56 protein-coding genes and 4 tRNA genes (1 of these 60 running past the window's edge) are annotated in these 56,801 nt (G+C 69.7%); 29 read left to right on the plus strand and 31 right to left on the minus strand.

Annotated elements, in window-relative coordinates; translation table 11 throughout:
• The 4 genes from AB0J40_RS32325 to rplJ form a co-directional block, all read right to left on the minus strand.
• Nucleotides 1-290 (minus strand): ATP-binding cassette domain-containing protein (locus AB0J40_RS32325; protein ID WP_364460544.1); only part of this gene is annotated, 290 nt, incomplete at its 3' end.
• A gap of 288 nt (nt 291-578) precedes the next feature.
• The gene (locus AB0J40_RS32330) at nt 579-716 is read right to left on the minus strand and encodes a hypothetical protein (protein ID WP_364460547.1); all 138 of its coding nucleotides are present in this window, start codon (nt 714-716) and stop codon (nt 579-581) included.
• 101 nt (nt 717-817) lie between these two features.
• A complete protein-coding gene (gene rplL / locus AB0J40_RS32335) occupies nt 818-1,207 on the minus strand; it encodes a 50S ribosomal protein L7/L12 (protein ID WP_364460549.1) in 390 nt (129 codons plus the stop codon).
• A gap of 49 nt (nt 1,208-1,256) precedes the next feature.
• Nucleotides 1,257-1,811 (minus strand): 50S ribosomal protein L10, encoded by a 555-nt coding sequence (gene rplJ, locus AB0J40_RS32340; RefSeq protein ID WP_125310035.1) that lies wholly within the window; start codon nt 1,809-1,811, stop codon nt 1,257-1,259.
• A 283-nt stretch (nt 1,812-2,094) separates the two neighbouring features.
• Between rplJ and AB0J40_RS32345 the strand changes: the two genes are divergently transcribed.
• Nucleotides 2,095-3,024, plus strand: coding sequence for a hypothetical protein (locus AB0J40_RS32345; protein WP_364460552.1), 930 nt, complete (start codon nt 2,095-2,097; stop codon nt 3,022-3,024).
• 10 nt (nt 3,025-3,034) lie between these two features.
• Here the strand turns inward: AB0J40_RS32345 and AB0J40_RS32350 are convergent, their stop codons facing one another.
• From AB0J40_RS32350 to AB0J40_RS32375, 6 genes are all read right to left on the minus strand, one after another.
• Nucleotides 3,035-3,814: an alpha/beta hydrolase gene (locus AB0J40_RS32350; RefSeq protein ID WP_364460554.1), complete on the minus strand. Its 780-nt coding sequence runs from the start codon at nt 3,812-3,814 to the stop codon at nt 3,035-3,037.
• Between the two features lie 70 nt (nt 3,815-3,884).
• Entirely contained in the window at nt 3,885-4,604 is a 720-nt protein-coding gene (rplA, locus tag AB0J40_RS32355) for a 50S ribosomal protein L1 (protein WP_364460556.1), read from the minus strand.
• A 199-nt stretch (nt 4,605-4,803) separates the two neighbouring features.
• Nucleotides 4,804-5,241 (minus strand): 50S ribosomal protein L11, encoded by a 438-nt coding sequence (rplK, locus tag AB0J40_RS32360; RefSeq protein WP_043781763.1) that lies wholly within the window; start codon nt 5,239-5,241, stop codon nt 4,804-4,806.
• Nucleotides 5,242-5,316: 75 nt separating this feature from the next.
• The gene (gene nusG, locus AB0J40_RS32365; protein WP_364460559.1) at nt 5,317-6,156 is read right to left on the minus strand and encodes a transcription termination/antitermination protein NusG; all 840 of its coding nucleotides are present in this window, start codon (nt 6,154-6,156) and stop codon (nt 5,317-5,319) included.
• 73 nt (nt 6,157-6,229) lie between these two features.
• The gene (gene secE / locus AB0J40_RS32370) at nt 6,230-6,670 is read right to left on the minus strand and encodes a preprotein translocase subunit SecE (RefSeq protein ID WP_364460561.1); all 441 of its coding nucleotides are present in this window, start codon (nt 6,668-6,670) and stop codon (nt 6,230-6,232) included.
• Nucleotides 6,671-6,696: 26 nt separating this feature from the next.
• Nucleotides 6,697-6,769: transfer RNA gene (locus tag AB0J40_RS32375), tRNA-Trp, on the minus strand.
• 197 nt (nt 6,770-6,966) lie between these two features.
• Between AB0J40_RS32375 and AB0J40_RS32380 the strand changes: the two genes are divergently transcribed.
• Nucleotides 6,967-7,896, plus strand: a complete 930-nt coding sequence (locus AB0J40_RS32380) for a TIGR03619 family F420-dependent LLM class oxidoreductase (RefSeq protein WP_364460564.1) — start codon at nt 6,967-6,969, stop codon at nt 7,894-7,896.
• 94 nt (nt 7,897-7,990) lie between these two features.
• Nucleotides 7,991-8,896, plus strand: coding sequence for an SGNH/GDSL hydrolase family protein (locus AB0J40_RS32385; RefSeq protein ID WP_364460567.1), 906 nt, complete (start codon nt 7,991-7,993; stop codon nt 8,894-8,896).
• A gap of 59 nt (nt 8,897-8,955) precedes the next feature.
• Here AB0J40_RS32385 and AB0J40_RS32390 read toward each other — a convergent pair whose 3' ends face one another.
• The 6 genes from AB0J40_RS32390 to AB0J40_RS32415 all read right to left on the minus strand — a co-directional run bounded on the left by AB0J40_RS32390 (nt 8,956) and on the right by AB0J40_RS32415 (nt 13,013).
• Complete coding sequence (locus tag AB0J40_RS32390) at nt 8,956-9,354, minus strand: MaoC family dehydratase (RefSeq protein WP_364460569.1); 399 nt, start codon at nt 9,352-9,354, stop codon at nt 8,956-8,958.
• Nucleotides 9,351-9,800 (minus strand): MaoC family dehydratase N-terminal domain-containing protein, encoded by a 450-nt coding sequence (locus tag AB0J40_RS32395; protein ID WP_364460572.1) that lies wholly within the window; start codon nt 9,798-9,800, stop codon nt 9,351-9,353. Before AB0J40_RS32395 ends, AB0J40_RS32390 begins: the two co-directional genes overlap by 4 nt.
• Nucleotides 9,801-9,878: 78 nt before the next feature.
• Entirely contained in the window at nt 9,879-10,043 is a 165-nt protein-coding gene (rpmG, locus tag AB0J40_RS32400) for a 50S ribosomal protein L33 (RefSeq protein ID WP_005152047.1), read from the minus strand.
• Nucleotides 10,044-10,092: 49 nt separating this feature from the next.
• Nucleotides 10,093-10,165 (minus strand) — tRNA-Met (locus AB0J40_RS32405).
• Between the two features lie 50 nt (nt 10,166-10,215).
• Nucleotides 10,216-10,288 (minus strand) — tRNA-Thr (locus tag AB0J40_RS32410).
• 79 nt (nt 10,289-10,367) lie between these two features.
• Entirely contained in the window at nt 10,368-13,013 is a 2,646-nt protein-coding gene (locus AB0J40_RS32415; RefSeq protein ID WP_364460575.1) for an EAL domain-containing protein, read from the minus strand.
• A 295-nt stretch (nt 13,014-13,308) separates the two neighbouring features.
• Here AB0J40_RS32415 and AB0J40_RS32420 point away from each other — a divergent pair, with 295 nt between their 5' ends.
• From AB0J40_RS32420 to AB0J40_RS32460, 9 genes are all read left to right on the plus strand, one after another.
• Nucleotides 13,309-14,247 carry a GNAT family N-acetyltransferase gene (locus AB0J40_RS32420; protein ID WP_364460578.1) on the plus strand — a complete coding sequence of 313 codons (939 nt, stop codon included), beginning with the start codon at nt 13,309-13,311 and terminating at the stop codon, nt 14,245-14,247.
• Between the two features lie 69 nt (nt 14,248-14,316).
• A complete protein-coding gene (locus AB0J40_RS32425; protein WP_364460580.1) occupies nt 14,317-15,171 on the plus strand; it encodes an SAM-dependent methyltransferase in 855 nt (284 codons plus the stop codon).
• Complete coding sequence (locus AB0J40_RS32430) at nt 15,168-16,010, plus strand: SAM-dependent methyltransferase (RefSeq protein WP_364460582.1); 843 nt, start codon at nt 15,168-15,170, stop codon at nt 16,008-16,010. Before AB0J40_RS32425 ends, AB0J40_RS32430 begins: the two co-directional genes overlap by 4 nt.
• Nucleotides 16,011-16,116: 106 nt before the next feature.
• Nucleotides 16,117-18,519, plus strand: a complete 2,403-nt coding sequence (gene lon / locus AB0J40_RS32435; protein ID WP_364460584.1) for an endopeptidase La — start codon at nt 16,117-16,119, stop codon at nt 18,517-18,519.
• Nucleotides 18,520-18,935: 416 nt separating this feature from the next.
• A complete protein-coding gene (locus AB0J40_RS32440) occupies nt 18,936-21,350 on the plus strand; it encodes a Z1 domain-containing protein (protein WP_364460586.1) in 2,415 nt (804 codons plus the stop codon).
• Complete coding sequence (locus AB0J40_RS32445; protein WP_364460588.1) at nt 21,347-22,345, plus strand: PD-(D/E)XK motif protein; 999 nt, start codon at nt 21,347-21,349, stop codon at nt 22,343-22,345. The genes AB0J40_RS32440 and AB0J40_RS32445 overlap by 4 nt, the downstream gene beginning before the upstream one ends.
• A 74-nt stretch (nt 22,346-22,419) precedes the next feature.
• Nucleotides 22,420-24,183 carry a hypothetical protein gene (locus tag AB0J40_RS32450; protein WP_364460589.1) on the plus strand — a complete coding sequence of 588 codons (1,764 nt, stop codon included), beginning with the start codon at nt 22,420-22,422 and terminating at the stop codon, nt 24,181-24,183.
• Nucleotides 24,180-25,070 (plus strand): hypothetical protein, encoded by an 891-nt coding sequence (locus AB0J40_RS32455; protein WP_364460592.1) that lies wholly within the window; start codon nt 24,180-24,182, stop codon nt 25,068-25,070. Before AB0J40_RS32450 ends, AB0J40_RS32455 begins: the two co-directional genes overlap by 4 nt.
• 29 nt (nt 25,071-25,099) lie before the next feature.
• A complete protein-coding gene (locus AB0J40_RS32460) occupies nt 25,100-25,828 on the plus strand; it encodes a DUF6339 family protein (protein ID WP_364460595.1) in 729 nt (242 codons plus the stop codon).
• A gap of 71 nt (nt 25,829-25,899) precedes the next feature.
• On the opposite strand, the gene AB0J40_RS32465 is transcribed toward AB0J40_RS32460, so the two are convergent.
• Nucleotides 25,900-25,982: transfer RNA gene (locus tag AB0J40_RS32465), tRNA-Tyr, on the minus strand.
• Nucleotides 25,983-26,100: 118 nt separating this feature from the next.
• Between AB0J40_RS32465 and AB0J40_RS32470 the strand changes: the two genes are divergently transcribed.
• On the plus strand, nt 26,101-26,592 hold the full coding sequence (locus AB0J40_RS32470; protein ID WP_364460598.1) for a YajQ family cyclic di-GMP-binding protein: 492 nt from the start codon (nt 26,101-26,103) through the stop codon (nt 26,590-26,592).
• Between the two features lie 34 nt (nt 26,593-26,626).
• On the opposite strand, the gene AB0J40_RS32475 is transcribed toward AB0J40_RS32470, so the two are convergent.
• Nucleotides 26,627-27,286 carry a hypothetical protein gene (locus tag AB0J40_RS32475; protein WP_364460601.1) on the minus strand — a complete coding sequence of 220 codons (660 nt, stop codon included), beginning with the start codon at nt 27,284-27,286 and terminating at the stop codon, nt 26,627-26,629.
• 150 nt (nt 27,287-27,436) lie between these two features.
• Here AB0J40_RS32475 and AB0J40_RS32480 point away from each other — a divergent pair, with 150 nt between their 5' ends.
• A complete protein-coding gene (locus AB0J40_RS32480; RefSeq protein WP_364460604.1) occupies nt 27,437-28,573 on the plus strand; it encodes a sialidase family protein in 1,137 nt (378 codons plus the stop codon).
• A 54-nt stretch (nt 28,574-28,627) separates the two neighbouring features.
• Nucleotides 28,628-29,509 carry a glucose-1-phosphate thymidylyltransferase RfbA gene (rfbA, locus tag AB0J40_RS32485; RefSeq protein WP_364460607.1) on the plus strand — a complete coding sequence of 294 codons (882 nt, stop codon included), beginning with the start codon at nt 28,628-28,630 and terminating at the stop codon, nt 29,507-29,509.
• Here rfbA and AB0J40_RS32490 read toward each other — a convergent pair.
• Genes AB0J40_RS32490 through htpX form a run of 3 tightly spaced genes read right to left on the minus strand, consistent with a single transcriptional unit; the run spans nt 29,506 to nt 32,817 of the window.
• Entirely contained in the window at nt 29,506-30,816 is a 1,311-nt protein-coding gene (locus tag AB0J40_RS32490; RefSeq protein WP_364460610.1) for an NtaA/DmoA family FMN-dependent monooxygenase, read from the minus strand. The two genes, rfbA and AB0J40_RS32490, sit on opposite strands and share 4 nt — an antisense overlap.
• Before the next feature lies 1 nt (nt 30,817).
• Nucleotides 30,818-31,912 (minus strand): LLM class flavin-dependent oxidoreductase, encoded by a 1,095-nt coding sequence (locus AB0J40_RS32495; protein WP_364460612.1) that lies wholly within the window; start codon nt 31,910-31,912, stop codon nt 30,818-30,820.
• Nucleotides 31,913-31,965: 53 nt separating this feature from the next.
• Nucleotides 31,966-32,817 carry a zinc metalloprotease HtpX gene (gene htpX / locus AB0J40_RS32500; RefSeq protein WP_364460615.1) on the minus strand — a complete coding sequence of 284 codons (852 nt, stop codon included), beginning with the start codon at nt 32,815-32,817 and terminating at the stop codon, nt 31,966-31,968.
• 134 nt (nt 32,818-32,951) lie between these two features.
• On the opposite strand from htpX, the gene AB0J40_RS32505 reads away from it, so the two are divergent.
• Both AB0J40_RS32505 and AB0J40_RS32510 read left to right on the plus strand, forming a co-directional pair.
• Nucleotides 32,952-33,920, plus strand: a complete 969-nt coding sequence (locus tag AB0J40_RS32505; protein ID WP_364460617.1) for a YncE family protein — start codon at nt 32,952-32,954, stop codon at nt 33,918-33,920.
• A 33-nt stretch (nt 33,921-33,953) separates the two neighbouring features.
• The gene (locus AB0J40_RS32510) at nt 33,954-34,826 is read left to right on the plus strand and encodes an LLM class F420-dependent oxidoreductase (protein WP_364460620.1); all 873 of its coding nucleotides are present in this window, start codon (nt 33,954-33,956) and stop codon (nt 34,824-34,826) included.
• A gap of 7 nt (nt 34,827-34,833) precedes the next feature.
• Here the strand turns inward: AB0J40_RS32510 and AB0J40_RS32515 are convergent, their stop codons facing one another.
• The 4 genes from AB0J40_RS32515 to AB0J40_RS32530 form a co-directional block, all read right to left on the minus strand.
• Nucleotides 34,834-35,157 carry a colicin immunity domain-containing protein gene (locus tag AB0J40_RS32515; RefSeq protein WP_364460623.1) on the minus strand — a complete coding sequence of 108 codons (324 nt, stop codon included), beginning with the start codon at nt 35,155-35,157 and terminating at the stop codon, nt 34,834-34,836.
• Nucleotides 35,147-36,502: a colicin D domain-containing protein gene (locus AB0J40_RS32520; protein WP_364460626.1), complete on the minus strand. Its 1,356-nt coding sequence runs from the start codon at nt 36,500-36,502 to the stop codon at nt 35,147-35,149. Before AB0J40_RS32520 ends, AB0J40_RS32515 begins: the two co-directional genes overlap by 11 nt.
• Nucleotides 36,486-36,785 carry a WXG100 family type VII secretion target gene (locus AB0J40_RS32525; protein WP_364460629.1) on the minus strand — a complete coding sequence of 100 codons (300 nt, stop codon included), beginning with the start codon at nt 36,783-36,785 and terminating at the stop codon, nt 36,486-36,488. The genes AB0J40_RS32520 and AB0J40_RS32525 overlap by 17 nt, the downstream gene beginning before the upstream one ends.
• Before the next feature lie 74 nt (nt 36,786-36,859).
• On the minus strand, nt 36,860-37,228 hold the full coding sequence (locus tag AB0J40_RS32530; protein ID WP_364460631.1) for a YrdB family protein: 369 nt from the start codon (nt 37,226-37,228) through the stop codon (nt 36,860-36,862).
• Between the two features lie 199 nt (nt 37,229-37,427).
• Between AB0J40_RS32530 and AB0J40_RS32535 the strand changes: the two genes are divergently transcribed.
• The 12 genes from AB0J40_RS32535 to AB0J40_RS32590 all read left to right on the plus strand — a co-directional run bounded on the left by AB0J40_RS32535 (nt 37,428) and on the right by AB0J40_RS32590 (nt 50,225).
• A complete protein-coding gene (locus AB0J40_RS32535; protein ID WP_364460634.1) occupies nt 37,428-38,660 on the plus strand; it encodes a class I SAM-dependent methyltransferase in 1,233 nt (410 codons plus the stop codon).
• Between the two features lies 1 nt (nt 38,661).
• Entirely contained in the window at nt 38,662-39,456 is a 795-nt protein-coding gene (locus AB0J40_RS32540) for a glucose-1-phosphate cytidylyltransferase (RefSeq protein ID WP_364460637.1), read from the plus strand.
• Nucleotides 39,453-40,100, plus strand: a complete 648-nt coding sequence (locus AB0J40_RS32545; RefSeq protein WP_364460640.1) for a PIG-L deacetylase family protein — start codon at nt 39,453-39,455, stop codon at nt 40,098-40,100. Before AB0J40_RS32540 ends, AB0J40_RS32545 begins: the two co-directional genes overlap by 4 nt.
• A gap of 5 nt (nt 40,101-40,105) precedes the next feature.
• Nucleotides 40,106-41,125, plus strand: a complete 1,020-nt coding sequence (locus tag AB0J40_RS32550) for an SDR family oxidoreductase (RefSeq protein ID WP_364460643.1) — start codon at nt 40,106-40,108, stop codon at nt 41,123-41,125.
• The gene (locus tag AB0J40_RS32555) at nt 41,125-42,405 is read left to right on the plus strand and encodes a DUF4910 domain-containing protein (RefSeq protein WP_364460645.1); all 1,281 of its coding nucleotides are present in this window, start codon (nt 41,125-41,127) and stop codon (nt 42,403-42,405) included. Before AB0J40_RS32550 ends, AB0J40_RS32555 begins: the two co-directional genes overlap by 1 nt.
• 5 nt (nt 42,406-42,410) lie before the next feature.
• Entirely contained in the window at nt 42,411-43,736 is a 1,326-nt protein-coding gene (locus AB0J40_RS32560; RefSeq protein WP_364460648.1) for a hypothetical protein, read from the plus strand.
• Nucleotides 43,737-43,743: 7 nt separating this feature from the next.
• On the plus strand, nt 43,744-44,688 hold the full coding sequence (locus AB0J40_RS32565; protein WP_364460651.1) for a glycosyltransferase family 2 protein: 945 nt from the start codon (nt 43,744-43,746) through the stop codon (nt 44,686-44,688).
• Nucleotides 44,685-45,869 (plus strand): polysaccharide pyruvyl transferase family protein, encoded by a 1,185-nt coding sequence (locus AB0J40_RS32570; protein ID WP_364460654.1) that lies wholly within the window; start codon nt 44,685-44,687, stop codon nt 45,867-45,869. Before AB0J40_RS32565 ends, AB0J40_RS32570 begins: the two co-directional genes overlap by 4 nt.
• Nucleotides 45,866-46,414, plus strand: a complete 549-nt coding sequence (locus AB0J40_RS32575; protein WP_364460656.1) for a dTDP-4-dehydrorhamnose 3,5-epimerase family protein — start codon at nt 45,866-45,868, stop codon at nt 46,412-46,414. The genes AB0J40_RS32570 and AB0J40_RS32575 overlap by 4 nt, the downstream gene beginning before the upstream one ends.
• 5 nt (nt 46,415-46,419) lie before the next feature.
• Nucleotides 46,420-47,736 carry a glutamate-1-semialdehyde 2,1-aminomutase gene (locus AB0J40_RS32580; RefSeq protein ID WP_364460659.1) on the plus strand — a complete coding sequence of 439 codons (1,317 nt, stop codon included), beginning with the start codon at nt 46,420-46,422 and terminating at the stop codon, nt 47,734-47,736.
• A 225-nt stretch (nt 47,737-47,961) separates the two neighbouring features.
• A complete protein-coding gene (locus AB0J40_RS32585; protein WP_364460662.1) occupies nt 47,962-49,443 on the plus strand; it encodes a right-handed parallel beta-helix repeat-containing protein in 1,482 nt (493 codons plus the stop codon).
• Nucleotides 49,444-49,610: 167 nt separating this feature from the next.
• Nucleotides 49,611-50,225 (plus strand): HAD-IA family hydrolase, encoded by a 615-nt coding sequence (locus AB0J40_RS32590; RefSeq protein WP_364460665.1) that lies wholly within the window; start codon nt 49,611-49,613, stop codon nt 50,223-50,225.
• Here the strand turns inward: AB0J40_RS32590 and AB0J40_RS32595 are convergent.
• From AB0J40_RS32595 to AB0J40_RS32620, 6 genes are all read right to left on the minus strand, one after another.
• Nucleotides 50,212-50,826, minus strand: a complete 615-nt coding sequence (locus tag AB0J40_RS32595) for a maleylpyruvate isomerase family mycothiol-dependent enzyme (RefSeq protein ID WP_364460668.1) — start codon at nt 50,824-50,826, stop codon at nt 50,212-50,214. The genes AB0J40_RS32590 and AB0J40_RS32595 overlap by 14 nt on opposite strands.
• A 704-nt stretch (nt 50,827-51,530) precedes the next feature.
• Nucleotides 51,531-52,178 carry a phosphatase PAP2 family protein gene (locus AB0J40_RS32600; protein ID WP_364460671.1) on the minus strand — a complete coding sequence of 216 codons (648 nt, stop codon included), beginning with the start codon at nt 52,176-52,178 and terminating at the stop codon, nt 51,531-51,533.
• Complete coding sequence (locus AB0J40_RS32605; protein ID WP_364460674.1) at nt 52,175-53,350, minus strand: glycosyltransferase; 1,176 nt, start codon at nt 53,348-53,350, stop codon at nt 52,175-52,177. The genes AB0J40_RS32600 and AB0J40_RS32605 overlap by 4 nt, the downstream gene beginning before the upstream one ends.
• A complete protein-coding gene (locus AB0J40_RS32610; protein ID WP_364460677.1) occupies nt 53,347-54,600 on the minus strand; it encodes an O-antigen ligase domain-containing protein in 1,254 nt (417 codons plus the stop codon). Before AB0J40_RS32610 ends, AB0J40_RS32605 begins: the two co-directional genes overlap by 4 nt.
• Before the next feature lies 1 nt (nt 54,601).
• On the minus strand, nt 54,602-56,125 hold the full coding sequence (locus AB0J40_RS32615) for a right-handed parallel beta-helix repeat-containing protein (protein ID WP_364460680.1): 1,524 nt from the start codon (nt 56,123-56,125) through the stop codon (nt 54,602-54,604).
• A 9-nt stretch (nt 56,126-56,134) separates the two neighbouring features.
• A protein-coding gene (locus AB0J40_RS32620; protein WP_364460683.1) for an alginate lyase family protein crosses the window boundary here: on the minus strand, nt 56,135-56,801 show its 3' portion. Its footprint extends 1,277 nt past the window's final position; only the last 667 of its 1,944 coding nucleotides appear in the window; its start codon lies beyond the right edge, outside the window; the stop codon is at nt 56,135-56,137.

Below are 56,801 nucleotides of genomic sequence, written 5' to 3' on the forward strand. Positions count from 1 at the left end.
TTCATCGAGCCGAACAGCGCGCCGTCCTGGAAGAGGACGCCGAAGAGCTTCCGGATCTCGTAGAGCTTGTGCTCGGAGCAGGTGACGATGTCGACCCCGTTGATCACGCACCGGCCGCGGTCGGGCTTGAGCAGGCCGATCATGGACTTGAGGAACACCGACTTGCCGGTTCCCGACGGTCCGAGCATCGCCGACACCTCGCCCGGGGGCAGCGTCAGCGTGACGTCCCGCCAGATGGCCTGCTTACCGAAGGACTTGGTCAGGCCTTCGATGACCACCTCGGCACCCATCGCACCTCCAGGAGCTGTTCCGCGTCATTGCGCCCGCTGCCACACCCATGCCGCCCGCGTCGGCGGCGGGTGCGCGCTCTGGCGCCCCATGAACCCGCGTCAACCAGGTGCAACGAGCTGAGTGCGAACAGGTTACTCACCAGTTTTATTTCCTGGCCAGCCCTGGGCCCAACGTCATCCCGCCGTGATCGGCATCGGGACGCACGGTAGCCCATTCGGGGCAATGACGCAGATCTCCGGAGCCCCGGATCCGCGATTTAGGGACCCGGGGCTATTCGGACACCGCTCCTAGGGGATCAGCGTGAAAGCGGCGACGACCAGCAGGAACACGACGGGCGCGACAACGGCTGCCGGGGAGAGCGTGAGGAGGGGTGTGCGGGCGGTCAGCTGCTGCGCGAGGAGCTCGATGTGCTCGGGGTCGGTCATGGTCGTCTGATCGTTCCGGGACGCGCCGGTGCAACAAACGAAAGCGGGCGGGCACCCGGTGGGGTGCCCGCCCGTTCGCGGTGGCGCTTGCGCGCCGGAAATCACTTGATGGAGATCTTGGCGCCCGCGGCCTCGAGCTTCTCCTTGGCGGCCTCGGCGGCCTCCTTGTCGACCTTCTCCAGGAGGGCCTTGGGAGCGGCCTCGACCAGCTCCTTGGCCTCCTTCAGGCCCAGGCCCGAGACGACCTCGCGGACGACCTTGATGACCTGGATCTTCTTGTCGCCGGCGCCCTCGAGGACGACGTCGAACTCGTCCTGCTCCTCGGCGGCGGCCGGGGCGGCACCCGCGGGGCCGGCAGCGGCGGCGACGGCGACCGGCGCGGCGGCGGTCACGTCGAAGACCTCTTCGAACTCCTTCACGAACTCGGAGAGCTCGAGGAGGGTGAGCTCCTTGAAGGCGTCGATCAGCTCGGCGGTGCTCAGCTTCGCCATGATGGCTTCCTCTCAGAAAAACGAACGGGACGTTCGGGGTGGGGGTGGTTCAGCTCTCGGCGGGTGCTTCGGCTGCTTCGGTACCGGCGGCGTTGCGCTGCTTCTCCTCCAGCGCGGCAGCCAGGCGGGCGACCTGGGACGCCGGCGCCTGGAACAGCGCGGCGGCCTGGGACAGCTTCGCCTTGAACGCGCCCGCCGCCTTGGCGAGCAGGACCTCACGGCTGTCGAGATCGGCGATCCGGTTGATCTCGTCCACGGACAGCGCTTTGCCGTCCATGTAGCCGCCCTTGATCACAAGCGCGTTGTTGTCCTTCGCGAAGTCGCGAAGCGCCTTGGCGGCGTCGACCGCTTCACCTTCGACGAAGGCGATGGCGGTGGCACCGACGAAGAGGTCTTCGAGCCCCGTGACGCCCGCGTCTTCGGCGGCGCGCTTGACGAGGGTGTTCTTCGCGACCCGGTACTTGGCACTGGTGCCGAGAGCGCGGCGCAGCTGGGACAGCTGGGACACGGAGAGGCCGGTGTACTGGGTAACGACGGTGGCCGAGCTGTTGCGGAAGCTCTCCGCGATCTCGGCGACGGCCGCCACCTTGTCGGGCTTCGCCATGGTCGCCTCCTCTCTTGGCTAGTGTTTCCACTGGCTTTTCGAGGGGCTCCGCGAAACGACGAAACGCCCTCGCGCAAGCAGGCGCGGGGCGTTGGTGGGCACGTACGGGTGCCCTGCCTCGTTCCTCCTGCGCGGGCCGCCCGGCGTGATGCGGGACCTTCGTTCCCCGTTGGGGCGGGGAAAACCAGCGGTCTTCGGTAGAACCGTCGACAAGAATACCTTGTCAAGTCGACAGGGCTTCTCCCACCCCCACCTCCGCGGCCGAGTGGGGCATCATGGTGACGTGGCGGAGCAGCGCGATGACGGAAAGCCGGGAGCGGAGATCGAACCGGCGGGCTCGACCGCGCCCACTCCACAGCCGCCGGCGCTCCCCCAGCCCTCCGGCGGGGGCGGCGAGCAGCCGCCGATGGATCCGGCGGAGCTGGAGCAGTTTCGCCAGTTCCAGCAGTTCCAGGACTACCTGCGCTTCACCCAGACCCAGCAGGGCAACCAGCCGGCCCCACCGCCGGACGCCGGAGTGGTCCAGGCCCCGCCGTCCACCCAGCCGGGCGGAGGCGCCCAGCCCCCGATGATCCCGCCGGGCTACCAGCTGGTCCCGACCGAACGCCGCGGCGCCCCGAAGTGGCTGAGCTGGCTGGGCAAGAAGGTGATCGCGTGGGTCTTGGCGATCGTGATCCTCGGCGTCGCGGGAACGTGGCTGTACAACCACTTCTTCCCCAACGACTCCGGCAAGACCTCGGCCCAGCTCGCCCAGGAGGGCGGCGGGAAGTACCACACGAACCACATCTTCTCGACGAATCCGTACGAGGCCGTCCGGTTCGTCTACCACAACATCGCCCAGGGCCGGGTCGACGACGCCTGCGGCCGCTTCCAGAACGAAGGTCCGCGCGACATCCAGACCCAGTTCGCCCAGGACATCGCGCAGACGTTCCGCCAGAACACCGCCCAGACCGACTGCAAGAAAGCCGTCGAGTTCCTCGCCACCCAGGTGACGAACAAGAACGACTACGCCGAATCCCTGCCGTCGAGCGTCTCGGAACCCTTGCCCGGCGACACCGTGACGATCGATTCCTGCACGTTCCCCATCAGCGGCGGTCCGGCGCTGGGCGTCTTCACGGTGTCGAAGGTCGACAAGGGACAGTGGCTCATCACCGGCCACGCCATCGGCCCGGCGAAGTGCAGCGGAGTCCCCACCACCACGCCGACGAGCTGACCGGCCGCGCTCAGCGCGGCTGCGGCGCGGTCAAGAACGCCACCAGGGCCTCCGAGAACACCGGCGACATCACGGCCGTCATGTGGTCGCCCGGGATTCGCACCAACCGCGCCCCCGCGATGGCCGCCGCCAGCCTCTCCGGCTCTGCCGCCAGCAGGTCCTGGTCGCCCGCCAGCACCAACGTCGGGACGCCGATCGCCGAGAGGTTCAGGCTCCCCTCCTGCGATTCCGAAGCCAACGCCACCGCCGCCAGTGCCTGGCGGTCGCCGCCCGTCGCGTCGGCCAGCAAGCGGAACGGCACCCCCGATGGCGGCACCGTCGACGGGTCCTCCGCCAGCAACGCCGAAGCGATCTCCGTCGGCTTCACCACCCGTAGGTCGACGCCGCCGAAGTCGACGATGCCCGAGCCCACTCCGCCCGTTGCCAGCCGGCGGATCCGCTTGTCCGACGCCGTCGCCGTGAGCGCGATGATCGCGCCCATCGAATAGCCGACCAGGGAAACCTCGTCGACGCCCAGTTCGTCCAGCAGCGCCGAAATGTCGCGGGCCATGCTGTCGCCCAGGTACGCCGCCTCGTCGTGGGGCTTCTCCGAACGGCCGTGGCCGCGCGCGTCCAGGGAGATCACCGTCAGGCCCGCCGACCGCAGGGCCGCGACCACACCCGTCGAGATCCAGTTCGCGTTCGTGTCGGCCGCGAAGCCGTGTTGCAGCAGCACCGGGTGGTGGGCGCCTTCGCCCTCCCACACCGTGTAGTTCAACCGGAGGCCGTCGAACGACGCGAATGTCGGCATGACCTCCATGAGACACGAAGAAAGGGCGCCCCCGCAGCAAGCGGGGACGCCCTTTCCGGTGATCTCAGACTCAGACCGTCGCGTCCTCGGAAAGGAGGTTGCGGGTCCGCAGCGGGTCGACCGGGATGCCCGGGCCCATCGTCGTGGTGAAGGTGACCTTCTTCAGGTACCGGCCCTTCGCCGACGACGGCTTGGCGCGGAGGATCTCGTCCAGCGCGGCCGCGTAGTTCTCGACCAGCTTCTCCGTGTCGAAGGAAGCCTTGCCGATCACCAGGTGCAGGTTGGCCTGCTTGTCCACGCGGAAGTTGATCTTACCGCCCTTGATGTCCTTCACGGCCTTCTCGACCGCGGGGGTCACCGTGCCGGTCTTCGGGTTCGGCATCAGGCCACGCGGGCCGAGGATGCGGGCGATGCGGCCCACCTTGGCCATCTGGTCCGGCGTCGCGATCGCGGCGTCGAAGTCGAGCCAGCCACCCTGGATGCGCTCGATCAGTTCGTCGGTGCCGACCGCGTCCGCGCCGGCGGCTTCGGCCTCGGCGGCCTTGTCGCCGACGGCGAAGACGATGACGCGGGCGGTCTTACCGGTGCCGTGCGGCAGGTTCACGGTGCCGCGGACCATCTGGTCGGCCTTGCGGGGGTCCACACCGAGACGCATCGCGACCTCGACGGTCGCGTCCATCTTGGTCTTGGAGGTCTCCTTCGCCAGCTTCGCGGCCTCGAGCGGCGCGTACAGCCGCGCCTTGTCGACGAGTTCCGCAGCCTGGCGGTAAGCCTTGCTGTGCTTGGTCATGCTTCTGTCCTTAAGTAATCGTGGATCAGTGTGGTGTCAGAGCCAGCACCCGGCTCTCCCACGGTGTTGTCTGCCTCGACTCCGTCGAGGCGGCGAGATCGCCCTCAAGCCGCTTCCTGCCCGCCCGATTTCGCTCGGCCTGGGGGCCGATCGAAATCGCTCGGTCAGAAACCGGCGCGATCTCGCAAAGCTGAGAACGTCAGGCGTCGACGACCGTGATGCCCATCGACCGGGCAGTGCCGGCGATGATCTTCGCGGCCTGGTCGATGTCGTGCGCGTTGAGGTCGGTCTCCTTGGTCTTGGCGATTTCGCGGACCTGGTCCCAGGTGACCTTGGCGACCTTGGTCTTGTGCGGCTCGCCGGAGCCCTTCTCCACGCCCGCGGCCTTCAGCAGCAGCTTGGCGGCCGGCGGCGTCTTCAGCTTGAAGTCGAACGACCGGTCTTCGTAGACGGAGATCTCGACCGGGACGACGTCCCCGCGCTGCGACTCGGTCGCGGCGTTGTAGGCCTTGCAGAACTCCATGATGTTGACGCCGTGCTGACCCAGCGCGGGGCCGACCGGCGGCGCGGGGTTGGCCGCACCCGCCTTGATCTGCAGCTTGATGATCGCCGCAAGCTTCTTCTTCTTGGGTGGCATTTCTTTTCCTGTCCTGTACTACGTTCCCCGCGTACCTGCCGTGGACGCGGGGACTGCGGCCGAGAAGGCCGGCCGTCAGATCTTGGAGACCTGGTTGAACGACAGCTCGACCGGGGTCTCCCGGCCGAAGATCGACACCAGGACCTTCAGCTTCTGCCCGTCGACGTTGACCTCGGAGATCGTCGCCGGCAGCGTGGCGAACGGGCCGTCCATGACCGTGACCGACTCGCCGACCTCGAAGTCGACCTCGACGGCCGGGCCGCCGAGCGGCGCCGCGGCCGCGGTGGACTCGCCCTTGCCCGCCTTCGCGGGGGCTTCCTTCTCGACCTGCGGCGCGAGGAACTTCAGCACCTCGTCCACGGTCAGCGGCGACGGCCGCGAGGTGGCGCCGACGAACCCGGTGACACCCGGCGTGTTGCGCACCGCGCTCCACGAGGCGTCGTTCAGGTCCATCCGGACCAGGATGTAGCCGGGCAGCACCTTGCGCTGCACCTGCTTGCGCTGGCCGTTCTTGATCTCGGTGACCTCTTCGGTCGGGACCTCGATCTGGAAGATGTAGTCCTCGACGTCCAGGGTCTGGGTCCGGGTCTCGAGGTTGGTCTTCACCTTGTTCTCGTACCCGGCGTAGGAGTGCACGACGTACCACTCGCCGGGCGCGGCGAGCAGCTCGGCGCGCAGCTTGGCGACCGGGTCCTCGTCGTCCTCGGCGGGTTCGGCGACCTCGTCGGTCACGTCGTCGGCGGCCGCGGCCTCATCGGACGCGCCCTCGTCACCGGAAGCGGCTTCGTCGACCTCGTCGGACACCTCGACGGGCTCGAGGTGCGCGGACTCCTCGTCACCGAGTGCCGCGTGCACCTGCTCGTCGGAAAGCTCGGTCAGGTCGTGACCGGCTGATGTGCCGTTGTCGGAGGTCACGTTCCGTCCTCTCAGTTGATCATTGCCGGGGTCAGGCCGGGACCTGAGCCCCATCGGCGCGCGCCGGGGCGCGTCAGCCGAAGATCTTGCCGATGCCCCACTTGAATGCCAGGTCGAGCACGCTCACCAGGGCCACCATGAACACCACGAAGGCCAGCACGACCGCGGTGTAGGTGACCATCTGCTTGCGGTTCGGCCAGATGACCTTGCGCAGCTCGGCCCAGACCTCGCGGATGAAGCGCATGAGCCGCGCGAACACGGAGGCCTTCTTCGCCTTCTGGTCCCGCTTCGGGGTCGGAGCGCCCTTCGCGTCGGGGGCGGTCTTCTCCCCCGACTTGCCGGCCGGCCGGGTCTTGTCGTCCGCACGTGCCGCGGACTTGCCCGCCGGGCGAGCGGTCGCACGGCGCTCACGCCGGGCAGCGGCTGTGACGGGACGGGACTGGCTCTCGGGCTTCTGCCCGGTGCCGTCCTGCTCCTGCTCGCCGCCGCTGGCGTCGCTGTCGCTCACGACCACTCCTCCGCTCCACCAGTTCCGTTACGCAGGGGTGACAGGACTTGAACCTGCAACCTGCGGTTTTGGAGACCGCTGCTCTGCCAATTGAGCTACACCCCTGTGGAGTCCCGATCGCTCGGAGCCCCGTTGGACGCATTCCATCGTCCCCACCATCCAGGCGGGGATGACCGTAGTGCGTTCCAAGTCCCGAAGTCTACGGCAAGCCTCGCGAGAGCCCGCAACCGCGCCCCCCGATCGACCGCCGAACCCCGGCCGGCCTGCGGAAAACTCCCCGCCGGCCACCTGATCATGCCAGGATGTCCGCCATGACGGACAACCCGGAGTCCCGCTCACCGGTGAGCGGGACGCGGCTGGGGCTCGCGCTGCCGCAGTACGGCCCGCTCGCCGACCCCGCGGCCGTCGCGCGCTTCGCGGCCGCCGCCGAGGACCTGGGGTTCGGGTCCCTGTGGGTCGGCGACCGGATCCTCACGCCGCACGCGCCCTCGGACCGCTACCCGGGCGGCGGGACGCCGGAGCACCCGTACCCCAAGGAGTTCGAGACCTTCGCGGACCCGTTCACGACCCTCGCGACCGCGGCCGCGGTGACCCGCACGGCCCGCCTCGGGATGAGCGCGCTGACCGGTCCGGTGTATTCCCCGGTGCTGCTCGCCAGGGCGCTGACCTCGCTCGACCTCGCCAGCGGTGGCCGGCTGGACGTCGGCCTTGGGCTCGGCTGGCTGCGTGAGGAGTACTTCGCGACGGGCGTCCCGTGGGAGGGCCGCGGCAAGCGGCTGGACGCCGTGCTCGACGCGCTCGAGGCCCTGTGGACCGGCGACCCGGTGGCGCACGAGGGCCCGCAGTGGCGGATCGCGCCGTCGACCGTCGGCCTGCGGCCGGCGCAGGCGCCGCGGCCGCCCGTGCTGCTCGGCGGGTTCTCGCCGGCCGCGCTGGCCCGGGTCGGGCGGCGGGCCGACGGGTGGCTGGCCGGGTGGATGCCGAAGGAGTACCTGACCGGTCTGTGGTCGGTCGCGCTCGATGCCGCCGAGAAGGCCGGGCGTGCTCCCGGCGCCCTGCGGCGGGTGCTGCGGATCAACCCCCGCGCGGGCACCGGCGTCGACACCGTCGCGGACGTCGCGCCCTGCCTCGACGTGGCCCGCGAGCTGGGCATCACCGAGGTGCTCGTCGATCTGCACTACGTCGCCAAGGACGTCGACCACGCATTGGAGCTCGCCGCCGAACTGGTGTGACGGAGATCATCGTCACCCAGCGGGGTTCGATGGTTCCGCCCAGTCACCCGTTCTGCCCACTTCGGAACCGTGCTCGCGCCGGTAGAAACGACATGTGGCCAAGAACAGTGGGGGCGGCTGCCTCGTCGTTGTGCTCGTCGTCGGCCTGCTGGCGTTCGGGTACTACAAGTGGCACCACGGTTCTTCGTCCGCTCCGCCCGATACCGGTGCGGAAACCGGAGGCGGTTCCGGGCGGTATGTCGCCCTGGGCGATTCCTACACGTCTTCGCCGCACAACGGGCGGCAGGCCGGCCCTCCTCCGGGGTGCCAGCGTTCGCTCGACAACTACCCCCACGTCGTCTCCGCGAAGCTCAAGCCCGCCGAATTGGCCGACGTCAGCTGCAGTGGGGCTACGACCGCGAACCTGACTTCGCCCCAGAAGACTTCGGATGGCACCAATCCCGCTCAGCTCGATGCCGTCAACTCCAAGACGACCCTGGTGACGCTCGGGATCGGGGGGAACGACGTCGGGTTCATCTCGATCGCTTCCTCCTGTGCCACCGCGCATCGGTCCGGGTCTCGTTGCCGGGACCGGCTCACCGCTGGTGGGCATGATCAGCTTGCCGAGCGGATCGATGCCACCGCGCCGAAGGTGGGAGCTGCGCTCGACGCGATCCATCAGAAGGCGCCCAAGGCCAAGATCGTCGTTGTCGGGTATCCGACCGTTCTTCCCGATGGGGATGGGTGCTGGCCCGTTCTTCCCGTGGGCTCCGGGGATGTCGACTACTTCCGAGGTGCTCTTGGGAAGTTGAACAAGATGCTTGAGGATCAGGCTGACTCTCACCATGCCGGTTATGCCGATACCGCTGCTCCCAGTAAGGGGCATGATGTTTGCTCGGCTTCCGATGTCCGGTGGGTTGAGGGGGTTATTCCCGCCTCTCGGACCGCTCCGCTTCATCCCAATGTTCGGGGTGAGCAGGGGATGGCTGATGCCGTGCTCGGGGTTCTCAAGCTTCCCTGAGTTCTTCTCCGGAGGGGTCTGGGTGCTCGTCGGTGCCGGTTTGCGGGTCCTCTTGCGTCTTAGACGCGGACCAACGCCTGTGGCTTGCCCAGGACCGTCTTTCCGTCGAACTTCGCCACCAGGTCGATTCTGGCCGTTCCGTCGTCGTTCAGGGCTCCCACCTTGCCGGAGAACTCCACCAGGGCTCCCTCTGGCGTGTTGGGGACCACCACCGGCCTGGTGAAGCGGGCGCTCAGGTCGATCAGCCTTGCCGGGTCGCCCAGCCAGTCCGTCACCACTCGCCCGGCCAGGGCCATCGTCAGCATCCCGTGCGCGATCACGTCCGGGAGTCCCACGTCCTTCGCGAATGCCTCGTTCCAGTGGATCGGGTTGAAGTCCAGGGACGCTCCCGCGTAGCGGACCAGCTGTTCGCGCGTCACCCGGACCTCGATCGCGGGCAGCTCGTCGCCGACGTTCACGCTTCCTCCCCCCGGACCACCAGCTGGGCCCGCGTCGTGGCGATGTGCTCGCCCTCGCCGTCGGCGATCTCCGCCCGCAAGTTGATGAAGTCGTTGCCCGCCCGGGCCATGATCTTGTCGATGTGCGTCGTCAACAGCAGGCGGTCGCCCACCCGGACCGGGCGGCTGTAGCTGAACTGCTGGTCGCCGTGGACCATGCGCGAGTAGTCGAGCCCCAGCTCCGGGTCCGTCACGATCGCGTTGATCGCCGCCAGGTTGACGATTGTGATGAACGTCGGGGGCGCGATCACGTCCGGGTGGCCGGCGGCGCGCGCCGCCTCCGGGTCGCGGTAGACCGGGTTCTCGTCGCCGATCGCGTCGGCGAACTCCCGGATCTTCTCCCGGCTCACTTCGTAGCTGGTCTGCGGCGGGTACACCCGCCCGGTGAACGACTCGTCCAAGGGCACGCCCAGGAGGCTACCAACAGCGAAGCCCCGGCCCGGAGGTCCGGGGCGGGGCTTCGAAAGCTGGGTGAACGCGCTACGTCAGCGGGTTTCCTTGTGCGTCCGGTGCGTACCGCAGTTCGGGCAGAACTTCTTCATCTCCAGGCGATCCGGGTTGTTGCGCCGGTTCTTCTTGGTGATGTAGTTGCGGTGCTTGCACTCTTCGCACGCCAGCGTGATCTTGGGTCGCACGTCGGTGGCAGCCACAGCGTTTCCTTCTCTCTCAGGTCCGGGGGCCAGCCCCGTCGTTACCGCGTAGCGGTGGCCGGACTTGAACCGGCGACACAGCGATTATGAGCCGCTTGCTCTGCCAACTGAGCTACACCGCCCTTACATGACCCAAGCCGCGACACGCAGGCGTGACGCGGCTGAGGTCGAGAGCCCCTTTACGGAATCGAACCGTAGACCTTCTCCTTACCATGGAGACGCTCTGCCGACTGAGCTAAAGGGGCCTGCCTCTCGCGAGGACTTGGAAAGGTTAGCAAGACCCGTCACCCGCCCGTGCAGCCGGGGTCCCCTTAGCACGAAACCTCAGGTCAGCAGGGTAAGCACGGTCTCCGAGTGGCGGCCCGGCGAGCGCGCCGTGCGGGCCTGCAGCCAGGCCTCCAGGCGGTCCTCCGGCAGCGGCCGCGAGATCAGGTAGCCCTGGGCGACGTCGCAGCCCATCGCCTCCAGCTGGTCGCGGGCCACGTCCTCCTCGACGCCCTCCGCGACCACCGTCAGCCCGAGCGAGTGGCCCAGCTCGACGATCGACCGGACCACCGCGAGGTCGCCGAGGTCGGTGCCCATGCCGAGGACGAAGCTCTTGTCGATCTTGACCTGGTCGACCGGCAGCTGCCGCAGGTAGGCCAGCGACGAGTAGCCCGTGCCGAAGTCGTCCACCGCCAGCGTGATGCCCAGCGAGTGCAGCTCGCGCAGGATCGGCAGCGCCTTCTGCGGGTCGGACATCACGCCGGACTCGGTCAGCTCGAACGTCAGCAGCTCCGGCGGGATGCCGTAGTGCTCCAGCTCGCGGGCCACCTTGTTCGGGAAGTCCTCGTCGGCCAGGTTGCGCACCGACAGGTTGACCGCCACCGAGATCCGCAGGCCCTCGTCGAGCCACTTGCGGCAGCGCTTGAGCGCCTCGCCGAGCACGAAACCCGTCAGGACGCCGATCAGGCCGGCCGCCTCGATGGCCGGGACGAACTCGTCCGGGCCGAGCCTGCCGAACTCCGGGTGCACCCAGCGGACCAGCGCCTCGACGCCCTGCACCTGCCGGTTCGGCAGCGTGATCTTCGGCTGGTAGTGGACGCTGACCTGGCCGTCTTCGAGGGACTGCCGGAACTGCGTGACCATCTGGAAGCGGCGCAGGAAGATCTGGCCCATACTCGGCACGTAGCCGCGGACCTCTTCGCCGCCCTTCGTCGCCCGGACGGCGACGTCGGCGCGCTGCAGCAGGCCCTCGATGTCCACGACGTCGCCGGACTCCTCGGGCGTCGTCGTCGCGTAGCCGATCATCGCGTTCGCCTCGACCGACAGCCGGTCGACCGGGTACGGCGCGGACAGCTCCTCGCGCAGCCGCTCCGCCGCCGCGTGGGCGTCCTCCGGCGGGCAGCCGACGAGCAGCGCCGCGAAGGACGCGCCTTCGAGGCGGGCGAGCGGGACGTCGGGGCCGAGCGCGTCGCGGATGCGGCGGCCGGCGGCGATCACCATCCGGTCGGCCCACGCGTAACCCAGCGCGTCGCTGACCGTCGAGAAGACGTCGAGGTCGATCCGCAGCACCACGGCGTTCGCGAAGTCCCGCAACGGTTCCTTCGCCACCTGCCGGAAGCCCGGCCGGTTGAGGTGCCCGGTGAGCGGGTCGTGGTAGGCGTCGTGGCGCAGGGTGGCGAGCAGGCGCCGGTTGTCCAGCGACGTCGCGAGGTGGCTGGCCATCGTGCCGAGCAGCTGGACGTCGTACTTGCCGAACCCGCGCCAGCGCGACAGCCGGTCGTGCGCCTCGACGACGCCGAGCAGCTGGTTCGCGCTGCGCAGCGGCACGACGAGCGCCTCCTGCGCGCCACGGTCGAGCAACGCCGCGCGGACGTCGGGGTTGGCTTCGGTGATGCGGAAGTGCCGGACGTGCGCGCCGGGCAGGCGCAGTAGCGGATCGTCGGCGGCCGGGTCGGCGGCCGGCAGGTCCTCGCCCGCGACGACGACGCGCATGGCGTCCTTCGGTTCGAGCCGCAGTCTCAGCACGACGCGGCCGGCGGCGAGCTGGTCCTTGATCCGCTCGGCGATCGTCGCCCACTCGCGGACGTCGACACCGCCGACGAGCTCGTCGGCCCGGCTGGCCGGGCGCGCCGCGGCCTGCTGGCCGGAGCGGGCCACCATCAGGCTGACGTCGGACAGCGCCTCCATGTCCCGCTGCTCGCGCAGCAGGTCGGAGTACGCCCAGTACAGCGCGGTCAGGCCAAGGAAGACGGCGAGCACCAGCGGCCACGCCTTGGGCGTGTTCGAGATGACGAGGTAGCCGGACAGGCCGACGGACGCGTTGACGAACCCGACGACCAGGATCCGCGCGGTGAGCCGGACGGCGGTGCTGACCCGCATCCGGCGTCGCAGGACGCGGACCGCGGCCAGCGCGAGCAGCGTGCTCACCAGCGGCGCAGTCAGGGTGCCCGCCAGCGCGGCGACCCACGGGATCTTGTCGCCCGCCCCGGCGCCGACGGCGAACTTCACCAGCCCGGCGACCCCGAAGGCGCCGGTGATCTCGAGCAGGAACGCGCCCGCGTTGTAGAGGACGCGGCCGGCGACCTTGCGCGCGAGCAGCGTGCCGATGCCGGCGACCAGGTGCGCGGCCAGCACGACCTCGAACGGCGCCACGAAGAACCCGATGACGAGCGGGATCTCGGTGAAGGAGATGGTCCACGAGATACCGCTGCGGACGTCGACGTTGATGCCGAGCTGTTCGGCGAGCAGGAACGCGACCGCGAGCACCGGCCCGATCCACAGCAGCCTGCTGTCCCAGTGGAACGGCAGCCACGAGCCGACGGCGAACGCGGCGACGAGCCCGATGCTCAGGACGGTGAAGGTGTACGCGCGGAACCGGCGTTCGTCGGTGCGGGCTTCGGCGGAGACGGGCGGTGTGCCGGAAGCGGTTCCCGGCCCGGGCTGCGCCTGCGCTACGGCGTCGCCGTGGGCGTTGGTGTCCGGCATCCGACCTTCCCTCCCGGCTTGTCCACCGGTACTGATCCGTGACTTCGGGTGTGGACAAGGGCCATACCGTACCCCGTAGGGCGTACCCGTGTCCCTTTCGAGACAGTAGGAGATCACCCCAGGGTTAACAATGCCTCGATGGCGCTGACCTGCGTGGACCAAGGGGTGAAACTCTGTGGTAGGCGGGGCTCCGCCCCGGGCCGGGGGCTCCGCCACCCGGACCCCCGGAGCAAGGGTGGCGAACCAGGGGTCGGTCCCGCGCACACGACGGTCCGGATAGCGCTTCAATGAACCCATGCACAGCGACGTGATAGCCACCGAACACGCGGCCCGGCTCGCGGCGGTGGATTCCCTGCTCCCCGGTTCATCTCCCTTCGAGGCGGCCGAAAACGCCGTGGTGCTGGAGGTCGCGACGGGTGACTCCGCCGCGTCCGCCCTCGCCTCGCGCATCCAGGTCGACCAGGACGCGCCGAACGCGCCGTGGCGGGCCCTCACCGAGCACCGGCTCGACCTCCAGCTGGCCGGTCCGCGGCCGGCCGAGGCCCTCGACGCGCTCCTCACACGATGGGATGAACATCTGCGCGCGGTCGCCGAGCGCGGCGACACCGAGACCGCGGCGATCGTGCCGCGCGCGAGCCGCGACGCCGCCGGCACGCGCGAAATGCTGCACCACGGCTTCGCGCCGCTGCGGGTGATCGCGGTCCGCCCGGCCGAGCGGATGATCCCGGCGGGCCCGCGCGGCACGCCCGGCGTCAAGATCCGCCGCGCCGAGCCCGGCGACCTCGAAACCGCCGTCACGCTGGGCCTGGAGCTGCACACCTTCGACGCGCAGTACGGCACGGTCAACTTCCGCAAGGGCGTCGAGGACATCATGGCCAAGGACCTGGCCGAGCAGCTGAACCGCCCGGAGCCGCCGCTGTGGATCGCCGAGCTGTACGGCCGTCCGCTCGGCATGGTGAACGTCCAGCACCCCGGCGAGACCGGCTGGATCAGCGACCGCGTCAACGCCTCCCGCGTCGGCTACCTGTCGTCGCTGGCCGTCGCGGAGACCGCGCGGTCGTCCGGTGTCGGTACCGCGCTGGCCGCGCACGCCCACCACGTCCTCGACGAGGAAGGCGCCGACGTCGTCCTGCTGCACCACGCGGCGGCGAACCCGCTGTCGACGCCGTTCTGGTACGCGCAGGGGTACCGCCCGCTGTGGACGTACTGGCAGCGCCGGCCGGCCGTTCGCTGAACAACTGGCGGCTGACCCGGGTGGCCGGTCCTTATAGGCTGGTCCGGCGAGGAACGAGGGGAGCCGGCAGTGACCGACCAGCGCGATTCGGCGCCGAGAGCGCCCGAAGGCGTCGACACCGAGAAGCCGTCCGCGGCCCGGATCTACGACTGGTACCTGGGCGGCACGCAGAACTGGGCCGTGGACCGCGAGTTCGGCAGGCGCATGGAGCAGCAGTGGCCGCTCGTGCGCCCCGGCTCGAAGCAGAACCGCGAGTTCATGAACCGCGCGGTCCGGGCGGCGCTGCGGGCCGGGATCCGCCAGTTCATCGACCTCGGCTCCGGTGTCCCGACGGCCGGCAACGTCCACGAGGTCGTCGAGGCGGAGCTCCCCGAGGACCACGACGCGAAGGTCGTGTACGTCGACTACGAGCCGGTCGCGGTCGCGCACGCGACGCTGATCCTCGAAGAGGGGATGGCGACGGACTGGGCGGGGATCGTCCAGGCCGACATGCGCGACGCGAAAGCCGTGCTGCGTGCCGAAGAGACGAAGCGGCTCATCGACTTTTCGCAGCCGGTTTGCCTGATGATGATGGCGGTCCTGCACTTCGTCGGCCCGGACGACGATCCCATCGGGCTGCTGCAGGCCTACCGCGACAAGCTCGCGCCGGGCAGCTGGCTGGCGATCTCGCAGATGAGCGAGGGCGACGGGACGGGCCAGGCACTGGAGGGGCTGCGCTGGTTCGTCGAGCAGTACCGCAAGACGAGCAACCCCGTCTGGCTGCGCAACCGGGAAGAGATCGAGCCGCTGTTCGGCGACTGGAACATCCTCGAGCCGGGCATCGTGCACCTCCCGGACTGGCGGCCCGACCGGAAGCTGAACGCGCTGGAGGCCGAGGCCCGGCCGTTCGCGTGGTGCGGCATCGCGGAGAAGCCCGGCGCATGAGCGAAACGGCGCCGGTCGCACCCGCCGGAGTGGACATCGAAAAGCCGTCCGCGGCGCGCGTCTACGACTGGTACCTCGGCGGGAACCAGCACTGGGCGGTCGACCGCGAGTTCGGCAAGCGCGTGGAGAAGGTGTGGCCGCTGATCCGGCCGATCTCGCGGCAGAACCGCGCCTTCATGAACCGCGTGGTCTCGGCGGCGATGGACGCGGGCATCCGCCAGTTCGTCGACCTCGGCTCGGGCGTGCCGACCGCCGGCAACGTGCACGAGATCGTCCGCGACCGGCTGCCCGCCGGCGAGCGCGCGTCGGTCGTCTACGTCGACTACGAGCCGGTGGCGGCCGCCCATTCGCGGCTGATCCTCGAGCGCGAAGGCGCGACGGACTGGGCGGGCCTGGTCGAGCGCGACATCCGGCGGCCGGCGGAGGTCTTCGACGACCCGCTGACGGTGTCGCTCGTCGACTGGTCGCGGCCGGTGTGCCTGCTGATGATCACGGTGCTGCACTTCATCGGGCCGTCCGACGACCCCGAGGGCCTGGTGGCGGCCTACCGCGAGAAGCTCGCGCCGGGCAGCTGGCTGGCGCTGACGCACGCCACGTGCCGCGACGACGCGCCGCCGGAGCGCGCCGCGGAGGTGAAGCGGTTTATCGACGCCTACCGCGACACGTCGAACCCGGCGTGGCTGCGGTCGGCCGAGGAGCTGCTCCCCTGGTTCGGCGGCTGGCCGCTGCTCCCGCCGGGGATGACATCGTTGCCGGACTGGCGTCCGGAAGAGCCGCCGACACCGATCGACGCGGAAACGCGCCCCTTCGCCTGGTGCGCCGTCGCTCGCCGCCCGTAGCTCTGACCTGCAGTTTTGGTGATCGCTGTGGGCGAACGCACCATCGGAAACAAACGCACCCATCGGAGAGTTGAGCAAGGCAGACTCAACTACACGAGGAGTGCACATGTCCGACACCCGCCTCCTGCCCGTGCTCCCGCTCGATGACGACGTCGTGCTGCCGGGCATGGTCGTCCCGCTCGACCTGACCGACACCGAGACGCGGGCAGCGGTGGAGTCCGCCCAGGCCAAGACGCCGAGCCAGGCGTCCTTCCCCGGCATCCGGTCGACCGGCGCCACCAAGGCCGAGGTCCTGATCGTCCCGCGCGTGCACGGCGAATACGCCGAGTACGGCACCGTCGCCACGGTCGAGCGCATCGGCCGCGTGCCCGGCGGCAAGGCCGCCGTCCTGTTGCGCGGCACCGCCCGCGCGCTCGTCGGCCGGATCGCCGACGGCCCCGGCGCCGCCCGCTGGGTGCACGCCGAGGACGCGCCCGAGACCACCGACGACCGGACCGCCCAGCTCGCGGCCGAGTACAAGGCCGTCGTCATCTCGATCCTCCAGCAGCGCGGCGGCTGGCAGCTGATCGACGCCGTCCAGCAGGTCGAGGCCGCCTCCGCGATCGCCGACCTGTCCGGCAACGCGCCCTACCTGTCCACCGACCAGAAGCTCGAGCTGCTCGGCGCCCTGGACGTCACCGCACGCCTGGAGAAGGCGCTCGAGTGGAGCAAAGAGCACCTGGCCGAGCTCGAAGTCACCGAAACGATCCGCAAGGACGTCTCCGAGGGCATGGAGAAGCAGCAGAAGGAGTTCCTGCTGCGCCGCCAGCTCGAAGCGATCCGCAAGGAGCTCGGCGAGCTCGACGGAACCGCTCAGGACGACGACTACCGCGCCCGCGTCGAGGGCGCCGAGCTGCCCGACGCGGTCAAGAAGGCCGCGCTGGCCGAGGTCGACAAGCTGGACCGCACGTCCGAGCAGTCTCCCGAGGGCGGCTGGATCCGCACGTGGCTGGACACCGTCCTGGAGCTGCCCTGGAACGAGCGCACCGAGGACGTCTACGACATCGCCGCGGCGCGCGCGGTGCTCGACGCCGACCACGCCGGCCTCGACGACGTCAAGGAACGCATCATCGAGTACCTGGCGGTGCGCAAGCGCCGCGCGGAATCGGGCCTCGGCCCGGTCGGCGGCCGGCGTTCCGGCGCGGTGCTCGCCCTCGCGGGCCCTCCCGGGGTCGGCAAGACGTCGCTGGGTGAGTCCGTCGCGAAGGCCATGGGCCGCAAGTTCGTCCGGGTCGCACTGGGCGGCATCCGCGACGAGGCGGAGATCCGCGGCCACCGCCGCACGTACGTCGGCGCGCTGCCCGGCCGGATCGTCCGCGCCATCAAGGAAGCCGGCTCGATGAACCCGGTCGTGCTGCTCGACGAGATCGACAAGGTCGGCGCCGACTACCGCGGCGACCCGACCGCGGCGCTGCTCGAAGTGCTGGACCCGGAGCAGAACCACACGTTCCGCGACCACTACCTCGAGGTCGAGCTCGACCTGTCCGACGTCGTGTTCCTGGCGACGGCCAACGCGCTGGAGACGATCCCCGGCCCGCTGCTGGACCGCATGGAGCTCGTCACGCTGGACGGCTACACCGAGCACGAGAAGGTCACCATCGCCCGCGACCACCTGCTCCCCCGCGAGCTGGAGCGCGCCGGCCTCGGCGCCGCGGACGTCGTCCTGACGGACGCCGCGTTCAGCCGGATCGCGGCCGAGTACACCCGCGAGGCGGGCGTGCGCGACGCGAACCGGACGATCGCCAAGGTGCTGCGGAAGGTCGCGACGAAGGTGGCACTGGACGAGGCTTCCCTGCCGCTTTCCATCGACGCTCCCGACCTTCCGGACTACCTGGGCCGCCCGCGGCACATCCCGGAGTCGTCGCTGCCGGCATCGACGCAGCGCACGGCGACCCCGGGCGTTGCAACGGGCCTGGCGGTGACCGGCGCCGGCGGTGACGTCCTCTACATCGAGGCGTCCCTGGCCGACGAGGAGTCCGGCGCGTCCGGGCTGCAGCTGACCGGCCAGCTCGGCGACGTGATGAAGGAGTCGGTCCAGATCGCGCTGTCCTACCTGCGCTCGCACGGAGCGGAGCTGGAACTGCCGGTGGGCGACCTGCGCAAGCGCGGCATCCACGTCCACGTGCCGGCGGGCGCGGTCCCGAAGGACGGGCCGTCGGCGGGCGTGACGATGACGACGGCGCTGGCATCGCTGCTGTCGGGCCGGGTGGTCCGGGCGGACGTGGCGATGACGGGCGAGGTGTCACTGACCGGCCGGGTGCTCCCGATCGGCGGCGTGAAGCAGAAGCTGCTGGCGGCACACCGCGCGGGGATGAAGACGGTGATCATCCCGCAGCGCAACGAGCCGGACCTGGACGACGTCCCGGCCGAGGTGCTGGCCGAGCTGGACGTCCACGCGGTGGCGAACGTCCGCGAGGTCCTGGACCTCGCCTTGACCCCGGCTTCAACGCCGGTTTCCCAGGCGGCGTAACCCCGAACGCCGCCACCCGAGAACGGCCGGTTTCCCCTACCCCCAGGGAAACCGGCCGTTCGTTTGCGTCCGCCACGGCAGTGACCCGACAAGGCAGGCCGCTACTCCGTTCGGGGCACGGTGATCACAAAGGAATACAGGGCGTAACAACACTGTGCAGATCGTCGATCAGGTTCCTAGAGTGAGGTGCTCCGGGCCCAGCCGCGTCCGGACGAATCGACGACGTTGGAGCGCGCGTGACGAAATCGGTCGCGGAAGACTCGGAGATCCAAGAGGACTACGAGGTCTTCCGCGCAATCGTCGAGAGGTTCACACCGGCGGAAGCCGCACGTCGCATCCGCAGGATGGGCGTGTCCGAAGACGTCGTCAGAAGAATCGTCGAACGACACGAGACCGAGTGCATTCGGGTCCGCGACATGGACGAACCGCATTCCGTGTACCGCGACAACCGGATGACCTGGTACACGGGTCCGCAGTCGGAGGACCGGAACTGGCCGTCGCTGGCACAGTCGCTGCGCGACAAGTACCGGAACGAGGAAGCCGTCAAGGCCGTCGACGACGCATCAACGAAGGTGGTCTCGCTTCTGGAACACCCGAAGCTCGCCGAATTCTCGACCCGCGGCCTGGTCGTGGGATTCGTCCAATCGGGCAAGACGACCAATTTCACGGCCGTCATGGCCAAGGCGGCCGACCGCGGCTACAAGCTGTTCATCGTGCTTTCCGGCGTACACAACGCACTGCGGAAGCAAACCCAGGTCCGGCTGAAGAACGACCTGATCGCCGCGAACCCGGAACTGTGGCACGAGGTGACCACTCCCGAACGGGATTTCGGCGAGCGGGGCAACGCGGCGGCATACCTGGCGGCGAAAGACCAGCACCTGCTCCTGGTCGTGAAGAAGAACGCCGCAGTCCTGCGCAAGCTCAATGCGTGGCTCGGGACGGCACACGAATACCTCGAGAACTGCCCCACCCTCATCATCGACGACGAGGCCGACCAGTCCACGGTCGCGACGAAAAAGATCAATCCGCTGCTCTACAAGGTGCTGAGCAAGTTCCCGAAGGTCGGCTACGTCGGGTACACGGCCACGCCGTTCGCGAACCTGCTGATCGACCCGTCGGTCGAGCAGGACTTCTACCCGAGGGACTTCATCGTCAACCTCCCGAAACCGGTCGGTCACCAAGGCACGGAAGTCCTGTTCGGGCGTGAACCGCTGGACTGGGAGGACGCGGCCGACGTTCCCGGCGGGTACGACATGATCCGCCGGGTCCCGGACGACGAGGTCGACGACCTCAAGCCCAAGAACAAGAAGGAGGCGCCCACCTTCACGCCCGCGCTGACCGGGTCTCTGGAGGCGGCCGTCCGCTGGTTCTGGCTCGCGACGGCGGCCCGCCGGGTGCGGGGCACCGGAAACCCGCACTCGTCCATGCTCATCCACACCAGCGTGGACTCGGGTGTCCACTTCGCGTTCGTTCCGGTGTTGAAGGCCCTCCGGTCCAGGACCCTCGAAGGGCTCGGCCGGGACACCCGGAAGCTCCTGGACGAGCTTCGCCTGCAGTGGACCGAAGAGACGGCGAAGGTCCGGGCGGCGGATCTCGACGAAGTTCCGGTTTCGTTCGACGACCTCCTGCCCCACCTTCGCACCGTCGTGCGGGAGACGACCCTGGTCGTCGACAACTACCGCAGCAGCGACCGACTGGACTACGACTCCGGACCGGTGACCACGATCGCGGTCGGCGGCAACACCCTGTCCCGTGGGCTCACGCTGGAAGGGCTGGTCAGCAGCCTGTTCGTCCGAGGTGCGTCGGCGTACGACACCCTCCTGCAGATGGGGCGCTGGTTCGGCTACCGCGACGGCTACGCCGACCTGCCCCGCATCTGGATGACCGACGAGCTCCAGAGCTGGTTCCGCCACCTGGCCACGGTCGAGGCCGAAATGCGCATCGACATCGACCGCTACATGACCACGAACGAGAACCCGATGACGTTCGCGGTCCGGCTGCGTTCGCATCCGAAGCTGCTGATCACGGCGAAGGCGAAGATGCGGGACGCGGTGAAGGCCGAGGCGGCATACGGTGGCCACCTCATCGAGTCCCGGTACTTCGACGTCCGGCCCGAAGGCAGGCCGTGGCTCGACCGCAACGCGGAAGCAGCCAAATCCCTTATCGAGGACTGCCTCCTCGCGAACGGTTCCGGTCCGGCTCCCGGCGAGAACCGCGTGCTTTTCAGGGACGTGCCACACGAACGGGTCACGCGGTACCTGGCGGAATACTCCTTCCATCCCAAGTCGACGGAGGCCGACAGCCGTCGTCTGCTCGGCTACATCGAGAAGCGACTGCGCGCCGGCGCGTTGAAGCGTTGGAACGTCGCCGTGATCGGCAGCAACCGGACCGAAGCGAAGAAGTACAAGGTGGGCTCCGACTTCGAAATCGGGATGGTCCGCCGCGGGCGCATCGACTTCGAGACCGGTGTCGCCGCCGGAGAGCCCGCCGACATCAAGACGCTGACCAGCGCCCGCGACACGACCCTCGACCTGTCCCTGCCGAACGGACCCGAGGAGCTGAAGCGGTCCGACATCGAGAAACTGCGAGAAGCCCAGGTCCCCGACGTGGGTCTCCTGCTGCTCTACCCGATCGACCCGATCTCGCCGACGACGGCCGTGGGCCGTGTCGCTCTCGACGCTCCCGCCGACGTGGTCATGGGCACGGCCCTGCTCTTCCCGCACCCCGCGGGCGACGACGACAAGGTCGAGGCGGAGTACTTCTCGGCGAACCTGGTGGAGCAGGACGATGTCGATGCCTTGGAGATCGACGACGAGGAAGAAGAGGAATGACCGAGCTGCGCGACGTCGTCGTCGATCGCTGGCGCGTGCTGGAAGTCGCGGCGCGCGATTCGGGTTCGACGATCGTCACCAGTCCGGTGCCCGTCGACACCCCTCAGGGACCGGTGCTGCTGGGGATCGACGCGGCGGGGCACAGCCACCTGCTGGTTCCGCTGGCGGCCCGGCAGACCGTCGAACCCGACCTGACCGGCCGGGCCGTGCACCTGGTGACGAAGCCGCTCGAAGACGCGGTCCAGTACCGGAACTACGCGGATTTGGTGCTTCTCGATCCTTCGCTGCACGACGTCTTCACGTCGCTCTGCGAGGACGTCCTCGCAGGTGTGGCAGCCAACCCCGAGAAGGCGGTTCGCGCGCTTCGCCGCGTGTTGGACGAATGGCGTCAGCTCCTGTCCGGCGCACAAGGACCGTTGAACGCCCAAGCGTTGGCCGGACTCTTCGGTGAGCTGACCGTCCTCCGCCGACTGCTGCAGCAGGATCCGGGACTCGCCGACAGCTGGCACGGCCCGGGTGGGACCGCGAAGGACTTCCACCTCGCAGGCAACGCGATCGAAGTGAAGACGACGACCGCGCCGGAGGGTCGGACCATTCGGGTCCACGGGATCGACCAGCTGGAGCCGCCGGCGGGCGGAGACCTCACCTTGGTGTGGTTCCGGTTGCTGAGAACGGCTTCGGGGACGTCCGTGCCGGATCTGATCGAAGACGTTCTGGCGCTGGCGGACAACCCGTCGCCCATCCGTCGAGGACTCGCCGAACTCGGCTACCGCGAGCGTGACGTCGACCGGTACACCTCGATCCGCTACGAGGTCCTCGAACGCAGGTGCTACCGAGTGGACGGGGGATTCCCCCGGATCGTGCCCGCGTCCCTCATCGGCGACGCACTCGAACCCGGCATCGACGATCTCGTCTACTCGGTCGACCTCGACAGCCCGAAGGCACTCGAACACGAGGTCGCCGACTTCGTCCTCCTCGCTCCTGGAGCATCGTGAACGACCAGCCACGATGGTGGTCCCAGCCGTTCCCGCCGACCGGGGCCATCACCTCCGAAGGCATCCGGAACCAGTTGGGCAGGCCTCCGGTCGACCCGCTGACCGTTTTCGTCCGCGAGACCGTACAGAACTCGTGGGACGCCCGGCTGCGCACCGGTCCGGTGACCTACCGGCTCGAAATCACCACCGTCGCCGCCGCGCAACGCCCGGTGTGGGAACGCATGCTGTCGCCCACCGCCCAGGTCGAACGCCATCTCGGCGTGGGACGGGTCTTGCGCGAGCCCCCCGTGCGGATTCTGACGGTGTCCGACCGGGGCACCGCCGGACTGGGCGGCCCGACCCGGGCCGACGAGCTCACGGACGGTCGGCGCGACTGGATCTCGTTCGTGCTCAACGTCGGCGAGAAGCGGGACACCGACCAGGGCGGCGGCACCTACGGGTACGGCAAAGCCGTTCTCTACCGGCTGTCGAAGGTGGGCACGGTGCTCGTCTACACACGAACGTCCGACAGCTCGGGTCGGAAGGTCTCGCGGCTGATCGGCATCGCCTTGGGGGCGTCGTTCGAGCTGCGGGAGCACATCGACCCCCGGCCGTACACCGGCAGGCACTGGTGGGGACACGTGGACGACGAACACGTCGAGCCGTTGACGGACGACGAGGCGGACCAGACCGCCCGCAGCCTCGGTCTTCCGGTTTTCGCTTCGACGGAGACCGGGACGACTCTGGTGGTCGTCGCTCCGGACTTGGACGAATTCGAGGACACCGCTTCGGCAGGCCACCACCTCGCCGAGACCATCGCCTGGCACACCTGGCCGCTGATGCTGGACGAACGCGGCAGCGACCGGCTGGTCCCGCAGGTGCGGGTGGAGGGACGCGACCTTCCCGTGCCCGATCCGGCGGCCACCTACCCGCTCAGCCTCTTCGTCAAGGCGTACCGCAGCGCGCGGAAGCCGGATGCCGAGATTCTCCAGTGCGGCAACCCCAAAAAGGACCTGGGCAGGTTCTCGCTCGAAAAGAAGCGGGTCCTGCCGATGGAGAAGAACGGCGGTACCAAGGCCGCCGCCTACGCCGGTGTACCCGACGACCCGCACCACGTGTGCCTCATGCGCTCGCCGGAGCTCGTCGTCAGGTACCTCGAGGGGCCGGAGACCTTCTCCACGAACGTCGCCTACGCCGGGGTCTTCCGGGCGTTGGACGAGCTCGACGAGGTCTACTCGGCCGCCGAGCCGCCGACCCACGACAACTGGGTGCACGAGCAACTGCAAGGCAACGACAAGAGGTACATCCGGACGACCTTCACCCGGATCAAGGAGCGCTTGGCGGACTTCAAACGACCGGAAGCGCTGCCGCACACGGACTCCGGGCTGCCGCTCGGCTCCGCGAGCAGGTTCCTCGGTGGCTTGATCGCGGCGGCTTACGCGGAGGAGACGACGCCGTCGGGTCGGCCGGGCGGTTCCGGAACCGGCGGCAAGCCGCCAGGGGCCAACCCGCCTGGACGACGTCCCAGGTCTCGCGGTCCGGTCACCGTGATCGGCGAACCCGTGTTGGAAGAACTCGACGGCGAACCGATGATCTTCCAGCGGGTCACCGTCGACGGGACCGGCCCGGTGGCCCTCACCGCCAAGCTGACGGTGCTGACCGTCGACGGGCGGGAGGACGAGGCTCCGGTCGGGGCCGTCCAGCCCTCGGTGCGCTCGTGGCGTACGCCGGCGGGGGAATTCGAGTCGGACACGTGCTTCGTCCTGGCACCCGCCGAGGTCGAGCTGCGTGTCCGCAGCGTCCCGGACACGCTGGTCGACGTGGCCGTCGAGGGCCTGCTGGTCGAGGAGGCCTCGTGAGCGTCGTCCACCCGTACCGCAGGCCCGCCGACGATGTCGTCCGCGCCACACCCTGGACGCTCGCGGGTGAGCTGACCGAGCTCTCCGACGACCTCCCGGACTGGGACTACGACACGGTGTTGCCCCTCCGACGGACCCTGGTCGTGGACGGCGCACGGGCACGCAAGGAAGCCGGGTTGGAGGACGACGCCGGCCTGGCCGTCTCGGTCCGCTGGACGGCGTCGGGTTCGCTCCTGCGCGGTCGCGCTTGGCAGGAACAGGTCCCGCCGACCGACGGCGTGGAGCTCGCGGTGGAGTTCGACCTGCCCGGTCGCGATCTGGGCGGCACACTGACGCTGGACTTCGTCCTGGTCCTCACCGACCCGGGCAGTACGACGTCGAGGATCGCGCCCCGGCGACCGGGCAGCGTGCTGTGGGCGGACCGGCGCGACATCCGCCTCCGCGGAGACGCGACCCAGTTCCCGATCGTCGTGACCGACTTCGCCGAGGTCGGTTACCCATCGGACGCACCGTGGATGTTGGACGTCAACGGTGGGCTGGAAGACGCGGCATTGGGTTCGCTGTTGCTGCTCGTCAACGAAAAGCGAAAAAGCGTCGTCGACGTGGTGACAGGTCGAGCGGCAGGCGATCCGGCGCGAAGCGCGGCCGTGCTGTCGATGCTGCGTTCGGAGACACTTCGCGGCCTCGTCGAGCGGGCGGTGGTCGACGAAGCGTTCGACGTTTCCGCCGAGTACCCCACGGGCTCGACGGGAGCCGTCCTGCAAGCGGTCCTCAGACAACACTTCGACGACGACCTCGAGTCTCTTCGACGGGAGCACACCCAGGAACCGGCGTACTTCGCCGCCCGGATCCAGGCCGCGGCCGGCCTGCTCAAAGAGGAAACATGAGCGTTCTCTACCCACGCCTGCTCAGTCGAGTGGCACGTGAGCTTCACGACGAATACGTCGGGTTGGAAGTCGAGCAGCTGCAGCAGAGAGCCGCGCTTCGCCATCCCTCGACGATCTTCACGGCGACGGGTGGGATGCGCGTCCACCCCGACCAGCTCCGCGCCCTCCGGGATGCCGTACTTGCCGAGGCCGCCGAGGCGAACTACCCCTACGCGGGGACCCGGGACGGACGCGCGGAGTTCGACCTGCGCGTTGCCCGGCTCCTCCACGAACGCACCGGCCTCGTGCCGGCGGAAGCGGCGGTGCGGTCGACCTGGTCGTTCCTGGCTCTCGTTCTCCTGCCCGACGTCGCCTACTGGCGGTACCCCAGGGCCCCGGGCGACCGGGTGCTCGACACGGACATCACCCGGCACGTGTTCGGCAGGCTCTGGTGGCGTGCGCACCTGCTCGAGGAGCCGAACGCCGTCGGAGATCGGTATGCGTTGATCGGGGCGTTCGGCGAAGCCGCGTTCGACCAGATCTTCTCGCGCCGACGCTCTCTCGGCGGCAGCAGGACTCTGATCCGTGCCCTCGCGCGGACGTGGCCGCGGCTGGGGCTCGCGCCGAAAGACGAGCGAGCCGTGCTGCGGGAAGTGCTCAAGCGGTTGCGGCGCCTCGGGGCCGTCGTCGACTTCGAGGCACTGGACGACGGGCAACTCGCTCGGCAGGTCGCCGAAGTAGCCGACGAAGCGGTGGCGGCCCTCCGACTGCAGCCCTGAGATGAGACGTAGAACACCACCAATGCGAACAACCCGGTGACTTGGCAAGTCACCGGGTTGTCGGTTGTACGTGGCGGGTGAGGGATTCGAACCCCCGTAGGCGTAAGCCAACTGGTTTACAGCCAGTCCCCTTTGGCCACTCGGGTAACCCGCCATGGCCGGTCCTACCGGCCGGAGAGAAGCTTACCCAAGGGCTCCCGGCGGGGGTCAACCGGGATACCCGGGGCTAGGCTGGGTGGCCCCTGACAAGCGAGTACGAGGTGTGAGGACACGTGGCGGATCCCTCTTTCGACGTCGTGAGCAAGGTCGACCGCCAGGAGGTGGACAACGCGCTCAACCAGGCGAGCAAGGAGCTGGGCACGCGCTTCGACTTCCGCGGCACGGGCACGACGATCAACTGGTCCGGCGAGGAGGCGATCGCGATCGAGTCCGAGACCGAGGAGCGCGCCCTGGCCGCGGTCGAGGTGTTCAAGGAGAAGCTGATCAAGCGCAACATCTCGCTGAAGGCGTTCGAGGCCGGCGAGCCGGCGCTGTCGGGCAAGATCTACAAGATCTCGGGCAAGATCCTGCAGGGCATCGCATCGGACAAGGCGAAGCAGATCGCGAAGTTCATCCGCGACGAGGGCCCGAAGGGTGTGCAGGCCCAGATCCAGGGCGACCAGCTGCGGGTGTCGGGCAAGAAGAAGGACCAGCTGCAGGACGTGATCGCGTTGCTGAAGGGCAAGGACTTCGAGATCGCGCTGCAGTTCACCAACTACCGGTGACGCCGTCGCGGGCACCCGGGCGCCGGGTGCCCGCTCAGGACGGGGTCACCGTCCAGCTTGCCTCGTAGCCCTCGACCTTCAGGTACGTCGGCCCCCGGACCTCCCGGTCCACGTCCACGTCGCCGATCTCGTTGACCAGCAGATCGTGCAGATCCTCCGACCGGACCCACAACGCCACATTGCCCCGGGTCTTCGCCGTGAACTTCACGTGCGTAACCCCCTCCGGGATGCGCAGGACCGCGTCACCCTTGCCGGACGCCGTCGCGCCCGCCGCTGCCACCAGCACGCTTCGGTAGTCCGCGATCGTCGCCGTCCATGCCGCGTCCGCGTGGACCGTCACCTTTGTTGTCGGGCGGTCCGGTTCCGTGTTCAGCCACGTCGTGCCCTTGTACTTGCCGATCGCGTTGACCAGGCTGAATTCACCGCCGTCCGTGTCGACCATCACGTTGGCCGAGCACTTCGGGCACTCGAACGTGAAGAAGCCCAGCTGGTCCGCCGGCCACGTCGTCGCGAACTCGCCGTCGCCCTTGCCCGTGTGCGTCTCCGTCGGCACGTCCTTCAGCACCGGCGCCGCCGAAGTCGTGGGCGCGGGCGCCGGCACCGGCGTGGACGACACGATCGTGCCGTACCCCGTCGTCGACCCGCACGCGGACGCCAGGAGCAGCACCGACAGCACAGCCAGCCGAAGTTTCATGAGTGATTCCCCCTCGCAACTACCCCACGTTACCGGTCACCCGAAGGGGGAAGGCAAACCCCTCGAACGCGCGAATGCGCCGTGTGACTGTCCACGAAGGACCCGATCGCCGTGCTGTAATCGCGCGGTCACCGCGTGGAGAGGGTCAGGATGCGCCGCTTGCTCGCCTTCGTGCTGTCACTCACCGTGATCGGCGCGACACTGACGCCCGCGAGCGCCGCCGAGCGCAAGCTGCTCCTGCCCGGTCTCGGTTCCTACGCCCGGCTGATCCGGCTCGACTACTCGATCTTCGGCCGCGGGCGCATCATCGCCTCGCTGACCAGCGAAGACGCCGGCGGCAAGTTCACGCCCATCATGGAGAGCACCGACGAGGGCGAGACCTTCCACCAGATCGGTGCCATCCACGACCCCGACGGCCGGTACGGCATGTGCTGCGGCACGATCTACGAGCTGCCGCAGCGGGTCGGCCGGCTCCGCGCCGGCACCCTGCTCTGGGCCGCCTCCTACCGGCAGGACGCCGGGGCGCAGCGCCGCGTCGGGATCAAGATCTGGGCCAGCCCGGACGGCGGCCGCTCGTGGCGGTTCCTGTCCGAGGCCGCCCGGTCGCACAACATCGACGGCATCTGGGAGCCCGAGTTCACCGTCGACGCCGGCGGCACGCTCTGGCTCCACTTCGCCGACGAAACCCAGGCCCCGAAGTACGCCCAGGTCCTCAACCGCGTCGCCTCGACCGACGGCGTGACGTGGGGCACCAAGCAGCTCACCCTGGCCATCCCGCCGGACCGGGTCCGGCCCGGCATGCCGATCATCCGCCGGCTGCCCGACGGCCGGTACTACTTCGCCTACGAGATCTGCAACTTCCGCGACCGCTACTGCGACCCGTACTTCAAGATCTCCCCCGACGGCGCCAACTGGGGCAGCCCCACCGATCCCGGCACCCGCGTGAACACCGCGAACGGCAACTACTTCCAGCACGCGCAGACGATCACGCTCTTCCCCGGCGGCCCGAACGGCGTGCGGATCGTCATGGTCGGCCAGATCTACACCAACGCGAAGGGCCAGCCACAGCCCGGCAACGGCCAGGTCCTGCTGGCCAACGACAACTTCGGCGACGGCAACTGGTACGAACTGCCCGCGCCGGTGCACATCACGGGCATCTACAACAACTTCTGCCCCAACTACTCCTCGACGCTGCTGCCGGTCGACGACGGCCGGAACGTGCTGGAGATCGCCACCGAGTACAACTCCGGCTGCAAGGCCTACTTCGGCAAGGGACCGGCCTTCTAGCGCCGGGCCCGGCCCGTAGGGTGGGGCCCGGCGCCGGATCCGAGGAGGCAGTTCATGAAGGGCATCGTGCTGGCCGGAGGCAGCGGGACACGCCTGCACCCGATCACCCAGGCGGTGTCGAAGCAGCTGCTGCCGGTCTACGACAAACCGATGGTCTACTACCCGATCTCGGTCCTCATGCTGGCCGGGATCCGCGAGATCCTCGTCATCTCCACCCCCGCCGACCTGCCGATGTTCCGCAAGCTGCTCGGCAACGGCGACCAGTTCGGCGTCTCGTTCTCCTACGCCGAGCAGCCCAGCCCGAACGGCCTCGCCGAGGCCTTCGTGATCGGCGCGGACTTCATCGGTGACGACGACGTGGCGCTCGTCCTCGGCGACAACATCTTCTACGGCCAGGGCTTCTCCGGCCGGCTGCAGACGGCCGTGCGCGAGCTCGACGGCTGCGTCCTGTTCGGCTACCCCGTGAAGGACCCCGAGCGCTACGGCGTCGGCGAGGTCGACGCGGCGGGCAAGCTGCTGACCATCGAGGAGAAGCCCGCCAAGCCGCGGTCCAACAAGGCGATCACCGGGCTGTACTTCTACGACAACCAGGTCGTCGACATCGCCCGCGCGCTCACGCCGTCGGCGCGCGGCGAGCTGGAGATCACCGACGTCAACCTGACCTACGTGCGCCAGGACCGGGCGTCGCTGGTCGACCTCGGCCGCGGCTTCGCGTGGCTCGACACCGGGACGCACGACTCGCTGCTCGAAGCCGGCCAGTTCGTGCAGGTGCTGGAGCACCGCACCGGCGTGCGCATCGCGTGCCTCGAGGAGATCGCGCTGCGGATGGGCTTCATCGACGCCGACGAGTGCTACGCGCTGGGCGCGAAGCTGGCGAAGTCCGGCTACGGCGACTACGTCAAGGCAGTCGCCGTAGCGGCGGGCGCTTCGGCCTAGAAGAGCTGCTCGCGCAGCGTCGGGCCGGTGTACTCGGTCCGGAACACCCCGCGGTCCTGCAGCACCGGCACGACCTTCTCGACGAACTCGTCGAGCCCGGTCGGCGTCAGGTGCGGCACCAGGACGAACCCGTCGGCCGCGTCGGACTGGACGTATTCGTCGATCGTCGCGGCGACCGTCGAGGGCGTGCCGACGAACTGCTGCCGCGCGGTGACCTCGATCACCAGCTCGCGGATCGAGAGCTTCTTCTCCTCCGCGATCGCCCGCCACTTGCGCGCCACCTGGAAAGGATCCTTCTCGTGCCGGACGCGGCCCCAGGTCAGCGGCTCGGCGTCCGGGTCCGGGTCGATCTCCGGCAGCGGGCCGTCGACGTCGTAGTCCGACAGGTCGCGGCTCCACACCTGCTCCAGGAACTGGATCGCGGTGGCCGGCCGGACCTGCTGGAGCCGGATCTCGCGCGCGTGCTCCTCGGCTTCGGCGTCGGTGTCACCGAGGACGAACGTCGCCGCCGGCATGATCAGCAGCTCGCCGTGCTCGCGGCCGTACGCGGCCAGCCGCCGCTTGACGTCGTGGAAGAACGCCTGGCCGTCCTCGAGGGTGCCGTGGCGGCTGAAGATGACGTCGGCGGCCTTCGCGGCGAACTCGCGGCCTTCGTCGGAGTCGCCGGCCTGGATGATGATCGGCTGCCCCTGCGGCGTGCGCGGCAGCGTGAACTCGCCGTGGATGTCGAACTGCGGTCCACTGTGGACGAACTTGCCGGGGTCGCGGGCGAAGACGCCGTTCTCCTTGTCCCCCACCAGGGTTCCGGGCTGCCAGCTGTCCCACAGCTCGCGCACGGTCGCGAGGAACTCCTCGGCGCGCGCGTACCGGTCCTCGCGCTTGAGGAAACCGCCACGGCGGAAGTTCTTCCCGGTCCACGCGTCCGGCGACGTCACGACGTTCCACGCCGCGCGCCCGCCCGAGAGGTGGTCGATGCTCGCGACCTGGCGGGCGACCTCGTAGGGCTCGTTGAACGTCGAGGACAGCGTCCCGGCCAGGCCGAGGTGCGTCGTGACGGCCGAGAGCGCGGCCAGCACGGTGGTCGTGTTGGGCCGGCCGACGACGTCGGAGTCGAGGATCTTGCCCGCGTGCTCGCGCAGCCGCAGCCCTTCGGCGAGGAAGAGGAAGTCGAACTTGCCGCGTTCGGCGGTGCGGGCGAGGTGTTCGAAGGACGCGAAGTCGATCTGGCTGCCCGACGCCGGGTCGCTCCACACCGTGGTGTTGTTGACGCCGGGGAAGTGCGCGGCCAGCTTGATCTGCTTGGTCATCTCACGCTCCCGGGGTGACGGCGTAGGCGTTGACGGCCCGGCCGAGGCCGAGGTGGTCGCGCAGGGTCGCGCCGCGGTAGCCGTCCCGGAACACCCCGGCCGCGCGCAGCAGCGGGACGACTTCGCCGGCGAGCAGGTCGAGGTCGTCGGGCAGGACGGCGGGCCGCAGGTGGAAGCCGGCGACGCCGGTCTCGGCGGCCCAGCGGGGCAGCTCGGCGGCCAGCTGCGCGGGGGTGCCGGCGAAGGACAGGCCGGCGGGCTCGAACGGCGTCCGCGCGTCCAGCTCGTGCTGCCGGTCGCGGGCACCCTGCTCGGTCTCGGCGAGCACGATCGACACCGTGGCCAGCACCTTCGCGCCGGGGAACCGGACGACCGCGGCGCGCACCGCGTCGAGGTGGTCCGCGCAGGTGATGACCACGTCGGCGCCGACGGCGTGCGGCGAATCGCCGTAAACCACGGTCACCGGGTGGCCCTGCGGCGGCCGCGGCGTGATCGACGGGCCCTTCACGCTGAAGAAGCGGCCCTCGAAGTCGACGTAGTGCAGCTTGTCCCGGTCGATGAAGCGGCCGGTGGCGGCGTCGCGGACGATCGCGTCGTCCTCCCAGCTGTCCCAGAGCCGGCTGATGACGTCGAGGACCTCGCTCGTCTCGGCCTCGCCGTCCGCCGGCGACGGGGCCGGCCGGCGGCCGAAGTGCGCGGCCTCGGCGTCGGTCAGCGACGGCACCGCGAGGACGCCGGCGCGGCCGCGGCTGGCGTAGTCGAGGGTCGCGACCGACGTCGAGACGTGGAACGGCTCGGTGTGGGTGGTGGTGACCGTCGGGACCAGGCCGATCCGGCTGGTCGCCGGCGCGACGGCGGACAGCGTGAGCAGCGCGTCGAGGCGCCCGCGCACGACCTCCTCGCCGCCGGGCTGCAGGGCCAGGGAGTCGTCGAGGGTCACGAAGTCGAGCGATGCGGCTTCGGCGAGCTTCGCGTACTTCAGGTAGTGACCGGAGGTGAACAGCGCGGCGGGCTCGACCGCGGAGACACGCCACGCGGCCGGGTGGTACCCGGCGCCGTCGATGGCGACGCCCAGGTGCAGCTGTGCGGAAACCATGACTGCGCCAACCTCGCCGCCGAGACCGGGATTCCCGCTCCCACCAGCTGGGATCAGAAGGTCCTGCGCGCCATTTCCTCGAGCCGCGCGATGCGGTCGGCGATCGGCGGGTGCGTCGAGAACAGCTTGCTCAGGCCCTCGCCCGGGCGGAACGGGTTCGCGATCATCAGGTGCGACTGCGACACCAGCTGCGGCTCGGCGACCAGGGGCCGCGCGCGCGTCCCGGCCTCCAGCTTCCGCAGCGCCGAGGCCAGGCCCAGCGGGTCGCCGGTCAGCTCGGCCCCGGACGCGTCGGCCTGGTATTCCCGCGACCGGCTGACCCCCATCCGGATGACGGCGGCCGCGATCGGGCCGACGAAGACCAGCATCAGGCTGACCAGCGGGCTGCCGTCGCGGTTGTTGCCGCCGAAGAACAGCGCGATGTTCGCGAGCACGCTGATCACGCTGGCCAGCGCGCCGGCGACGCACGAGATGAGGATGTCGCGGTTGTAGACGTGGGACAGCTCGTGGCCGAGCACGGCCCGCAGCTCCCGCTCGTCGAGCAGGTCGAGGATGCCGGTGGTGCAGCAGACGGCGGCGTGCCGCGGGTTGCGGCCGGTCGCGAACGCGTTCGGCGCGACGGTCGGGCTCAGGTAGAGCTGCGGCATCGGCTGGCGGGCGACCTGCGCGAGCTCCCGCACGATCCGGTACATCGCGGGCTGCTCGACCTCGGACACCGGCCGCGCCCGCATCGCGCGCAGCGCCAGCTTGTCGGAGTTGAAGTAGGCGTAGGCGTTCATCCCCAGCGCGATGACCAGGCCGATGACCAGCGCGCCGCGGCCGAACAGGCCGCTGATCGCGATGATGATCGCCGACAGCAGGCCGAGCAGCACCGCCGTCTTCAGTCCGTTTTGGTGCCCGTGCACGCGCGCTCGCCTCCGTCCGCTCTGGAAGTGGGTTACCCAGTGGAAACAACGCGATCGGGGGACGCGAAGTTCCTTCACGTGATGATGGCGCGGGTTAGGCTCGGGAGGCGAGTTGATCACGAGCGGAGGCGCCGATGCGAGGTCGCCCGATAGGCCGGAGGGCACTGTTCGCCCTGGTCACGGCCGGTGCCGCCGCGGTGACCCGGCCCGGGGTGGCGCGGGCGCAGGACGTCCGGTCGATCGACCTCGGCGGGTCCCCGGCCGCGGTCGCGGTGAACCCCGTCACCGGGCTCGCGTACGTCACGGATCCCGAGGCCGGGACGGTGTCGGTGCTCGACCCGCGCGGAGCCTCGGTGGGTGCGGTGCTCGACGTCGGCGGCGCGCCCGGTGACGTCGCCGTCGACCCCAAGGTCAACCGGGTCTACGTCGCGAACCCGCCGGCCGGGACCGTCGTGGTGCTCGACGGCCGCACCCACGACCTGGTGAGCGTGATCGGCGCGGGGGCGGGCGCGTCCGCGCTGGCCGTGGACGAGCAGGCCAACCGCGTCTACGCGGCCAGCGGCACCACCGGCACGCTCGCCGTGCTCGACGGCATCAGCTGCACCCTGTCCGCGCTCGTGCCGGGTCCCCAGCCGAGCTTCGCCGGGATCGCCGTCGACGCCGGCCGCAAGCTCGCCTACTGCGCCAGCACCGGCACGGACTCGGTCGAGGTGTTCTCGATCGACAGCGGGAAGTTCGTCGCGAGCGTGAAAGTCGGCGCCCGGCCGACCGCCGTCGCCGTGCACGCCGGGAGCGGCACGGTGTACGTGGCCAACTCCGGCATCCACCACATGTCCATTGTGGACGCGGTGACGCACACCGAGCGCAAGACCGTGTTGCTGCGCAGCGAAGCGTCTTCGCTCACCGTGCACCAGGGCACGAACACCGTCTACACCAACGGCGGCCAGAACGGGTTGAGCCGCGTCGACGGCGGGAGCGGGACGCTGACCGGCGAGCTGTCGCTGGGCGTCAACCCCGGCGACGTCGCGGTCGACCAGCGCACGCGCACGGTGTTCGTCACGGACCCGCTCCACGGCCGGGTCTTCCTCGTCCGGGACTTCTGAGCTGGGGCAACTCCAGGTATACGGTCGGAAGGTATGAAACTCGGACTGCAGATCCCCGACTTCACCTGGCCGAACGGGGCGTCCGCGCTGGGCGCCGACCTGGCTGCCGTCGTCCGCACCGCCGACAGCGCGGGCTTCGACTCCATCGCCGTGATGGACCACTTCTTCCAGATCGGCGGGGTCGGCCCCGTCGAAAACGACATGCTCGAGGCGTACACGACCCTCGGTTTCATCGCCGCGCACACTTCGCGGGCGAAGCTCCTCACGGTCGTCACGGGTGTGCTGTACCGGCACCCGGGCCTGCTGGCCAAGGCGATCACGACGCTGGACGTGCTGTCGGGCGGCCGCGCGATCCTCGGCATCGGCGCGGGCTGGAACGAGGACGAGTCCCGCGGCCTCGGCTTCCCGTTCCCACCGGTCGCGGAGCGCTTCGAGCTGCTGGAGGAGAACCTCCAGTACGTGCTCCAGATGTGGGCCGATGGCGACGAACCGTTCAAGAGCAAGCACTTCGACGCGACCCGGCTGCTGAACGTCCCGCAGGCGCTGTCGGACCCACGCCCGCCGATCATGATCGGCGGCGGCGGCGAGAAGAAGACGCTGCGGCTGGTGGCCAAGTACGCCGACCAGTGCAACCTGTTCAACGGCCCCGAACTGGAGCACAAGCTCGAGGTGCTCAAGCAGCACTGCGAAAACGAGGGCCGCGACTACGACTCGATCACCAAGACCGTCTACCACATCCTGGACATCGGCGAGGACGGCTCGAAGTCCGGCGAGCTGCTGAAGGAACTGGAGCGGCTGCACGGGCTGGGCATCGACGTGGCGCTGGGCATGGTCCCGCACGTCCACAACCCGGCGGTGCTGGAGAAGTTCGGCACCGACGTCATCCCGGCCGCCGAGCAGATCTGAGCCGCGGTCATGGGGCCTCCGCGTCATCCGCGTGGAGGCCCCTGAGCTTGTCCAACGCATCCTGCGCCTGCCGGCGGAGCGTCTCCGCGGCCTGCGCCCGTTCTTCGGGAGTCGCGTCGGGATCATCGAAGTACTCGTCCACATCGCCGAAGAGCTTGTCGATGATCCCGAACATCGGCTCTCGGTAGAGCATGCCGTCCTGCTTCGTGAATTCCAGGTATCGCGTTTCGAATCCCGGGGCGCTGAGCGCACCACTGGTAAATCGAGAGATCAGCTCGACATAGCCCGCCAGGCCTTCCGGCAGCCCCTCGTCCCTTGCGTTATCCACCACCGAGGGAACCCCTTTCAATCACGTTCTTCAACTGACCGGGGCGCAGCTTCCACGCGCTCCAGAACGTTCCGTCCGGATACAGGACCTCACACAGCGAGCTCGACCTGTTGTAGATCAGTATCGCAGGCTGCCCACGGTATTCACCGGCCGCGTTGACCTCGTTGCCCGGATCTTCGGCGAACCGGCGAAGTGCCTGTTCGTACTCCTCGGCAGCTTCGTTGCTCCAGCTCGAGTCAACACCGAAATCTTTGGCGTGCTTGAATTTCTTCTGAAGCTGTTGCTTCGGATACTTCGGCTGCGGCGACCGCCCGCTCTGGTCGCCGAGCTCTTCACCGAGCTTCGCGGTGTCCGCCTGTTCGATGTTCGGCTCCGGGGTCCGCTCGACCGCCATCGCCATGGCCGTCACCCCACCCGCGACCGCACCGAGGACTTCCGCCCCTTCGAGGGTCGCCACCGCTCCGGCCGAGAGCTCCGCGATCGGGCCCGCCAGCACGCCGATGACGTCGATGCCCAGCAGTTCGGCCGCGCCCACGAGGACGTCGAACGCCCCCTCGGTGAGGATGCTGAGGATGCCCGCGATCGCGAGCCCGAGCCCGGCCCCGTCGACCACGTCACGGACCGAGTCCTCGATGCGCTGCCGGGTGTCGACGACCCAGACCCGGAAGTCCGCGAATGCCGTCGACAGTTTCTGGAGGAACTGCGGGAGCACGAAGAAGATCGCCGAGTCGTGGCCGCCCGCCAGCCGGTCCCAGAACTCATTCAGCGCGTCGACGTCGGCGGCATCGTTGTTCTCCACCAACGCGAACATCCGGTTCTTGAGGTCGGCGGCCAGCGCCTCCACCGCGTCGCCGGCTTGCTCGAACGCCAGTTGGATGTTCGTCAGCTTTCCGGTGTCGGCGTTCGGCACGTATCGGGCTATCTCGTGGGGCAACCACCACTCCTCCGGCCCTCGTAGGCTCGGCCACACCGGGCTGCCACCGGCCTTCGGCGGCACCAGCGCCGTCCACGGCGCCGGGCAAGGGGCCGGTCGAGAAGAGTTGTCCGCGTTCCAGTGGTTCAGACCAGCCTGGTCGATCCCCGCGGCAACCGAACCGAGCACGTCGTACGCGCGGAAGAAAGCGACAACCGCGGTGTGCATCGCTTCCTGGTAGCCGCGTTCGAAAGCGTCGGCGCCATCGCCCGCACCGGCCGCGCCGGCATTGCCGTCCAGCGCGGCGAACAGATTCAGGCGGATCCGGTGCAGCCGCTCCTGGCCGTCGGCCAGCTCCAGTGCGACGGCGTGGAAGTCCTCCGGGGTGACGTCGATGACCCCCTGGGGTGCGCCGCCCTCATCGATCCGCGCCACGCCAGATGTCCAGGTTTGCCGACAACGCCGCACCGTGGTTGTCGTGGGCCGTGAGCACGAAATCCCGGATCCGCGGCAGGTCGGCGTGCAGTTCGCGGGCAGCGGCGACCCATTCGGCATAGCGTCGCGCGAACGCCGATCGCCCGTCGCCGAGCCAGTCGCCCAACGCCTCCGCCAGCTCCTGTTCGAGCCGTGTGAGCAGCGCTTCGGCCTCGTCGAACGCGGCGTCGAGGTCTTGCGCCCGCGTTCGCAGCGCCGCGAAATCGACCCTCAGCGTGCCCATTCACCCTCCCCGGTGACCGAACGCTTCCGGCCTGTCACGCTAGCCGCCACGGGATGGGTAATCGAACGGTAAAGTCAGCCGTCCTTGGCGACGGCGCGGGTCAGTGCCGCCACGCCGATGCCGACGACCGCCGGCACGATCCCCCAGACCACCCAGCCGACCAGGACGAGGACCACCCCGGTGGCCGCGAACAGGGCGAACTCCACCAGGAAGCGGGCCGGCTCCGGCAGCCGGCGGCGGGCGCGCGGGGCGATGAACAGGCCCCAGATCGCCGCCGCGACGAGCGGCAGCAGGACCGCGTCGACGATCGCCAGCGCCACCCCGCTGCCGAGCTGGGTGCCGGCCAGCGCCAGGCCGCCCAGCAGGGCCAGCTCGGTGAGGAAGCGGACCGTCAGCACCACGCCCGCGACCCCGCTCAGGCGGGGACCCGTTTCCGAAGTCATCCGGCCAGCCTAGGGCCACAATCCACTGTGGACGTTACGGGTCCGAGCGGGTACCGTCCGTGATCTCTGCCACATTCCTTCGATCCAGGTTGCGGTTCCGAATCGGTCCACCACGGGCTCACGCGTCGCTGTAACGACGATCCGCCCCTGCTCGACGTGTTAAGCGCACATCGCGACCGCGAGCCAAGGAGCCTGGTAGATGACCACATGTCGACTCTGCGGTTCGACAAACACGGCCAGCGTGGTGGACCTCGGTGCCACTCCCCCGTGTGAGCGATTCCTGACCGCCGAACAGCTCGACGAGCCGGAGGCCACCTTCCCGCTCCACCTCAAGGTGTGCACCGACTGCTGGCTCGCCCAGATCCCCCCGCTGATCGACCCCGACGACACGTTCACCGAGTACGCGTACTTCTCGTCTTTTTCCACCTCCTGGGTCGAGCACGCGAAACGCTTCGTCGACGGCGCCGTCGACCGGCTCGGGCTGGGTGAAAAGTCGTTCGTCGTCGAGGTCGCCAGCAACGACGGTTACCTGCTCAAGCACGTCGTCGGCCACGGCATCCGGTGTCTGGGCGTGGAACCTTCGGTGAACGTCGGGCAGGCGGCGCGCGACGCCGGCGTGCCCACCCTGACGGCCTTCCTCTCCGAGGAAACCGGCCTGCGGGTGCGCGAGGAGCACGACCCGGCCGATCTCGTCGCCGCGAACAACGTCTACGCGCACATCCCCGACGTCCTCGGCTTCACCAAGGGCCTGCGCGCCCTGGTCGCGGACGACGGCTGGGTCTCCATCGAGGTCCAGCACCTGCTCACGCTGATCGAAAAGAACCAGTACGACACGATCTACCACGAGCACTTCCAGTACTACACGGTCGAATCCGCGCGCCGGGCCCTCGCGACCGGCGGCCTGACCGTGGTCGACGTCGAACTCCTGCCGACGCACGGCGGGTCGATCCGGCTGTGGGCGCGTCCCGACGGGGTGGCGGGCGAGCCCAGCGAGCGGATGACCGACGTGCTGGAGCGCGAGAAGGCCGCCGGGCTGCACGAGCTGTCCGGGTACACCGAGTTCGCCGAGCGCGTCACCCGCGTGCGGCTGGACCTGCTGAAGTTCCTGATCGAGGCGCGGGGCGAGGGCAAGACCGTCGTCGGCTACGGCGCCCCGGGCAAGGGCAACACCCTGCTGAACCACTGCGGCATCCGGACCGACCTGCTGCAGTACACGGTCGACCGCAACCCGTACAAGCACGGCCGGTTCACCCCGGGCACGCGCATCCCGGTGCTGCCGCCGGAGCGGATCGAAGCGGACCGGCCCGACTACGTGCTCGTCCTCCCGTGGAACCTCCGGGAGGAGCTGACCGAACAGCTTTCGTTCGTGGGTGCGTGGGGCGGAAAGCTCGTGTTCCCCATCCCCCACCTGGAAATCGTCGAGGTGCAGTGAAGTGAAGGTCGTCCTCTTCTGCGGTGGCTACGGGATGCGGATGCGCAACGGCGCGGCCGACGACGTCCCGAAGCCGATGGCGATGGTCGGTCCGAGACCGCTCATCTGGCACGTGATGCGCTACTACGCGCACTTCGGCCACACCGAATTCATCCTGTGCCTCGGCTACGGCGCGGCGCACATCAAGAACTTCTTCCTGAACTACCAGGAAACCATTTCCAACGACTTCATCCTGCGCAACGGCCAGGCGGAGCTGCTCTCGACCGACATCGCCGACTGGACGATCACCTTCGTGCAGACCGGCATCGAGTCGCCGATCGGCGAGCGCCTGCGCCGGGTGCGCCCGTACCTCGACGGCGACGAGATGTTCCTCGCGAACTACGCCGACGTCCTGTCCGACGTCCCGCTGCCCGACATGATCGAGCGGTTCTCGAACACCGACGCGGGCGCGTCGATGATGGTCGTGCCGCCGCAGTCGTCGTTCCACTGCGTGGAGATGGACGAAGGCGGCAAGGTCGGTTCGATCACCGCCGTGAGCGAAATGCCGCTGTGGGAGAACGGCGGGTACTTCGTGCTGCGGCAGGAAGTCTTCGACCACATCCCGGAGAACGGCGACCTGGTCGCCGACGGCTGCGGCGAGCTGGCCAAGCGCGGCCGCCTGCTGGCCTACCCGTACCGCGGCTTCTGGAAGCCGACGGACACGGTCAAGGAGCGCGCGGCCCTCGACAACGCCTACACCCACGGCGACCGGCCCTGGGCGCTCTGGGAGAAGCACCCCGCGGCGAGCATCGCGTGATCGGGCTCCGGCCAGGACGGCTCGGCGGCGTCGTCGCACTCGGCGCCCACTGCGACGACATCGCGATCGGCGCCGGCGGCACCCTGCTGACCCTCTGTTCCGGGCGCCCCGGCCTGCGGGTCGACGCGCTGGTCCTCTCCGGCGGCGGCACGCCCCGCGAGGACGAGGAGCGGGCGGCGCTGGCGGCGTTCTGCCCGGGCGCGGAACTCGACGTCACGGTGCTGAAGCTGCCGGACGGGCGCTTCCCGGCGCACTGGGAAGAGGCCAAGAACGCGCTGGAGGAGCTGCGGCGGCGGACCGACCCGGACGTCATCCTGGCGCCCCGGACCGACGACGCCCACCAGGACCACCGGGGGCTCGCGAAGCTGGTGCCGACGGCGTTCCGCGACCACCTCGCGCTGGGCTACGAGATCGTCAAGTGGGACGGCGACCTCGGCGCCCCGTCGGTGTACCAGCCGCTCGACGACGACGTCGCGGAAGAGAAGGTCCGGCTGCTGCAGGAGCACTACGCGTCGCAGCGCCACCGCCCCTGGTACGACCGTGAGGCGTTCCTGGGGCTGGCCCGGATCCGCGGCATCGAGGCCGCCGCGAAGTACGCCGAAGCGTTCTTCGTCAAGAAACTCACTCTCGATCTGAAGGGCTGAATCCGATGCGGGTGTTGCTGACGGGGCACAAGGGCTACCTGGGGACGGTGATGGCCCCGGTGCTCGCCGCCGCCGGCCACGAGGTCTTCGGCTTGGACTCCGGGCTGTTCGAGGACTGCCTGCTCGGGCCCGCCCCGGCCGACCCGGCCGGGCACGTCGTCGACCTGCGGGACGTCACTGCTTCTCATGTCGAGGGCTTCGACGCCGTCATCCACCTGGCCGCGCTGTCGAACGACCCGCTGGGCTCGCTCGCGCCGGAGCTGACCTACGACATCAACCACCACGCGTCGGTGAAGCTCGCGAAGCTGGCGAAGGAAGCTGGCGTCAAGCGGTACCTCTACGCGTCGACCTGCTCGGTGTACGGCGCCGGCGGCGACAACCTCGTCGACGAGGACGCCCCGCTGCGGCCGGTGACGCCGTACGCGGAGTCGAAGGTGCGCGTCGAGGCCGACGTCCACGAGCTCGCCGACGACGACTTCACCCCGGTCTACATGCGCAACGCGACCGCGTTCGGCTACTCGCCCCGCCTGCGCGGCGACATCGTGCTGAACAACCTGACCGCGCACGCGCACCTGTCCGGCGAGGTGCTGGTGCTCTCCGACGGCACGCCGTGGCGGCCGCTGGTGCACGCCCAGGACATCGCGCGCGCGTTCACGGCCGCCCTGACGGCGCCGAAGGAAGCCGTGCACAACAAGGCGTTCAACATCGGCACCGAGGACAACAACGTCACCGTCGCCGAGATCGCCCAGGAGGTCGTCGAGGCCGTGCCGGGCTCGACGCTGAACATCACCGGCGAGGCCGGCGCCGACCCGCGCTCCTACCGCGTCGACTTCTCGCGGTTCCGCGCGGCCGTTCCCGGCTTCGCGTGCGAGTGGTCGGTCAAGGACGGCGCCGTCGAACTCATCGAGGCCTACCGCAGGTTCGGGCTCACGCGGGAGTCGTTCGAGCAGCTGTTCACCCGCCTCGCGTGGCTGAAGAGCGAGGGCGAAGCCGGCCGCGTCGACAACACCCTCCGGCGGCAGTAGTGACGGGCCCGCAGCTGCGGACGGGGGCGGAGCTGCACGCCCTGGTGGAACGCCTGTACCCGATCTGCCGCAGCATCACCGGCGACGGCGTGCGGCAGACCCTGGACATCATCGGCGAGCACATCGCGCTGGAGCGGCACGAGGTCCCGACCGGGACGGCCGTGCTGGACTGGACGATTCCTCAGGAGTGGAACATCCGGGACGCGTACGTCGCCTCTCCGGACGGGACGCGGGTGATCGACTTCCAGGAGCTGAACCTGCACGTCGTCGGGTACAGCGCCCCGGTGCGGCAGCGGATGCCGCTGAGCGAGCTGCGGGAGCACCTGCACACGCTGCCGGACCAGCCGTCGTGGGTGCCCTACCGCACCAGCTACTACGCCCCGGCCTGGGGTTTCTGCCTGGCGCAGGAGAAGCTCGACGCGCTGCCCGACGGCGAGTACGACGTCGTCATCGACTCGACCCTCGCCGACGGCTCGCTGACCTACGGCGAGCACGTCGTCCCGGGGCGCGTCACCGACGAGGTCATCGTGTCGTGCCACGTGTGCCACCCGTCGCTGGCGAACGACAACCTCGCCGGCATCGCGGTGGCGATCTCGCTGGCCCAGCAGCTCGCTCTCGCCGAGCCGCACTACACGTACCGGTTCCTGTTCATGCCGGGCACGATCGGCTCGATCACGTGGCTGGCGCGCAACGCTTCCCGGATCGAGAAGGTTCGTCATGGACTCGTGCTCGCCTGCGCCGGTGACCCGGGATCGTTGACGTACAAGAAGTCCCGCCGCGGCGACGCCGAGATCGACCGGGTCATGCAGCACGTGTTGAAGTCGCGCGAACACCGCGTTGTCGACTTCTCGCCGTACGGCTACGACGAGCGCCAGTTCTGCTCGCCGGGCTTCAACCTCGGCGTCGGCTCGCTGACGCGGACGCCGTACGCGGGCTACCCCGAGTACCACACCTCGGCGGACAACCCGGGTTTCGTGTCGCCCGCGGCCATGGAGGACACGCTGGGCACGCTTCTCGATGCCTTCGGTGTCCTGGACCGCAACCGCCGGTACGTCAACCTCAGCCCGTACGGCGAGCCGCAGCTCGGCAAGCGCGGGCTGTACGACTCCCTCGGCGGGCGCAGCGACGCCAAGCAGGCCCAGATGGCGATGCTGTGGGTGCTCAACCTCTCCGACGGTTCGCATTCGCTCCTCGACATCGCCGAGCGGGCCGGGCTGCCCTTCGACATCGTCGACGTCGCGGCGCGTGCCCTGCACGACGCCGGCCTGGTCAAGGAGTGAGCGACGTGGCCAACCACCGCCGTGCGCCGCGCTCGATCCTCCGGTCGGGCGCGGTGCGCGCGATGGCCGGACGGCTCAGCTGGGGCCTCGGCGACCAGGCGGTGTCCAGCCTGACCAACTTCGCGGTCGGGCTATACGTCGCCCGCTCGCTCGGCACGTTCGCGTTCGGCATCTTCAGCCTCGTCTGGGTCACCTACGGCGTGGTGCTGAACGTGTCGCGCGGCCTGGCCACCGACCCGCTGATGGTGCGGTTCAGCGCGGTGCCGGTGGACCGCTGGCGCCTGGGGGTCGCCAGCGCGTCCGGTACGGCCATCGGCGTCGGCGTCGCGACCGGGCTGGTCAGCCTGGTCGCCGGTCTGGCGGCGGGCGGCCCGCTCGGCAACGCGTTCGTCGCGCTCGCCGTCGTCCTGCCGGGCCTGCTGCTGCAGGACGCCTGGCGGTTCGCGTTCTTCGCCCGCGGCGAGGGCAAGAAGGCGTTCTTCAACGACGTCGCGTGCGGTATCGCGCTGATCCCGGCGCTGTTCGTCGCCGGCCGGATCGGGACGGTCGTCGCGTTCGTGCTCGCCTGGGGCATCGCGGCCGCGCTCGCCGCGGTCTACGGCTGGTTCCAGACGGGCATCCTCCCCCACCCGCGCGAGCTCGTCGGCTGGCTGCGCACCCAGCGCGACCTGAGCGTCCGCTACCTGGTCGAGAACGTCAGCAACAGCGGTGCGTCCCAGCTGCGGGCGTACGGTCTCGGCGCCATCGCCGGGATCACCGCGGTCGGCGCGGTCCGCGGCGCCGAACAGCTTCTGGGCCCGTTCCTGGCCCTGCTCATGGGGCTGTCCCTGGTCACCGTCGCCGAGGGCGCGCGGGTGCTCCAGCGGGCGCCGCACCGGCTGAAGCACTTCTGCGTGATCCTCGGCGGCGGGCAGGCCGCCGCCGCGCTCTGCTGGGGCCTCGGCCTGCTCCTGCTCGTGCCCGACAGCGCCGGCCGCTGGGTGATGGGCTCGGTGTGGGACTCGTCGTCCCCGCTGATCCTCCCGGTCACCCTCGCCGTGGTCGGCGCGAGCTTCGCCACCGGCGCGGCGGCCGGTCTCCGTGCGCTCGGTGCGGCACCCCGCAGCCTGCGTTCGCAGCTGATCGCCTCCCTGTTCTACGTCACGTTCGGCATCGCCGGCGCCTTCCTCGGCGGCGCGGCCGGGTCGGCGTGGGGTGTCGCGACCGCGACGCTCAGCGGCTCCGTCGTCTGGTGGCTGCAGCTGCGAGCCGGACTGCGCGAGTACGTGCCGCCCGGCGCCGACGAGCCCACCGTGGTCTTCGAAGCGATCAAAGAGCCGATCAAGGAATGAGGACTCCATGACCACCGTCCCGCGGCTGAGCCTCGGCCTCCCGGTGTACAACGGCGAGGAGTACCTCGCCGAGTCGCTGGACGCCCTGCTCGGCCAGACCTACGAAGACTTCGAGCTGATCATCTCGGACAACGCCTCCACCGACGGCACCGACGAGATCTGCCGCCGCTACGCCGACAAGGACTCCCGGATCCGCTACGTCCGGCAGCCGAAGAACATCGGCGCGACGCCGAACCACAACTTCGTGTTCGACGTCTCCCGCACCGAGCTCTTCAAGTGGGTCTCCCACGACGACCTCTACGCCCGCGACCTGCTCAAGCGGTGCGTCGAAGCCCTCGACGAGCGCCCGGACATCATCCTGGCCCACTGCGACCAGGCGATCATCGACGGCGACGGCCGCATCGTCCAGCCGCTCGAGTACACGCTGAACACCGCGTCCCCGCACGCGCCGGACCGCTTCCGCAGCATCCTGTTCGAGCCCGGCGGCGACGACTTCTACGGCGTCATCCGCGCCGACGTCCTCCGCCGCGTCAAGCCGCTCGACAGCTACCACCACGCCGACCGGACGTACTCGGCCGAGATGGCCCTGCACGGTCCGTTCCACCAGGTGCCCGAGCTGCTCTACTTCCGGCGCGACCACCCGGGCCGCGCGGAACGGGCCAACCCGACCATCCGGAGCCGGTGCGCGAATCTGGACCCGCGGCGCGCGAACCGGCTCCGGAATCCCACCGTCCGCCTGCTCGGCGAGTACGTCTACGGGTTCGCGGACCTGATCCGCCGCGCGCCGATCTCGGCCGCCGACAAGCGCGAGTGCTTCGGGCACCTCGGCGCCTGGCTGACCAGCCGGGCGCGCTCCGGCCACGGCGAGCGCGTCGAGGACCGCGAGGCGACCGCCTCCGACGTCGCCACGGTCAACACGATCGTCGCCGGCCGCGAAGGCAGGCTCGCGTGAAGCGTGCCCCGCGCGTCGGCGTCTTCGGCCTCCTCGGCTCGGGGAACCTCGGCAACGACGGTTCCCTCGAAGCCGTGCTCGGCTACCTCCGCACCGAATACCCGGACGCGGTCCTGACCGGCCTGGTGGGCGGCCCGGACATCGTCCGCGAGCGGTACGGCGTCGACACCACGCCCCTGCACTGGAACCAGGCCGAGTACGAGACGGCGTCCGGCCTGCGGTCGATCGTCCTCAAGGGACTCGGCAAGCTGGTCGACATCGGCCGCACGGCCGCCTGGGTCCGCAAGCAGGACGTCGTCATCGTGCCCGGCATGGGTGTCCTCGAAGCGACGCTTCCGCTGCGTCCGTGGGGTTTCCCGTATTCGCTCTTCCTCCTTTCCGCCACCGGGCGCCTCTTCGGCACCAAGGTGGCGCTCGTGTGCGTCGGCGCGAACCACATCAGCGCCCGGGCGACCCGGACGCTCGTCCGCTGGGCCGGCCGCCTCGCGGCCTACCGCTCCTACCGGGACGACATCTCCCGCGACGCCATGCGCGCCATGGGTGTCGACACCAGCCGCGACGAGGTCTACCCCGACCTCGCGTTCTCCCTCCCCACCCCGGACGCCGACGGCAGGCCGGGCACCGTCGGCGTCGGCGTGATGGCCTACTACGGCGGCAACGACGACCGCGCCGACGGCGACCGCATCTACCGCCACTACGTCGACACGATGAACCGTTTCGTCGCGTGGCTCGTTGACCAGGACAGACCCGTCCGGCTGTTCATCGGCGACCAGATCGACCGGCAGGTCGTCGACGAGATCATCGAGAAGACGGCGTCCCCGCTGGTGACGGCGGCTTCGGCCGAGACCCTGGACGAGCTGATGCACGAGATGGCCGCGGTGGACAGCGTAGTGGCCACGCGCTACCACAACGTGCTCTGCGCCCTGAAGGTCGCGAAACCGACCGTCGCGATCGGGTACGCGCCGAAGAACGACGTGCTGATGGCGGAGCTGGGTCTCGACGGTTTCACCCAGCGGGCCAAGGACGTCGACTTCGACAAGCTCGTCGAACAATTCACCGAACTGGAGAACCGTTCGGCGGAACTTCGCCAAATCCTCCGCGAACGGAACGAGATGAACGCGCAACGGCTCAAGGACCAGTTCGCCGCCCTTTCGGCGGCCCTCTTCGGGGGTGGGCGATGAAGGCCATTCCGGTGCCCGAGATCGACGGCGCGTACCTGTTCGAACCGACCCCCCACGGCGACCAGCGCGGCTTCTTCAGCCGGACGTTCGACCGGGACGTCGTCGCGTCGGTCGGCATCGATCCGGACGGCTTCGTCCAGGACAGCCTTTCCCGCTCCCGCAAGGGAGTCGTCCGCGGCATGCACCTGCGCGGCGGCGCCGGCGAGGCGAAGCTGGTGCGGTGTTCCCACGGCGCGATCTTCGACGTCGTCGTGGATCTCCGACCGGATTCGCCGACGTTCCGGAACATCAAAACCTTCGAACTTTCCGGTGAGACCCAGGTTTCCGTGTACATCCCCGCGGGGTGCGCGCACGGATTCCAGTCACTGACGGACCCTTCGGATGTCACGTATCGTATTGATCGCGCCCACGATCCGTCCGAAGACATTACAATTTCGTACAAAGACCCTGAATTGGACATTTCGTGGCCACTGTCGGTCACAATGGTCAGTGACCGAGACGAACGTGCGCCGTCTCTCGGAGAGGCGTTGAAACCAACGAGGTGACCCCCATGGGAACGAACTTGCCCCGCTCCACGCAGGCGAACGAGCGGCTGCACCGGGTCGTCCCGGGTGGTGCGCACACTTACGCCAAGGGCTCGGACCAGTATCCCGAAGGGATGGCTCCGGTCATCTCCCACGGTCTCGGCGGCCACGTCTGGGACGTCGACGGCAACGAGTACGTCGAGTACGGCGCCGGGCTGAGAGCGGTCAGCCTGGGCCACGCCCACCCGCGGGTGCTGGACGCGATCCGGACCGAGCTCGGCAAGGGCAGCAACTTCATCCGCCCGTCGATCATCGAGGCCGAGGCCGCCGAGCGGTTCCTGGAGAACGTGCCGACGGCCGACATGGTGAAGTTCACCAAGAACGGCTCGGACGCGACGACGGCCGCGGTCCGGCTGGCCCGCGCGGCAACCGGCCGCCGGCTGGTGGCCAAGTGCGCCGACCACGCGTTCTTCTCGACCGACGACTGGTTCATCGGCACGACGGCGATGAACGCGGGCATCCCGGACGAGACGACGGAAGCGACGGTGTCCTTCCCGTACGGCGACCTGCAGGCTGCGGAGGAGCTGCTGCGGCGCCACGAGGGCGAGATCGCGTGCATGATCCTGGAGGCCGCGGCGGCGGTGGAGCCACCGCCGGGGTACCTGCAGGGCCTGCGCGAGCTCACCACCCGCCACGGCGTCGTGCTGGTCTTCGACGAGATGATCACCGGCTTCCGCTGGTCGGCCAGCGGCGCCCAGGGCCTGTACGGCGTGACGCCCGACCTGTCGACGTTCGGCAAGGCCCTCGGCAACGGCTTCGCGGTGTCCGCGCTCGCGGGCAAGCGGGAGCTGATGGAGCTCGGCGGGCTGCGCACCGACCGCGAGCGGGTGTTCCTGCTGTCGACGACGCACGGCGCGGAGACCCACTCGCTGGCCGCCGCGATGGCGGTGATGGACGTCTACCGCGACGAGGACGTGATCGGCCGCATGCACGCCCTCGGCGACCGGCTCGCCACCGGCGTCCGCCAGGTGGCGGCCGGGATCGGCGTGGAGGACCACGTGGTGGTCCGCGGCCGGGCGAGCAACCTGGTCTTCGCCACGCTCGACGAGCGGGGCGAGCCGTCCCAGCCGTACCGGACGCTGTTCCTCCGCGAGCTGATCAGCGGCGGCGTGCTCGGACCGTCCTTCGTGGTCAGCGCGGCGCTCACCGAGGCCGACATCGACAGGACCATCGATGTGGTCGGGCAGGCGTGCACGGTGTACCGCAAGGCGCTCGACGCCAACGACCCGGCACCGTGGATGGGCGGCCGGGCGGTCCGGCCGGTGTTCCGCAAGTTCGCTTGACTGTCCGGCCGGCCGGGGAGTGCTTCCCGGCCGGCCGACGGGTCCGGCGCCGGTCTCGCGCGCCGCTCCTCCGGCCCCAGCGTTCGGCACCATCCCCCGCACCGGCCGGCAAAACCCTCCGCAGGTCACCATCCCCCGCCCGAGCGGGCCGGTTTCACTCCTTCGGTCCGATGAGGACACTTGAGGGTGACTGTTTTCCGGCCCGATCGTGCGTAACTTCCTGCCATGGGCAGATCTCGCGCGGTTCTCGTCGCCGCTTGCTCGCTCCTGATCGCCGTGGCCTGCCCGGTGGTCGCGCGGGCCACCGACGGGCCCGGGCCGGTGTGCGACCACCAGCCCGCGGAGCACGAGGAAGCACCTCCCGGGGCCGTCTCCGTCGATCCGGGCGTCGACGGAGACCTCTCGGCCAAGACCGCGGCGAACCCGCCCGGCACCACGTTCTGGCTCCGCCCCGGCACCCACACGCTCGGCACCGACGAGTTCGGCCAGGTCGCCCCGAAGGACGGCGACGTCTACCTCGGCGCGCCGGGCGCGGTCGTCGACGGCCGCGGCGTCAACCGCGCCGCCTTCACCCAGCGCGCCCGCGACGTCGAGCTCCGCGGGCTCACCATCCGCGGGTTCGCCGCGCTTCAGGACCAGGGCGTGGTGAACCACGACTCCGGCGACGGCTGGCTCATCGAGAACACGACCATCGAGGACAACGCCGGCGCGGCGTTGATGGCCGGCGCGCGCCAGGTCGTCCGGCACTCCTGCCTGCGGAACAACGGCCAGTACGGGCTGAACGCCTACCAGGCGGGCGACCACATCACCGGGCTCGTGCTGGCGGGCAACGAGATCACCGGCAACAACACCGGCGACTGGGAGACCAAGGTGCCGGGCTGCGGGTGCAGCGGCGGTGCCAAGTTCTGGGCCGTGAACGGCGCCGACATCACCGGCAACTGGGTCCACGGCAACCACGGCGCCGGGCTCTGGGCCGACACGAACAACAACGACTTCCTCGTCGAGGACAACCTCTTCGAAGCCAACGACGCCGAAGCGCTCTTCTACGAGACCAGCTACAACCTGGTGCTGCGCGGCAACACGTTCCGCGGCAACACCCTCGTGCAGGGTCGCGCGTTCGCCTCGCGCGGCGACAACTTCCCGACTGCGACGGTGTACCTGTCGGAGTCGGGCGGCGAGCCGCGCGTGCAGGCGCGGACGTCGTCGATCGACATCAGCGGCAACACCTTCGAGGACAACTGGGCCGGGATCACGGTGTGGGAGAACGCGGACCGCTTCTGCAACAGCCCGGCGAACACGTCCACCGGCTACTGCACCGAGGTGGGCGCCAAGTCGTCGTGCGTCGCCGGCACGATCGAGAAACCACCGGCGTACGACGACTGCCGCTGGAAGTCCCAGCGCGTGGAGGTGCACGGGAACACCTTCCGATTCGATCCCGGGCGGGTCGGCTGCACCAGCCTCTGCGGGCGGATGGCCCTGCTGTCGAACTACGGGACGTTCCCGGACTGGTCGCCCTACAAGGGAACCGTCGTCGAGGACGCGATCACCTTCCGGCAGGGCAACCGGTGGCACGACAACTCCTATACCGGGCCGTGGACCTTCGTCGTGCATGACACCTCCAAGACGGTCGACGCTGCGGGCTGGCGGGCGGAGCCCTACTCGCAGGACGAGTGTTCTTCGTTCGACGGCGGGACCGCCGGCTGCTGATCGGGAGCTTGCCGAAGGGGTCCGACACTTTTCACCGCGAACCGCGTCGCCGATCGCGATTTCCCCTGCTGCGAAAGGGAAAAATCGCGAACGGCGGATTTCGGACAGCGCACACATCACCCGTTCCAGCGATGGCATTCGCACGCATGTTCGGTACCGTCGGAGACATGCCCGCCACCCCTGCCCCTCTCCACCGCGACGCGATCGACGTCGTCCTGTTCGACGCGATGGGCGTCCTCTACTCGTCCGCCGACGACGTCGGCGAGCTGCTCGTGCCCTACCTCCGCAGCCACGGCTGCGTACTGCTCCGAGAAGAAATCGCCCAGCTGTACCAGGAATGCAGCCTCGGCAAGATGTCCTCCGCGGACTTCTGGGCGACGTCCGGCGCGTCCGGCGCGTCGGACGAGGAGTACTGCCGGAACCACCGCCTGACCGAGGGCGTGGTCGCGCTCCTCGCCGAACTCGACGCCACCGGAGTGCGGCTCGGCTGCCTGAGCAACGACGTCGGCGAGTGGTCGAAGCTCCTGCGTGACCGGTTCGGCCTCGGCGAGTACCTGACCGACTGGTTCATCAGCGGTGACACCGGCGTGCGCAAGCCGGCTCCGGAAGCGTTCACGATCCCGGCCCGGCGCTTGGACGTGGCGCCGGACCGGATCCTCCTCGTCGACGACCGCGCGGAGAACGTCTCGGCCGCGCGAGCCGCCGGGCTACAGGCCCTGCGGTACGGCACCCCTCAACTGTCCACAATGGAGCAACTGCGAAAGGAACTCAGACCGTGGTGAAGCGCGCACTCGGCTCGCCCCGAAGACGGCCGGCCGGCAGCCGCCGGTTGCAGAGGACCAGGAGCAGATCCTGGGCCAGCCCGGTGACCGGAGTTCCGGCGCCGTACGACCAGTCGAGGTCGTCGGCACGCAGGCAGACGCCGGCCAGGTCCGTCCCGAAATACTTCACCTGCTTCGGCTTGGTCGAGCCGAGGACGATTTCGAGCCGCTCCGGGGGCACACGGCGGTCGAGCCCGAGCGCGGAGGTGATGTCGAGACCGTGGATCACGTCGTGGCTGAGAGCGCCTTCCAGCCCACCGCCGGGCGGCTGCCAGGGATGGTCGGCGTTGTCCCGCAGCGAGGCGACCAAGGCGTCGCGCGACAACTCGGCGGCTTCCTGCCGAGCCAGGCGGTCGGCCATCCGGTTGAAGCGCCCACCGGACTTCACCAGCTCGCGCACGAACCGCCCGGTCGAGAACCGGAAGGGCATGGTCACGTGGGCGACGACTTCGGGAACCCGCCACCCGGCACAAAGGGTGGGCGACGCCCATTCGGCGGCCGACAGGTCGCCGAGCAGTGCGGCCAGCTCCCGCCGCTCGGCGGCGATCAGATCACGGATCATGGGTCTCTCCTTCGCGGATAGGTCACCCCACCGACGAACGGGCCCCGCCCGGACCGACACCCGGAACTCAGCCGGCCGGGGAACGCAACCACCGGCCGAGCCAAGCGATCGCCCGACCGGCCCGCTGAGATCGGCAGCTCCGACCTAGCCGACCGATCAGGCCGCACACACCGGCACCACCGCGGGAGGCCGGCCGGGCCGATCAAGGTCGGGGCGAACTCACTCCACCAACCGGCGCGCCCAGCCAGCCCCAGGCCGACCACCCCAACCCCGATCCCGGCCCGAGCCAGTGCGGCGCTGGGCCAATCGCCTCGCTGGCCGGCCCCGCGCCGGAGCCGGTCGGCCAACCACCCTGCCAGACGGCCTGCCACCGGTCCGCCAGCCACGTCGCCAGAGTCGGTCCGCCACCCGGTCCACCAACCACCCCGCCACAGCCGACCCGCCACCGGTCCGCCAACCACCCCGCTAGAGCCAGCCCGCCACCCGATCCACCGGCCACCCCGTCAAAGCCGGTCGGCCACCCAGTCCACCAGCCACCCGTCAAAGCCGGTCGGCCGCCCAGCCACCACCCCGCCAGAGCCAGCACGCCGCCGGTCCACCAGCCACAGCTGGTCCGCCAGCGACGCCGCCAAGTCGGTCCGCCACCCGCTCCACCAGCTACCCCGTCAAAGCCGACCCGCCGCCCCAGTCCACCAGCCACCTTGTCAAAGCCGGTCCGCCACCCGATCGACCAACCACCCCGTCACCGGAACCGCGGCCAGCGCCGCGCAGAACCCGCCCACGGCGTCCGTCGGGTAGTGCGCCCCGAGAGCCACCTCGGCCCACCCCATCGCCACGCCGGCGACGAGAGCCAGCCCCAGGACCAAAGCCACCCCGGCAACCCGCCCCAGCCCCAGCCGGTCGGCCAGCAGCAGTCCGATCACCAACCCCAGCGCGGTGGCCAGCGCCGTGTGCCCGCTCGGATACGAAAGGAACTCGCCATGGATCGTGCGGCCCACGATCGGCTTCAGCACCGTCGTCACCGCCACCGTGACCGCCACGCCGAGCACCGTCAGCACGGCCGCCCGGACCCGGTGGACCAGGAAACACACCGCCGCGAGCAGTGCTACCAGGATCGTCGATCCCACCGGCTCGCCGCCGAAGTCGATGACCAGCGCCGCGTACCGCCACGGTGGCCGGACGCCGTCGATCGACGGGAGCACCGCCGCGTCGACTCCCGTCAAGCCCGAGTCGTGGAAGTGGAGGATGCCGAGCGCCACCACGACCGCCGTCGCCAGGCCGGCCGTCATCGCCAACGGAGCGCGCAGCGCGGCCGGCAAGGCCGCGGGCGCCGTCCGGACCTGCTGCCTCACCCGTGCGCCTCGATCGCGGCCTCGTACCCGGCGATCAACCGGTCGAGCCCCACCGCCGGGGTGAAGTCCTTCTCGTACCGGACGCGGGCCGCGTCGCCCATCTCGCCGTTGCGGTCGCCGGCCACCGCACGGAGCCGGTCCGCCAGCGAGGCGTCGTCGTTCGGCGTGTGCAGGAGGCCGGTCACGCCGTCGTCCACCAGCTCCGGGAAGGCGCCGTGGGCCGCGGCGACCGTGGGCACTCCCGCGGCCATCGCCTCGACCACCACCAGGCCGAACGCCTCCAGCCACGTCGACGGTGCGACCACCGCCAGCGCGTCCGCCGTCAGGGCGCGGCACTCGGCCTTGTTCTGCAGGCCGACGTACGACACATCCGCGCGGCGGGCCGCCCACGTCGCGACCTCGTCCTGCATCGGGCCGGTGCCGGCGATGACCAGCGGCACGCCCAGGGCACCGCCGAGCCGGTCCCACGCCCGCATCAGCAGGCCGACCCCTTTCTCCTCGGTGACGCGGCCGAGGAACAGCACGTGCTTGCCGTCGCCGGTGCGGCGGACACCGGGGTCGGTGACGAAGTTGTGCTTCACCGCCATCCGCTCGCCGGGCATGCCGGCCGACACCAGGAGGTCACGTTGAGCCGCCGAAATGCAGAAGAACCGCGAGACGCCCGTCCACCACCGCCGGCGGTTCGCGGCCGTGCTCGCCGCCATCGGGAGCGTCGCCACGCGTGAACCGCGGTAGCAGCCGTGCTGCACCGCCGGCAACGGCGCGCCGCCGACGCAGTCGGTGCAGATGCGGCCGTCGCGGTGGAGCGTGCCGGGTGGGCAGACCATGCCGTAGTTGTGCAGCGTCGCGACCGCGGGCACCCCCGCGTCCGCGCAGGCCGCGACCACCGACGGCGACAGCAGCGGGAACGTGTTGTGGATGTGCACGACGTCCGGGCGCGTGGCCCGCAGCCGGGCGGCAAGCTCCTTGCGCACCGCCGGGTTCCACGGCACGGTCAGCGGCACCGCGGCCTTGCGGGCCGCCGGCATCGACGCGATGTCGTCGCTGCGGCGCTCGAACAGCGACACCTGGTGCCCGCCCTCGGCGAGCAGCGTCACCTCGGCGTCGACGACGTTGTTCTCGCCGCTCGGCTGCTCGGACCGGTACCGGTTGTGCACCACGAGCACCTTCACGCGCCTGTCCCCTTCGCCGGGATGAATGCTTGTTCGTCGGACTGCGGCACCCCGCGGACCAGCAGCGACGCGGCGACGGCCAGGTGCAGCAGGTACGGCGACGCGTCACCGAGGCCGGCTTCGGTGTAGGACGCCGAAATGCAGTAGGTGATCAGGAAGATCGCGCACGCGCGAGCCAGCGACGGCGGCCGCAGCACCGCCACCACCACCAACGTGAGGAGGAACCCCGCCACCAGCGCGATCCCGACGAAGCCCTGCTCGTGGTAGATCGCGAGCCAGCTGTTGTCGATCGGGAGCCCGTCGTAGGACTTGTCCGTCAACCCGACCCCGAAGATGTACTCGGACGTCGACCGCGGGGCCTCCAGCAGCGCGTCCCACACCTTCGCGCGGCCGGTCAGGCTGGAGAAGTTGTCCGCGCTCTGCCCGCGCAGGAACCACGTCTGCAGTGCGCCCGCCAGCACCACGCCGGCGACCCCGCCGACGCCGACCGTCCACGCGAACACCTTCCGCGCGCGGGCGCTGGTCAGCAGCATCGACAGGAAGGCCACCGCGAGCCCGGCGACCAGGCCGAGCGTCGCCGTGCGGGTGTGCGTGAGCATCAGCAGGCCCACCACCGGCACCACGATGAACACCGCGCTGCGCCACGCCGTGCGGCGCCCGAACCAGAGGAGGAGCGTGAGCCCGGAGATGACCGCCGCGTACTGGCCGATCTGCGGCGGGGTCAGCGGCCAGATCGCGCCCGAAAGCCGGCCGCCGTAGATGTCCGGCATCGCGTTGCCCGGGGAGATCACCAGGCCGATCGCCACCGACGCGAGCACGATGCCGTACGTCCGGATGTGGTAGCGGACGAAGCTGAACCCGCCGTCCCACCAGCGGGTCAGCAACCAGAGCGTGGAGACGAACACCGTGAGCCGGAAGCACCGGAACAGCGCGCCGGCGCCCTCCTTCAGGTCGATGCTGGCGAGGATGCTCGACCCCAGCAGCAACGTCAGCAGGAGCAGGTACGCACTGGGCCGGATCCGCAGGTGCTTGTTCAGCACCAGCGCGATCACGAACGCCGTCATGAGCGAACCCATGGTCACCAGCTGGCTGACCGACCGCGGGAGCGGGATGACCGTCTTCGCGCCGGTCGAGCCGAGCGTGTTGAGGATCAGCAGCGCCCACGCCAGGCCCGCCCACTTCGGCGTCGCCGAGGCGGGTTCGGCGGTGGCCTCGCCGCGGATGCCCGCGATGCCGGTGTGCGCCGTCATGTCAGCCCCCGCCCTGTGCGGTGAACGTGCTGCCGGTGTCCTGCGAGTACGGCGAGCCCTGCCACTCGCCGATCTCGAGGATGCGGTCGGTGGTGTACGCGATGAACGTCCACGGGCCGGCGTAGCTGTTGTCGTGCCAGTGGTTGTCCTGCTTGTGGGTGATGTCCTCCTGGACGGTGTCGCCCTTGTACGGCGACCAGTCCGGGTAGCTGCCGAAGTTCGACAGCAGGCCCATCCGCCCGCACGAGGCCTGGCAGCCGACCACGGCCGCGTCGAGCACGAACTTGTTGTCGTGGATGTCGACGTGCTGGGTCTTCCAGCGGCAGTCGCTCAGCAGCGGCCCGCTCGCGATGGCCGGAGCCGCACACTGCTTCACGTTCGGGACCAGCCGGGTGCAGTCGCCGGAGGAGGTGTTCGCCGGGCTGTTGCAGTAGCGGTCGGCGTTCTCCCACAACGTGATCCCGGACCAGTTGTTCTCCAGGTAGTTGCGGGAGATCTCGATCTTCGCCGTCCGCGCCTTGATCCGCGGCTCGCCGCCGGACTCGGAGATGTAGACGGCGGCGGTCGGGAAGTTGTCGCCCTTGTCGGCGTAGCGCCGGCCGTCGACCCAGTTGTTCTTGCGGATCGTGTTGTCGCGGATGATCGCGTTGTAGCTGATCTCGTAGATGAGCGCGGCGCTGTCGTTGTTCTCGATGAGGTTGCCCTCGATGAGGAAGTCGTTGTTGTTGGTGTCGGCCCACAGCCCGGTGCCGTGGTTGTCGTGCACCCAGTTGCCGCGCACGTCGGCGCCGTTGACGTCCCAGAACTTGACGCCACCGGTGCAGCCGCAGCCGTCGATCTTCGCTTCCCAGTTGCCGGTGTTGTTGCCGGCGATCTCGTTGCCCTCGACGACCAGCGCGGTGATCGGCGTGGTGCCGGAGAAGGCGTTGATCCCGTACTGGCCGTTGCGGCGCAGGCAGTTGCCGCGCACCTGCTGGCGCGCGCCCGCCATCAGGCCGGCGCCGTCGTTGTCCTGGATGGTCGAGTGCTCGATCACCCAGCCGTCGCCGGAGTCGTGGTTGACCACGCCTTCGTCGCGGGGCGCCGCGAAGCCCTGGACGGTCAGGTAGGTGAGCTTGACGTTCGTCCCGTGGCCGGTGAACGCGTACTGGTTGATCTTGCGGCCGTCGACGACCGCGCCGGGGGCGCCGATGTAGACGTCGCCGTCCTTCGGGGTCACCTGGTCGTACTTGTCGTCACCGAGGATGTGCTTGCCCGGCTTGAGCCAGAACGTCGTGCCCGGGCCGGCCGCCCGCGTCTTCGTGGCGAGGTCGCCCGGCACGGCCGGGTCGACGACGACGGCGCCGGCCGGCGCCGTGGCCGGGCCTGCCGGTTCCTTGTCGCACACCGCGGCGACCGACCCGCTGGGCGCCGGCGTCGCCTGCGCCGGGCCTTCGGTGTCGGGTCCGCTCGAGCACGCCGCGACCGTGAGGAGGACGCCGAGCAGCGGTGCGGCACGGCGGAGTCGGAAGCGGCGGGCTGTCACGGGCGGGTCCTAACTGAAGCGGAGCAGGGTGGTGAGGTGTCCCGGGGTGCCGGAACCGACGAGGGTGGTCGAGGGTTCCTTCCGGCCGAAGCCCGCGGAGTACCAGCCGAGGGGTGGCTCGATCTCACCGCGGTGGGCGGTCCACGACAACTCGGGCGGCAGTTCGACGACCGCGGTGTGCACCGGGGCCACGGAACCGGTGGCGGCGCCCTGCCAGCGCAGGTGGGCCACGTTCCCCTCGAGCCGCGCGGTGATCGCCGGGCCGAGGTGGAACGCCAGGCGCGCGGCCGGGCGGGTGTCGCCGAGCACTTCGTCGACGATCTTCAGCACGTCGCCATCGAGCTCGACCGTGCGGCGGTGGACCGCGGGCGCGTAGCCGTCGTGGGCCGCCGTCCAGCGGGAGGGTCCGTCCGGCGGGGTCTCGACGGCCAGCACCTTCGTGACCGCGTGCCGCGTCCACAGGAACGGGCCGCCGGACACCGACTGGTCGGTCCCGCCCAGCTCGAGGGTGTTGTGGCCGAGCGTCGAGCGGAAGTACGACCGCCACCGCGGCTCGCCGTGGTAGCAGAAGGTGCCCGGGTCGGCGAGGACGTCGACGCCGTCGTGGCGGACTTCCACCGACAGCGCGTCGGCGTGGGCGTGCGCGGCGATCGACAGAAAGCCGTGCGGGCCGCCG

This window comes from Amycolatopsis sp. NPDC049691 (genome assembly GCF_040675005.1).
Taxonomy (GTDB): domain Bacteria; phylum Actinomycetota; class Actinomycetes; order Mycobacteriales; family Pseudonocardiaceae; genus Amycolatopsis.

Coding starts and splice junctions, on each gene's coding strand:
- AB0J40_RS32330 (WP_364460547.1), bottom strand. CDS start 716: ATGACCGACCCCGAGCACATCGAGCTCCTCGCGCAGCAGCTGACCGCC.
- rplL (WP_364460549.1), bottom strand. CDS start 1,207: ATGGCGAAGCTGAGCACCGCCGAGCTGATCGACGCCTTCAAGGAGCTC.
- rplJ (WP_125310035.1), bottom strand. CDS start 1,811: ATGGCGAAGCCCGACAAGGTGGCGGCCGTCGCCGAGATCGCGGAGAGC.
- AB0J40_RS32350 (WP_364460554.1), bottom strand. CDS start 3,814: ATGCCGACATTCGCGTCGTTCGACGGCCTCCGGTTGAACTACACGGTG.
- rplA (WP_364460556.1), bottom strand. CDS start 4,604: ATGACCAAGCACAGCAAGGCTTACCGCCAGGCTGCGGAACTCGTCGAC.
- rplK (WP_043781763.1), bottom strand. CDS start 5,241: ATGCCACCCAAGAAGAAGAAGCTTGCGGCGATCATCAAGCTGCAGATC.
- AB0J40_RS32380 (WP_364460564.1), top strand. CDS start 6,967: ATGTCCGCCATGACGGACAACCCGGAGTCCCGCTCACCGGTGAGCGGG.
- AB0J40_RS32415 (WP_364460575.1), bottom strand. CDS start 13,013: ATGCCGGACACCAACGCCCACGGCGACGCCGTAGCGCAGGCGCAGCCC.
- AB0J40_RS32420 (WP_364460578.1), top strand. CDS start 13,309: ATGCACAGCGACGTGATAGCCACCGAACACGCGGCCCGGCTCGCGGCG.
- AB0J40_RS32430 (WP_364460582.1), top strand. CDS start 15,168: ATGAGCGAAACGGCGCCGGTCGCACCCGCCGGAGTGGACATCGAAAAG.
- lon (WP_364460584.1), top strand. CDS start 16,117: ATGTCCGACACCCGCCTCCTGCCCGTGCTCCCGCTCGATGACGACGTC.
- AB0J40_RS32440 (WP_364460586.1), top strand. CDS start 18,936: ATGGACGAACCGCATTCCGTGTACCGCGACAACCGGATGACCTGGTAC.
- AB0J40_RS32445 (WP_364460588.1), top strand. CDS start 21,347: ATGACCGAGCTGCGCGACGTCGTCGTCGATCGCTGGCGCGTGCTGGAA.
- AB0J40_RS32475 (WP_364460601.1), bottom strand. CDS start 27,286: ATGAAACTTCGGCTGGCTGTGCTGTCGGTGCTGCTCCTGGCGTCCGCG.
- AB0J40_RS32480 (WP_364460604.1), top strand. CDS start 27,437: ATGCGCCGCTTGCTCGCCTTCGTGCTGTCACTCACCGTGATCGGCGCG.
- rfbA (WP_364460607.1), top strand. CDS start 28,628: ATGAAGGGCATCGTGCTGGCCGGAGGCAGCGGGACACGCCTGCACCCG.
- AB0J40_RS32490 (WP_364460610.1), bottom strand. CDS start 30,816: ATGACCAAGCAGATCAAGCTGGCCGCGCACTTCCCCGGCGTCAACAAC.
- AB0J40_RS32495 (WP_364460612.1), bottom strand. CDS start 31,912: ATGGTTTCCGCACAGCTGCACCTGGGCGTCGCCATCGACGGCGCCGGG.
- AB0J40_RS32505 (WP_364460617.1), top strand. CDS start 32,952: ATGCGAGGTCGCCCGATAGGCCGGAGGGCACTGTTCGCCCTGGTCACG.
- AB0J40_RS32510 (WP_364460620.1), top strand. CDS start 33,954: ATGAAACTCGGACTGCAGATCCCCGACTTCACCTGGCCGAACGGGGCG.
- AB0J40_RS32525 (WP_364460629.1), bottom strand. CDS start 36,785: ATGGGCACGCTGAGGGTCGATTTCGCGGCGCTGCGAACGCGGGCGCAA.
- AB0J40_RS32530 (WP_364460631.1), bottom strand. CDS start 37,228: ATGACTTCGGAAACGGGTCCCCGCCTGAGCGGGGTCGCGGGCGTGGTG.
- AB0J40_RS32535 (WP_364460634.1), top strand. CDS start 37,428: ATGACCACATGTCGACTCTGCGGTTCGACAAACACGGCCAGCGTGGTG.
- AB0J40_RS32550 (WP_364460643.1), top strand. CDS start 40,106: ATGCGGGTGTTGCTGACGGGGCACAAGGGCTACCTGGGGACGGTGATG.
- AB0J40_RS32565 (WP_364460651.1), top strand. CDS start 43,744: ATGACCACCGTCCCGCGGCTGAGCCTCGGCCTCCCGGTGTACAACGGC.
- AB0J40_RS32575 (WP_364460656.1), top strand. CDS start 45,866: ATGAAGGCCATTCCGGTGCCCGAGATCGACGGCGCGTACCTGTTCGAA.
- AB0J40_RS32580 (WP_364460659.1), top strand. CDS start 46,420: ATGGGAACGAACTTGCCCCGCTCCACGCAGGCGAACGAGCGGCTGCAC.
- AB0J40_RS32585 (WP_364460662.1), top strand. CDS start 47,962: ATGGGCAGATCTCGCGCGGTTCTCGTCGCCGCTTGCTCGCTCCTGATC.
- AB0J40_RS32590 (WP_364460665.1), top strand. CDS start 49,611: ATGCCCGCCACCCCTGCCCCTCTCCACCGCGACGCGATCGACGTCGTC.
- AB0J40_RS32595 (WP_364460668.1), bottom strand. CDS start 50,826: ATGATCCGTGATCTGATCGCCGCCGAGCGGCGGGAGCTGGCCGCACTG.
- AB0J40_RS32610 (WP_364460677.1), bottom strand. CDS start 54,600: ATGACGGCGCACACCGGCATCGCGGGCATCCGCGGCGAGGCCACCGCC.